The following is a 54,782-nucleotide window of genomic DNA, read 5'->3' as shown; positions in this document are numbered from 1 at the left end:
CGGGGCCGGGCGCTGGCAGCGGTTCCGGCACATCACGCTCCCGCTGCTGAAGCCCACGCTGTTCCTGGTGCTGACGCTCGGCCTCATCGCGACCTGGCAGGTCTTCGACCAGGTCTACGTGATGAGCCAGGGCAACCCGGCCAAGACCACCCTCACCCCGGCCTTCCTGTCGTACCAGACGGCCTTCCGGAGCTTCGAGTACGGCTCGGGGACGGCCATCTCGTTCGTGTTGTTCGCCATCATCGTCGTGCTCGCGCTGGTCCAGCGGTGGATCATGCGCGACCGCGACCCCGCCCGCCGTACGAGGAGGTCGTGACCGTGCACCGCCGGGACCCCCGCTCGCTCGCCTCCACCTTCGCGGGCTACTTCGTGCTGGTCTTCTTCGCGCTGGTCTTCCTCTACCCGTTCGTGATCCAGGTCGCGAACTCGTTCAAGACCGAGCCTGACGCCGCCGCGAACGCGCTGTCGCCCATCCCCCACCCCTTCACCACCAGCGGTTACGAGAAGGTCTTCCTCAACACCGACCTGCCCCTCTGGCTGGGCAACTCGGTGCTGGTGACGATCCTGGTCACCGCCGGGCGGGTGCTGCTGTGCTCGATGGCCGGGTACGCGCTGGCACGGATCCGCTTCCGCGGCCGCAAGGCGCTGTTCTCCGCGGTCATCGGGGTCATGGCCGTGCCGCCCGTGGTGCTGTTCGTGCCGAAGTTCCTGGTGCTCAACCAGTTCGGCCTGTACGACAGCTACACGGCTCTGATCCTGCCCCTGATCGTGGACGCCGCGGGCGTCTTCATCATGAAGCAGTTCTTCGAGTCGGTCCCGGTGAGCGTGGAGGAGGCCGCACGCATCGACGGCGCGGGGGTGTGGCGGACCTTCTGGTCGGTGGTGCTGCCGATGGCGCGGCCGGCCCTGATCACCCTCACGATCATCTCCTTCCAGGGAAGCTGGAACGAGTTCGCGCACACGCTCGTGGCGGTGCAGAGTCCGGAACTGTTCACGCTGCCGCGAGGGATCGCCGACCTGGTGAGCGGCTCGCTCGGCAAGGGCACGCAGTATCCGCTCAAGCTGGGCGCCGCCGTGCTCGCCACGGTCCCGGTGGCGGTCATCTTCGTGGTGTTCCAGCGCTACTTCGTACGCGGCGCGAACGAGGGCGCGGAGAAGGGCTGACGCCCTGCCGACGTCCCCCGGACCGGCCCCCGGCCGGGCCGGTCCGGGGATCTCTTTCAGTGGCCGTCGAGCAGGCGGACCGGGCAGCCCGGCTGAGCTGAGTGGAGCGGGATTTGCGCACTGATCCGGGGTTGGCGGGGCGGGCTGGTGTACCTGCGCACGGCGAAGGCCGGCCGGGCCGAGCCACGTCGTGAGGGCGGTCCGGAGAGCGTCCGGGTCCGGCCGCTCGCGGGCGCGGGTGACCCAGGCGACATGTCCGTCGGGAGCGGATGAGTACGGCGTCCGCGCCGAGATCGGAGCCCTCGGCAGGACGGGCGCGGACGAGATCGACTCGGTCCGCCCAGCCGTCCACGACCTCGTCGAGCGGCGGTAAACCACCGAGATCCATCCGCCGGCCGAGGAGGTCGTCCGTCCCCTCCATCGGATACCTGATGTCGGTCGCCGTGATCATGCCGGCCAGGCGCAGCCGTGCCTCATCGATGCCGATGAGATCGCCCAGCACCTCGCGCAGCGCGGAGGTGTGATCGTCCACCCGCCAGAGGGCGGTCTGGGCGCGGGTGTTGTGCAGGACGCGGGCGGCGACGGGTGGCGTTCGGCCTGGTAGGTGCCGAGCAGCACATCCGGGGCCTGGCCGCGGACGACGACGGCGAGCTTCCAGCCGAGGTTGACCGCGTCCTGCACACCCGTGTTCAGGCCCTGACCGCCCGCCGACCGCCCGCCGGGAAGTGGATGTGCGCGGCGTCGCCGGCGAGGAGAACCCGGCCCTCTCGGTAACGGCCGGCCTGGCGCGCCGCGTCGCCATGGCGGGAGAGCCGGCGCGGCGAGTGCATGCCCTAATCCGTCCCGGCGATCCTGATCAAGGCCGTGCGGAGGGTCTCCAGGGTCACCGGTTCGTCCCGGTCGGCGACGTGATCGAACTCGTTGGTCAGCACCCGGCGCCAGCCCGCGCCGAATGACAGCACCGAGAAACTGCCGTGCTCGCGCCGCTCCTGGAAGATGTCGTCCGCGGGCGGCTCGGCGAGCTCGATGTCGCCGAGCAGCGCGGTCATCGTGGCCGGGGTGCCGGGGAAGTCGATGCCCGCGAGCCGGCGCACGGTGCTGCGGCCGCCGTCGCAGCCGACGAGGTAGCCGGCCCGCACGCGCGACCCGTCCGCGGGCTCCACCGTGACACCCGTCTCGTCCCCGCTGATCGAGCGTCTCCATCGTCCGTATGTGCAGGCCTCCGGCCCGCGTGACGGACATGCGCGATGGCGACCTCTGCCGCCCGCTCCTACCGGCTGATCTGACGCGGCACCGCCACCGCGAGAAGTTTGTCCGGGTTCCGGATGGCGTAGAAGTTGGTGATCTTCCCATCGGCGATCTCGATCAGGAAGACCCCTTCCAGGCGCTCGCCGCTGAGGACCATCGCGGGCGTGTTGTTGCAGTTGACCCTCTCGATCCGCAGGTCCGCCAGCCGCTCCAGACGGAACAGGTTCATGAGGACCGCGGCCACCTTTTCCGCGCCCACCACCGGCCGGCGCGCTGCGGTGGTCTTGCCGCCGCTGTCGGCGGTCCAGGTGACGTCCGGCGCGAGCAGCGAGAGCAGCCCTTCCAGGTCACCGGTGGCCGCCGCGGTCATGAACCGCTCGGTGATCCGCGCGGTCGTGGCGGCGTCGGCGGGCTCGAAGCGCTTGCGCCGCGCCCGTACGTGCTCGCGAGCGCGATGCGCCACCTGGCGCACCGTCGCCACGGATTTGCCCACCGCCGCGGCGATGTCGTGGTACTCGAAGCCGAACACCTCGCGCAGCACGAACACCGCACGCTCATCGGGGGTGAGCGTTTCGAGTAGGACGAGCATCGCCATCGACACCGACTCGGCGAGCAGCACATCGGTCGACGCGTCGTTCTCGTCGAGCAGCAGCGGCTCGGGCAGCCACGAGCCGATGTAGTCCTCGCGACGGCGCGCGCTCGTCCGCATGGCGTTGAGCGCCTGCCGGGTCACCAGCTGTGCCAGATACGACTTGGTGTCCCGCACCGTCGCGAGGTCGACTTCCGCCCACCGCATATAGCTGTTCTGCAGCACGTCGTCGGATTCGGTCACCGAGCCGAGGATCTCGTAGACGATCGTGAACAGCAGCGGCCGCAACAGGGTGAACCGCTCGGCGTGCTCGTCGGTGCTCACGGGGAGGTGACCACCCGCGCGGCGGAGGCCGGCTGCTCAAAACGCGGGCCGCCCTTGGGCCAGGTCATGGAACCCGGCTTGCGCGCCTCGAGGCGGATCCGCTTCGCCACCACGAACTTGCAGGTCACCTCCTTGATCACCGCGCCCATGCGGCCGCCGATGAAGACGTTCACCGCGGTGTCGTCCTTGCGGGCCAGCTGCCGGATCCCCGCGCGCCGGCCGAGGCTGACGCACGCTCCCGTGAAGGCCAGGTCGATCACCGCCGGTTCGGTTCCCGCGATCCGGCTCAGCACGGTGTCGGCGGCCCGTGCCCCGAGCGGCCCGGCGGCGTAGCCGCTCATCCGCAGCGGCTGACCCGACGGCGCGGCGGCGTCGCCGGCCGCGACGACGCGATCGTCGTCGACGCTGGTCAGCGTCTCGTCGGTGAGCAGCCGGCCGAGCGCGTCGGTACGCAGCCCGCTCGCGGCGGCCAGCGCCGGCACGCCGAAACCGGCCGTCCAGATGGTGAGCGCGCTCGGACGCACCCCGCCATCGGCGGAACCGTCGGAAAGGACGACCGCGTCCGGCCGCACCTGGCTCACCGCAGCGGCCTCGAGCACGGCGACACCGTGCCGGGTCAGCCATTTGGCGATGTATCGGCGGCCAGGTGCGCTGAACGTCGGGGCCAGGGCGCGGCCGCACACCAGCGTGACCCTGCGTCCTTGCTCGGTCAGCTCGGCGGCCGTCTCTATGCCGGTCAACCCGCCGCCGATCACGGTGACCGGAGCATCGAGGGGCAACTCCTCCAGCCTGGCGCGCAGCCGCCGCGCGGATTCCAACTCAGCGATGTCGAACGCGAATTCGCCCGCGCCGGGCACCGATGAGGGTGTCGCCGCCGTGCTGCCGACCGCGTAGATGACGTAGTCGTAGTCCAAGGTACGACCCGACGCCAGCCGTACCCTGCGCGCGGCGGTGTCGATGCGCGTGCCGCTGTCGACGACCAAGCGGACGCCCTCGCCGAGCAGCGTGCCGTAGTCGATCGTGGCGTCGCCGGTACGGGCCACGAACTGGTGCAGCCGGATGCGTTCGACGAACTCCGGACGGGGGTTGACCAGGGTGACGTCGACGTCATCGCGCGCCCGCAGGCGATTGGCCGCGAGCGTTCCGGCGTAACCGCCACCGATGACCACGACCTTGTGGAGCGTGTTGTGTTCGGTCATGCCCTCAGGACACCGCTGATCACTGAGACGTGACATCACGCGATGTGACAGACGTCACTTCCCGTAGCGCGGGCACATCCACTCCGGGACCTCTTCAGCGCCTGTCCAGCAGGCGGGCCCGGCAGTTCAGCTCGGCGCCCACCCGGTCGAGCAGTACGGCGAAGCCGTCGCGCGTCCGCGGACCGAGCTGCCGGAAGAACCCGTTGACGAGGGGCACTCCCCAGCGCAGGCTCTCGGCCACGTTGCGGACCTGGTGGACGAGCAGCGTGCCGGTCGGATCGGGCGCGAGGCGGTATTCGCCCCGATACCACCAGCCGCCCTGCGTGGCCAGCAGGTCCGGGCCCACCTCGACCGTCATCGTGTGGCCGGGCGCGGCGAGCACGAACCGGTCCGGCCCGCCCGTGAGCGTCCCGCCGTGCTCCGCCAGCGGGAAGCAGTTGTCACGCCCCACCGGCCCCGGCCGTACGTGCAGGAGCAGGCCGGCCACGCGCTCGACCGGCGCCTCGACCACGCCGCGCACCTCGCACAGAAGGGTTCCCGCGGACGTCACGGCGTGCCGATCCGCGTGTTCTGGAACGACGCGAAGCGCCAGCCGTCACCCTCCCTGACCGCGGTGAACGTCATGATCGAGTCGCGGCCCGGGCCGGCCGTGCCGTCCGGCAGGGCCGAGCCCCCGGTGGTCACGACCAGCGCCACGTCCGGGCTCAGGAAGCGGATCTTCCGCAGTGGCGGCGCGGTGGCGGGCCCGCCCAGCCGGGACCCCTTCAGCGGGCCCTCGAACAGCGCCCGGTGGCTGTCCTCGATGGCCCGGCGGCCCTCCATCCGGGCCCCGAAGTACGTCACGTAGTCGGCGTCCTCCGTGAACGTCCCGGCGAAGGCGGCGGCGTCTCCGTCATTCCAGGCCGCGGTCAGCGCGTCGAGCAGGCGGTGGATGTCGTCGGACATGGTGTGCGGCTCCTCTCGGATGACCGCGAAGCCGCCTATCCTTCGGAGTGCGAGCCCTGATCGGCCGCTTCGCGGTGGTCGGGTCCGGCGCCGGCCGGATGTTGGCGCATCCGGCCGGCGCGTCACTGTCGGTCGAGCTGTCCGCTGTTCGAATCGGCGCTCCAGGAGATCTGGCCGGACCGGATCTCGGCGAGGGTCGCGCGGACCCACTCCAGCTCGGCGGCCTTCATCGCCCGGTCGTACTCCACTTCCAGGACCAGCACGCGCGGCAGGCCGGATCCGGTGAGCGCCGCGATGTGCGCGTCGGCGGAGACGATCGCGCCCTCCAGCGTGGCGGCACGGGTGCTCAGCGCCCGCTCCGCCTCGGGAACAGGAAGGCATCCCATCAGCGACACCGCGGCCAGGAAGACCTTGGTGTCGCCGTCCGGCTGTTCCAGGAGGCGGCGGAGCCGGGTGCTCAGCTCGGCCCGCCCCTCCTCGGTCACCCGGTAGACCGTACGCTCCGGCCGGCGGCCCTCCCTGCTGGTCTCCACGGGGGCGATGAGCTCCTCGCGGGCCAGCCGGTCGACCGCGTGGTAGAGGCTGCGCGGCAGGCCGCCGATGTAGTCCTTGTGCGTGTCGATGACGAACCGGTGCAGCTCGTAGGGATGGGCGGGCCGTACGGACAGCAGGGCGAGCACCGTCAGCCCGACCAGGTCCCTGTCCGCCCGTCCTCGTGCCATCACTCCCCCATTGCCTTATTGCAATCCGCACTATAGCGAGATGCACCTGAAGCGGAAAGCCCCCACCCGGAGGCCGACGCGCGAGACGGCGACCCAATCAGCTACAGCTGCGCCAACCAGTCGGCGATCGCCACGAAATCGACATGGGTCAGCCCGCGACGAGGATCAACGCGATGGAGGAGCGCCTGTCCGTGATGATGCAGGGACATCCAGGCACGATCAGCCTGAGTGATTTCGTCGTCGACCCAGACGAACGGGCGCTCACCCGCCCAGGCGACCAGGCCGCGAGTCTTCCAGTGCACCGGCCCACCCTCATCCGAGTCCGGCCAGTCCACCACCGGCAGCTCAGGCAGGCCGAGCAAGGGGCTGATCACCTCGTTCGCATCGGCCATCCAGGTCGTCGCCCACACGATGTCGCACGGCAACGACAGCCGTGCCCCGTTCCGGGGATCGATCCTCGCCAGCAGCGGGTTGGCCCCTTCCGGTAGCGATGACCACGCCGCCCGGTCGCCTGGGTGCTCCCGGAGGCGCCACTCGGGGACCCCGAACGGAATGAGCGGACCGTCGACGTCGAGAAACAGCAAAGGACGGTCGGTGAGATCCGGCACCGACTCAGGATAGCGGGGCCGCTGACGCGGAAGGCGCGCTCGACGAAGCGGCAGCAGCACCGCAGGCTCACATGACAGACATTTCCCAATAAAGCGGCATTAGGTCGAAATAGTCGGCATTGTTCTTTGTTGCCGAACAGATATTTACAGCGGTAATCATTCGGGAGCGGAAACGCGTCCAACACCGTTACACCCGTGACCACGAAACGGCCCGAGCCGCAGCGAGGAGAAGGTGCACCCGATGAATGATCAGACCTCCGAGGCCCTTGCCGCACCCGATGCCACCCCGGCCGCCATCAGGAATGAGAGCGACGCGCGCGGGACCCGGAAGGCGTCCGCCACGCCGCGGACCATGCCGAAGTGGGAATCCGAGGCGCGCAATCGCATTCGCACCGCGATCCGCCGGTACGGCAAGCCGCTCAGCGACCTCGTCGCCCGCGACGCCAACGAGGGCGACACCCGGCTGCTCGTCACCGATTTCCTCTGCGAAGGACTGGGATACGACAAATACGAAGACCTCACGACCGAATACCAGGTCAAAGGAGAATTCGCCGACTACGGCATACGCGTGGACAAGCAGCTCGCCGCGTTCATCGAGGTCAAGCGGTGCACGCAGAAACTGGGCGTCAAACACCTGCGGCAGGTGCAGATGTACGCGGTGAACGAGGGCGTCGAATGGATGGTGCTGACGAACGGGCAGGTGTGGCAGGTCTACCACCTCACCGGCGGCCTCCCCGTCGTCATCGATCTGGCCCTGGAGGTCGATCTCCTGGACGAAGGCGGGCTCGGCGGGAAGGCCGACGCGCTCTTCTACCTCAGCAAGGAGGCGTTCAAGCGCCGCCTCATAGACGACCTCTGGAAGGCCCGCGCGGCGACGGCCCCGAAGTCTCTCGTCCGAGTTCTTCTCACGCCGGTGATCCTCGACGCCGTACGGAAGGAACTGCGGCGGCAGACGGGACACAATGCGGACGAGAAGGAGATCGAGCGCATCCTCCAGACGGAGGTCCTTCGGGCCGATCTCCTCGTCTGAACAGCGGAGGGCCGGGCGGATGGACCTGTTGCAGATCAAATTCTGGGAAGCGGACGACTACCGGCCGGGCACGAAGGGGCACGAACGCCGGTGCAGTTGGGGTGGGTCGTCGTGTCCGTCGCCGGCCGAGTTCACCGTCACCGATCGCGCAGGCGCCGACAACGGCGCCTGCGCGGTCCACGTCGTCGACTACATCAGAGACCGTCTCCGGCACGGCCGCTGACCGCGCCGCGGCCCCCGGTCACCCGGCGGCGGCGGGGTCGGCGGCGAACTCGGCGATCAACTCGGCCTGAGCGGCCAGAGCGGCGGCGAGGGCCTCGGGGTCGTCGGCGTCGAGCGTCATCGCGCATCCCATGCGGATCGCGTCGAGGTCCACCGGCCCGCGCCTGGTCGCCCACCAACGGCCGACGTCCGACCGCCAGATGATCCAGCCGGTATGGACCCGTGCGATGTCCTCCAACGTGGTCATGTCACCCATCTCCAACGGCTGCTCGCGGAAGTGGGCCAAGCTAAGCGCTTTTAGAGCGGTTGGAGTATCAGCCAGAGGACGTCCAATCACAACCAGTAGCCACGCGAACACGGAATCTCCCGTAGTGTCAGCGTGTCACGCTGACGCAGTGTGCTGGGGGTGCGACATGCCGGCCAACCACCGCCATCCGCCGAACCGCCAGCTCGCGTGGGAACGCCTGCAGCGCGGGTGGTCCTACGAGGAGCTGTGCGAGCGCATCCGTACGTCCATGCGGTCGTGCGACGAGAAGGACACCGGCCTGACGGCCAACACGGTGCGGCGGTGGGAGACCGGCGAGCGGTGGCCGGATCCGCGCTACCGCAAGCATCTCGTGACGATTTTCGACAAGCCCGCGAGCGAGCTGGGACTGCTCACCCCCGACGAGATGGCCATGCGGCCCGTCACGGAGGTGGTGGACGAGATACGGAGGCTGCTGAGCATGATCGTCGCAGAAGGCATCGACCGCTCCACGTTCCTACGGGGGCTCCTCAGCGCGGGCGTGCTCGCTCCGCTCCTCGGTGAGGGCGGCGAGCGTCTTCCCGCGGCGGTGGAACGCGGGCGCGGGGTCGACGCCGAGTCGGCCGAGGCGTTCGCCCGGGTCGTCGACAAGCAGGCCGCCCTCTACTGGACCTCGCCGCCGGACGACATCTTCCAGGCGTCGGTCGCGCACACCCGGCTCGGCATGAGCCTGCTGCGTGCGGCGCCGGAGGGAGCGGTCAGGCAGACGCTGGCCGAGGCGGCCGCGCGCTCGGCCCTGCTGTCGGGCAGGGTCGCCTTCTTCGACCTGAACGACAGCCCCACCGCCGCGCGGCTCTACCGGATGGCCCTGTCTGCCACCCGGGAGTGCGGCGACCATCCGCTCGCCGCCGCCGTGCTCGCCCACGCGGCGTTCGTGCCGGGGTTCGAGGGCAACCGTACGGACGCCCTGGGCCTGCTGGACGCGGCCTTCGCGCACGCCTGGCACGGCGTCGGCCCGCTGACCAGGGCGTGGCTGCACTGCGTGGCGTCGGAGATCTCGGCCCGCTGCGGCGAGCCGAAGGAGTGCATGCGCCACATCGACCGTGCCGACCACATGGTGGACGCGGGCGGCGACGACCCGCACTGGCTGGACTTCTTCGAGCGGGCCCGGCTCGACGGCTTCGCCGGCTACAGCGCGCTGACGGCGGGCAACCACGAGGAGGCGGCCCGCCGGCTGCGCAAGGCGCTCGACGACCTGGGCCCGAACGGCGGCAAGCAGCGCTCGGTGCTGCTCGCCGACCTCGCCGCCGCCCACGCCCCCACCGACGGCGATCAGGCCGCCGAACACCTCAGGCAGGCGGTCGAGGCGCTCGAGGACCAGTGGTACGTGATCGGGCACGACCGCGTTCGCGGCGTGCTGAAGGTCCTGCCGCCCGCGGCGGACACCCGGGCACTGAACGAACGGCTGACCGACCTCGGCCGCTCCAGGCACCCCGAGCTCACGATGTGACCGCGGCCCCCGCCCGCCACGCCGCGCGCAGCGCCTCGATCTCGGCCGGAGAGCTCTCGCGGGCGATGAACGGGATGTCCAGCAGGTGTCGCGTCGCGGCGGCGGACAGGCGTTCGCGCACGACGGCGGAGTCGTCGAGCACCTGGCGGTAGAGCGACGCCCCGTCCATGCAGAAGACGTCGACGAGCACGATCCTCCCGTCCACCGCCCGGCGGACGTTGCCGTGGTTGAGGTCGATCCCGTCCCACCACGGCATCCGCGCCCGCCATTCCTCGTCCACGGCGAGGGCGGTGCGCCGTACGGCGTCGAACGCCTCGTCGCCCGCCCCCTCGCGCCACCGCCGGGCGACCTGCGCCGCCTCGGCCTGCTCGGCCGGAGCCAGGAACTCCAGGACCGTGAGCGAGCCGCCGCCGTCGAGTGCCTCCGTGAGCGCCACCCGCGGCAGGTGCGGGTTGCCGGGGCAGCGGCGGCACAGCTCCAGGAAGGCGGGGTACGCCGGGTCGAAGGGGCAGATCCGCGCCGCGAGCAGGCCCCCCGGCGAACGCAGCCCGACGGCCCAGTCACCCACCCCGCACGGCGTCCAGCCGAGCCCGACGAGGTCGGCCAGCGCGTCCCGGTGGGTAGCGGTCCCCCATGCCCGGCCGAGCAGTGGCACGAGGTCATCGTCATGATCAGCGGTCACCCCGGCAACTCTAAACGCTCATCGCTCGGCTGAGCTTCTCCCAGCCGTCCAGGTCCGCGCGGAGCATGTCGTGGTGGGCCCGAATGCCGTCGACCGCGTCGTCGCCCAGGGCGAGCCGCAGCGGAGGCTCGTCGTGGTCGAGGACCTGGAGGATCGCCTGCGCGGCCTTGGCCGGGTCCCCCGGCTGGGTGCCGTCCATGTCGTCCACCGACGCCCGGGTCGCGCCCGTCGACACCTGGTAGGCGTCGATCGGCTCCGAGCGGTGCATACGATGGCCGCCGAACTCGGTGCGGAACGCGCCCGGCTCCACGATCAGCACTCGTACGCCGAAGGGCGCGACCTCGGCGGCGAGCGCTTCCGACAGTCCCTCCAGGGCGAACTTGGCGGCGCAGTAGGCGCCGAACCCCGGCATGCTGAGCTGTCCGCCCATCGAGCTCATCTGGACGATCGTCCCGCTCCCCTGCCTGCGCAGATGCGGCAGGACCGCCTTGGTCACGGCCACCGCTCCGAAGAACATGACCTCCATCAGCGCGCGCAGATCGGCCATGTCGAGCTCTTCGACGGCTCCCACCGACCCGTGGCCGGCGTTGTTCACCACGACGTCGATCCGGCCGAACGCCGACAGGGTCTCGGCCACCGCCGCGTCGACGGACGCGGCGTCGGTGACGTCCAGCCGGGCGGTGCGCACCCGCTCGCCGCCCGTCTCCACCAGGTCCGCCAGTGTCTCGGGGCGTCGCGCCGTCGCCATCACCCGGTCCCCCGCGGCCAGAGCGGCCTCGGCCAGCTCCCGGCCGAAGCCCGCCGAGCATCCGGTGATCAACCACACCCGTCCGGTCATGGTCCCACTCCTCGTCTTCGTGATCAGTGCGACCACTCTCCCCCGTGCCGGTCCCCCGCGGCCAACACACGTTCCCTGCAGCGGTTACAGTCAGAGCCTGTGACCCCCGAGCTGCGTCATCTGCGATATTTCGTCGCCGTGGCCGAGCATCTGAGCTTCACCGTCGCCGCACGGGAGCTGCACATCGCCCAGCAGTCGCTGTCGCAGCAGGTCGCGGCGCTCGAACACGCCCTCGGCGCACGGCTGTTCGACCGCGACACCCGGGGCACGCGCCTGAGCGAGGTCGGCCGCGTGTTCCTGCCCGAGGCGCGGGCCGTCCTGACTCGCGCGGACGCGGCCCTGGAGACCGCCCGCAAGGCGGTGCGCGGTGAGATCGGCCGGCTTCGGGTGGCCTTCCTCGTCTCCACCGCGAACTACATGATGCCGCCGGTCGTCCGCGCGTTCCGGGAGCGGTATCCGGACGTCGAACTGCTCGCCGAGGCCGTAGGCATCGCCGACCTGGTGGCGGGCCTGCGCGAGGACCGGTACGACGCGGCGTTCACCCGGCCGCCGCTGGTCGACGACCTGGCGACCGCGACGCTGGTCGCCGAGCCGGTCTGCGCGGTCCTGCCGGTGGGCCACCCGCTCGCCGGGCGGGGCACGCTGCGGCTCGCCGATCTGGCCGGCGAGCCGTGGGTGCTCACCCCGCGCGGCTCGTGGGAGCCGTGGCATCGGAAGTACGACGAGGACTTCCGCGCGGCGGGCTTCGAACCGCGAGTGGTGCAGCGGGCCGACGGCGTGCCGAGCCTGCTCGGCCTTGTCGCCGCCGGCGTCGGCGTGACCCGGCTCGCCCGGTCGGCACACAGCCTGCGGCGCACCGGGGTCGTGTTCGTGCCGCTCACCGATGAGCAGGCCGAGACCGTCATGGCCTGGCATCCCGCACGCGACCGGCAGGCCGTACGGAACCTGCTCGACGTGGCGGCGGAACTGGCCGCCTCGATCGACCTCACCGAGGCCGGCTGAGCGATCAGTCGCCGTTGTGCTTGCGGATCAGGGCGGGCAGCTCGGCCAGCGAGTCGACGTGGAACAGACACGCCCGGGCGGCCCGCTCGTCGCGGAGGATGTGGCCCCACGGACCCCGCCGTACGAGGGCGGTGCGCAGCCCGGCCTTCTGGGCGGGCCGGATGTCGTTGTCGAGGCGGTCGCCCACGTAGAGGACGGACTCCGCCGGGCAGCCGGCCTCCGCCACCACGCGGTCGAAGAAGGACGCGTCCGGCTTCTCCACGCCCCAGCCGTCGGAGGTGCCGATCACGTCCACGGGCAGGTCGAGGGCGCGCAGGATCCCCTCGGCGCGGGCGGTCTGGTTGCCGGCGAGGCCGACACGCAGCCCCATCTCTCGCAGCTCGGCCAGGCAGGGGCGGGCGTCGGGGTAGAGGTTCTCCTCGCCGAACGTCTCGGCCTGACCTTCCCCGGCCCGGCGCTCCCGCTCGGTCTGGAGGTCGAAACCGGGCCGGAAGTGCTGGAAGGTGTCCCGGTAGTCGCCGCCGCGCGCGATCACGGCGCCGAACACGGCCGAGAAGGTGTGCCGCGGGACGCCCAGCCAGTCGGCCCAGGTGCCGTACTCGCGGGTCTCGTCCACCAGGGTCTCTCCGACGTCGAAGAAGACCGCCTCCAGCCGCATCGGTACCTCCCGTCTCTCACGCTGCATGCACCTTACGCGGATTCGGTCGGCCTCCACTGCCCTGTTGGACAGGGCCGAAGCCATCCGAAGCCACGAGGAAACCGAAGATGATTCGGTTCCGGCATGGACAGGAGACGGGGGCCGGAGACAGGCTGGACGGGTACGACTCACGAGCCTTGGGAGCCGCGATGAGCCTGTCCGACCTGCAGCCCGTGCCCGCCGACCAGCTCGCCTTCCGGCTACCGCGGAAATTCGACACCGTGGAGGAGGAGCGGCGCCACCGCAAGGAGCGGCTCGCGGCGGCGCTGCGCCTGTTCGGCAGGCTCGGCTTCGAAGAGGGGGTGGCAGGCCACATCACGGCCCGGGATCCGGAGCACACCGATCACTTCTGGGTGAACCCGTTCGGCATGTCGTTCAAGCGGATCAAGGTCAGCGACCTGATCCTGGTCAACCACGAGGGCCAGGTGGTGGAGGGCCGCTACCACGTCAACCAGGCGGCGTTCGCCATCCACTCGATGGTCCACCAGGCCAGGCCCGACGTGGTCGCCGCCGCCCACTCCCACTCGGTGTACGGCAAGGCCCTGTCGGCGCTCGGCACGCTACTCGAGCCGCTGACGCAGGACGCGTGCGCGTTCTACGAGGACCACGCCCTGTTCGACGACTACACCGGGGTGGTCGTGGAGACCGAGGAGGGCCGCCGCATCGCGCAGGCACTGGGCTCGCACAAGGCGGTGATCCTGCGCAACCACGGGCTGCTGACCGTGGGCGACAGCGTCGAGGCGGCGGCCTGGTGGTTCATCACCATGGAACGCAGTTGCCAGGCGCAGCTCGTGGCCAAGGCCGCCGGGCCGACGGTGCCCATCTCGCACGAGAACGCCAAGCTCACCCACGGCCAGATCGGCAACGACTTCGTCGGCTGGGTCAACTTCCAGCCCCTGCTGGACCAGATCCTCGCCTCCGACCCCGATCTCCTCGATTGACCGGCCTCCCTGGCCCCGGCCGGCGCCGGGGCCAGGGAGGATCGGCTACGGCATCGGCACGGTGTCCTTCCACGTGGTGCCGGAGCTCCGGAAGGCGTTCACCCTGGAGGTGATCTCGGCCGGAGCGACGACCTCGTTCTTGCTGAAGTAGAACCAGTCCACCTGCTGAGTGTAGGCACGCGGAGTGGCGCTGCCCAGCAGCCCGCCGCCGATGAACCAGAGGTTGAAGTTCACCGACTGCGGCGTCTCCGGGTAGTAGTCGCCGCCGTGCTCGGCGAACAGCGTGCCGTCGATGTAGTAACGGACCGTGCCTCCGGAGACCTGCAGCACGAGGTCGTGCCAGCCGGCGTAGCTCGCCGTCCGCTCGGTGTGCGTGTTGACCGCGAGCCAGGGCTCGTTGCGGTAGGTCTCCCAGGTGGTCGTGTACATGATCGGGCCCTGCGCGCCCCAGCCGCCGTTCGGCAGGTATTCGAAGTCCTGCTCGCTGTAGTCCGGGTCGAGGTCGTACGCCAGGGGCGTGATGGTGAAGAACGTCTCCACGATGTTGTCGCCGTCCGGGCCGCTGTCCGGGGCGTCGGCGAACTTCACCCGCGCGGCGTACGTGCCCTCGAAGAACTTGCGCTGGTGCAGGAACTCGGCCTGCGAGGTCCCCCCTGCGGTGCCGTCGGTGGCCGCCCGCAGTTGCAGGGCCTTGTTGCTTCCGCTCACGACGGGGAAGCTGACGTTGGACGCCGGCCAGCTCGCCCCGGGGACGCCGGGGCCGCCGCTGTTGGTCCGCACGGTCCAGTTGTGCGCGGTGATCTGCGGATCGGACGAGGAGGCGTAGGCGAAGTCGTCGAAGACGACCCCGCTGCCGCCGCCAGGCCCGCCCGGTGAAGGCGAGGTGGAAGGCGACGGGGACGGCGAGGGATCGGTCACGCCCGCGGGCGGGACGCCCCACACCAGCGTGCCGCCCTGGTGGACCGTGACCTTGTCCCAGTCGCCGTACGTCGTCCTCGCCGGGCCGAAGGAGTAGTCGTCGCTCTGCCGGATCGTCTGCCAGTCGGAACGGTAGAAGCGCAGTTGCATGTCGCCGGTCGAGGCGCCGGCCGCCAGGCTGCCGGAGGTGAAGCCGACCTCCAGGTAGCGGTCGGCCGTGGCCGTGCCGGGCGAGATCGTCTGGAAGGTCCCGGTGATGGCCGAGCAGGAGACGACCGCCCACGAGCAGGCGAAGCGGTACTGCTGGGTGGGCGAGTCGGCTTTGAAGTAGTAGCGGATCTTCACGGTGTTCAGCGGCACCGCCGTGGTCCCGCTGTTGACCAGGTCGAACCACGGCTCCACCTGGTCGGCGGTGGCGCCGGTGGCGCTGGTCTTGTAGCGCAGGCGCAGCGACTGGGCCGCCTGCGCGGGCAGGGCCACGACCAGCGCGGCCAGCAGGACGGCCGCGAGACCGCCCCATAAGAGCTTTCGTGACACCGCAGTCTTCCTTTCGTGGGGGGTGGACCCTTTCGGGCGGATGCGGAGTTCAGGGGATGACCGGCCCCGGCCGGACCCCCAGGGACTCCAGATGGGGGGTGAGCCTGTGGAGGAAATCGCGGTAGTCCCCCGCCGTGCCCCAGGCCACCTCGGCGAAGGCGCACAGCCGGGGGAAGGCCATCGCCTCGACGCGCTCGGGCGTGGGCATGTACTCGGTCCACAGCTGGCACTGCACGCCGAGGATCCGGCCGGTGGCGCCCTCGGGGGCCGGAGGCGGCGTGAACCCGTAGACGTCGGAGAGGGAGAGCATCCGGCCGTGCGGCCCCGGGGCGTCGGCCGGATAGTCGAAGTAGGTGCTGGTGTGCGGGGCCAGCACGACGTCGAGCCCTTCGAGCGCCGCCCGCGGACCGCTCTCGTGGTCGAGCCAGGTCATCGCCGCCACGCCGGGAGCGCCTCCGGGCCCGTCATACCAGTGGATCGGGCGCCGGCCGCGGGAGGTCACGTACGCGCCGACGGTGGCGATGAACCACGCCCGCGCCGCGTCCGGGCCCGGCAGCCCGAGCCCGGCGATCCGCCGCAGCGCCGCCTCGCTGTGCTCCCACTCGTCCGCCGGGCACTCGTCGCCGCCGAGGTGGACGTACTCTCCGGGGAACAGGTCCATGACTTCGTCGAGCACGTCCCGGCAGAAGCCGATCGCCGCCTCCTCCAGGTTGAACACGTGCGGGCTGATCCCCCACGAGTCCCAGACCGGCAGGTGGCGCGACGGCTGGTTGCCGAGCCAGGGATAGGCGGCGATGGCCGCCTGGGCGTGCCCCGGCATCTCGATCTCGGGCACGATCGTGACGAACCGGTCGGCGGCGTACGACACGATCTCCCGGATGTCCTCCTGGGTGTAGTGCTCCCCGCTGACCTCCGTGAGCCGGGGATAGCGCTTGATCTGCAGCCGCCAGCCCTGGTCGTCGGTCAGGTGGAGGTGCAGCCGGTTGAGCCGGTGGGCCGCGAGCAGGTCGATCAGCCGCAGCACGAAGTCCTTCGGCATGAAGTGTCGGGCGACGTCGAGCATCACCCCGCGCCAGGAGTGCGCGGGCCGGTCGGTGATCCGGCCCAGCGGCGTCTCGGGGCCGAGCGCCGCCAGGGTGCGCAGGCCGTAGAAGCGCCCGGCGGGTCCCCCGGCGGCGAGTTCTGCGCCGTCGGGGGTGACGTCGATCCGATACCCCTCCTCCCCCAGCCGGGGATCGTCGGGCGCGTGCCGCACGAGGCCGTCGTGGAGCGTGACGGTTCCCCCGAGCACGGCCACCTCGCGGGGCCGCGGAATCATCATCTGGGTCATCCCTTCACCGCGCCCGCGATCACCCCGGAGGACACGCGGCGCTGGAGCACGAGGAAGACGAGCAGGACGGGAAGCATGAACAGCGTGGCGGCGGCCATGGTGGCGCCCCAGTCGGTGCCGAAGACGTTGCTGAACCCGGACAGCCAGATCGGCAGCGTACGGTCGCCCTGGTCCTTGATCATGAGGGCGTTGGCGAAGGCGAACTCGTTCCACGCCGTGATGAAGCCGAACAGCGACGTGGACATCAGGCCCGGCGCGAGCAGCGGCAGCACCACCCGGCGGAACGCCTCGGCCCGGCCGCACCCGTCCATCAGCGCGGCCTCCTCCAGCTCCGGCGGGACCGCCGCGATGAAGCCGCGCAACGTCACGATCGTGAACGGCAGCGTCGTGACGAAGTACACGAGCGTCAGCGTCGGCAGCCGGTCGAGCATGTCCGCGTCGCGGGCGATGATGTACACCGGCACGAGCAGCGCCGACCAGGGGGCCGTCTGGGCGACGAAGACCATCAGGAGAAACCCGCGCCGTCCCGTCCAGCGCAGCCGGGCCACGGCGAAGGCGGACGGCAGCGCCACGACCAGCGCGAGCAGCACCGCGCCGGCGGTGACGGCCAGGCTGTTGCGCCAGAACGTCCAGAACCCGGCCGCCCGTACGGCCGTGGCGAAGTGGTCGAGGGTCGGCCGGGCGGGCCAGAACGCCGGGGTCTCGGTGAGGATGTCGACCGTCGGCTTGAACGCGGTGATCACCATCCAGTAGACGGGGAACACCGACACCGCCAGCACACCCAGGGCGGCCAGATTGAGCGTGGCCCTCTTCACGCTCCCTCCTCTCTGAACATGCGGCGCAGGTGGACGACCAGCACGGCGAGCAGCATCAGCACGGTGAGCGTCGAGACGGCCGACCCCAGGTCATACCGGTGCAGCGACTGCGCGATCTGGAACGCGTAGACCGGCAGCGTGGCGGTGGCGCCTCCGGGGCCGCCCTTGCTGATCGCCCAGATCTGCGCGAAGCAGGTGAAGACCCAGATCACCTCCAGCGACGTGATCAGGCCGAACAGCGGCCGCAGGATGGGAAAGGTGACCCGGCCGAAGACCTGCCACGGTCCGGCCCCGTCGATCCTGGCCGCCTCATACAGCTCGCCGGGGATCGTCGTGAGCCCCGCGTAGAGAGTGAGCGCCGCGAACGGCACCGACTGCCAGACGACCAGCGCGACCAGGATCGCGAACGTCGCCCCGCCGTCGGCGAACCACGTGTAGTCGCGGAAGGAGTCGAAGCCGAGGCGGACCAGCAGCCAGTTGACCACTCCCAGGCGCGACTGGAAGAGCCACTGGAAGATCGTGGTCGCGGCGAGCACCGGCGTGGCCCACGTGAGCACCATCCCGCTCATGACCGCCAGCCGCATCCGCCGCCCGAGGTGCGGCAGCATCAGCGCGACGGCCGTGGAGATCACCATGATCAGCACGACGTTGGCGGCGGTCCACAGGAAGGTCCGCCGCACGACCGCCCAGAACTCCGGCCCGCCGAGGGCCTCGGCGTAGTTGGCGAGCCCGGCGAAGTCCGCTCCACCCCTGATCAGCTCGCCCAGCCGGAAGTGCTGGAAGGAGATCACGACGCTGCGCGCCAGCGGGTAGACGAGCAGGCACGCGAAGGCGGCCAGGGCCGGGGCCACCAGCGCGTAGGGCCAGAGCGCGCCTTTTCTGCGGGTTCTCGCCTCGATCACGAGGGCGGGACGGGCCGTACGGGCGAGGGTGCGCGCCATGTCAGGACTTGGTGTTGAGGATCGTGGTGATCACGTCGGAGGCCGCCTTCGCCTCGGAGGCCGCGTCGCCTCCGGTGAGCACCTTGGTCATGTACTCCTTGATGACGTTTCTGGCCTCCACGGCAGCCCAGTTGGGCGAGTTGGGCGTGGCGTGCCCGACCGCGGCCCCCGCCGCCATCGCCGCCGTGGCCTCGTCGCCGCTCAGCACCCCGGCGTACGAGGTGCGGTTGGGCACGTAGCTCATCTCCTTGGCCATGTCGAGCTGGAACTTCTCCCCGGCCAGGGCCTTGACCACCTCGTACGCCTCGTCGGGGTGAGCGGACGCCTCGGGGATGATCAGGTCGGACCCGCCGGTGAAGACGGCGCCCGGCTTGTCGGCGGTCTTGCCGGGGATCGGGAAGAAGCCCAGCTTGCCCTTGAGGTCCGGGTTGGCCTTCTCGATCGCGACCGCGCCGCCGGGGGCGGAGATGATCTGCGCGACGTCGCCCTTGCCGAAGACGTCGGCCTGCGGTGGCCTGGCCTCGTCGGAGTCCCTGGGCCCCTTGCCGAGCGCCTGGAGACGCTGGTAGAACGCCATCCCGGCAAGCGCCTGCGGCGTGTCGAGCACGCCCTTCCAGCGGTCGCCCTCCTTGACGGCGAGGTCGCCGCCCTCGTCCCAGACGAACCCGGCGAACGTGTACCAGTTCTGGCCGGGCAGGTAGATGCCCTGCACGCCGCCCTTGTTCAGCTTCGCGGTGACGTCGATCCACTCGTCGCGGGTCTTCGGCGGGGTGGTGACGCCGGCCTTGGCGAACAGGTCCTTGTTGTAGATGACCACCCGGTTGGCGGCGTACCAGGGGATGCCGTACTGCCTGCCGTCGATCTTCCCCGGCTCGGCCAGGCCGGGCAGCCAGTCGGAGCCGCCCAGGCCGGCGACCTCGCCGGTGAGGTCCCTGACCCCGCCGCTCGCGGCGTACTCGGCGACCTGGGTGTTGCCGACCTCGATGACGTCGGGGGCGTCCTTGCTGGCCAACGCGCTGGTGACCTTCTGCCCGATGCCGTCCCACTCCTGGATCTGGACGTTCAGGGTGATCCCGGGATGCGACCGCTGGAAGTCGTCCGTGAACCGCTTCACGATCGCGTCCGACAGGCTGTCGCGCATGAACCACACGGTCAGCGTGGTCGTGCCGGTCTTTCCGGATGTCCCGGGCTCGGACGCCGAGCCGCATCCGGCGAGCGCGAGGCTGAACGCGGCCGCCGCGGCGAGGAGGCGTAACCTCATCGGTCCTCCCACTGGTCAGTTATTGGTAAACCGTTGAGAGGAGAGTGGTCTTAACCAGTCGGGCTGTCAAGAGGCGAAATATCGGGTATTCGCAGGCACGACGATGGGAGGAGTGGTCAACTACTGGTAAGGTCTGGGACGTGCAGAGACTTCCAGCAGGCCTCAAACGCGACCGGGTCAGAGACGTCCTGCTCGACCTGATCGCCGACAAGGACCCCGGCACCGCCATCCCCTCGGAACGCGACCTGTCCCGGGAGCTCGGCGTCTCCCGACCGACCCTCCGCGCGGCGATCGACGGGCTCGTACGGCAGGGCATGCTCGTGCGGGAGCACGGGCGGGGGACGTTCACCGGCCGCCGGAAGGTCACCCAGCCCCTCGCGGCCGGCGACGACTCCTTCCATGCCCCCGCCGCCGAGGGAAACTGGCTCAGCCGCATCCTGGAGTTCGACTCGGCCCCGGCCACCGCCCGGCTGGCCCATCGCCTGCAGGTCTCCCCCGCCGACCCGGTCCTGCGCGTCGTACGGCTCCGCCTGGTGGACGACGAGCCGATGGCGATCGAGCGCATCCATCTGCCGCATCGCCTGGTCGAATCCCTGCGGCCCGACGACATGGTCTCCGGCTCGTTCTACCGGTTCCTGCGCACGAGGTTCGGCATCGACGTCCGCCGCGCCACCCAGAGCATCGAGCCGACCGTCACCGACGAGACCGAGGCCGAACTGCTCGGCGTCCCCCAGCACGCCCCCGCCCTGCTCATCGAACGCACGGCCCGCGAGGCCGGCGGCCGGGTCGTGGAGTTCACCCGGTCCATCTACCGCGGCGACCGCTACCGCATCACCTCAGAACTGCACTTCGACGACACCTCCGGCTGACGCGGGCGCATCCGAGTGCCGGTTCGCTGACAGCGTGGGCAGGGGCTCTTGCCGGGGGCCGGCGCGCTCCGTACGGTCCGGGCATGGCCACTCTTCCTTCGACAGAGCCGGCACTGGCGGTGGTGCGGGCCGCCACGGGCGACGAACGGCAGGTCCTAAAGGCGTTCCTCGACTTCCTCCGCGCGATGGTCGTCCGCAAGGCCCAGGGGCTGTCCGAGCAGGACGTACGCCGGCGTCACGTGCCGTCGGCGACGACGCTGGCCGGGCTGGTCAAGCACCTGACCCTGGTGGAGCGGAACTGGTTCGAGCGGGTGCTGGCCCAGGACCCGGCCATGGCGCCTCCTTCGGAGAAGGACGCCGACGGGAGCTTCGCGGTCGGCGACGACGACACCGTCGAGTCCCTGATCACGGCGTACGAGGAGGCCTGCGCGGCCTCGCGGCGCATCGCCGCACGGTTCCCGCTCGACCACGAGGTGCCGCACGAGCAGGTCGGCCCGATCTCGTTGCGCTGGATCTATGTGCACATGATCGAGGAGACCGCGCGGCACGCCGGGCACGCGGACATCCTCAGGGAGCTCACCGACGGCGCCACCGGATCCGTCGTCTGAGTGGACGCGGCGACGCCGGACCCCTCACGGGGCCCGGCGTCCTCTCCGCGCTCAGCGAGTGATCAGCGGCAGGCGACGCGGTAGGCGTCGAGTTCGAGGCGCTTCTTCAGTGAGTTGAAGTTCTGCGCGTTGGCCTTGCCGCAGAACTTCGAGGTGGCGAGGTTGTACTCCACGTTGAAGACGGCCTTGCCCGCCTTCACGAACTGGTCGAGGCCGTAGTCGCCGTTCTGCGCGGTGGTGCACTCACTGAACTCCCAGCACTGCTCGTTCAGCGCCCAGTCGAAGTACGGCAGGAGCTGCGGGATCTGCTCGTTGTCGTTCTTCAGGCCGGCCGACAGCCCGCGGGCGTGGGCCTCGTTCGCCAGCCAGGCGTTGTAGCGGAGCTGGTCGTCCGCGGTGAGCGGAAAGCCGGTCTTGTTGGTGTAGCCGTCGACGTTGTCGAACTCCACGGCGTCGAAGCCCTTGGCCTTGCACATGTCGAGTCGCGCCCGCATGATCTGGCCGAGCGTGCCGCCGTATTGCCGGATGTCGAGCCAGCGCTCGCCCGCCCAGCCGTCGAGGGCCTTGCCGAGCACCGAGGCGGGGAAGGAGGTGGCGTCGGGCCGCCAGTCCTCGTAGGACCCGGCGCTGATGTAGCAGACGACCGTGCGGCCGGTCTTGGTGGCGTGCAGCCGCTGGACGGTCGCCGCCGTGGCGTTGAAGCCGTCGATGTCGTACATCGCGACGTCCAGGAACGGCTCCGCCGGCACCGAGCTGAGCTGCCACTGCCAGCTCGTGTTCAGCGGGGGGTGCCAGCAGCCGGCGCACGAGACGGGAGCGGGCAGTGCCGTCGCCGCGTTCGCGGCTGCCTGGGCGCCGACGAGCGCGCCGAGGAACGCCGTGGAGGCGGCGAGCATCGCCGCCAGGTATCGGAGAATGCGCATGTTCTTCCTCGCAGTGAGATCGGCGGGGCGCATGCGTGCTGTTCCGCACTCTCCACATCGCCTCGCCCCCGGGGGATGCGACGGTGTGGAGTGGCGTGACCCAGGGAGGTCGGCAGGGCGCACGCCAGCACGGGGTAGGGAACCTCCTCTCCCTCTCGGGGAACTCCGGCGGCGCGATCAGCCGCCGGAGAACCGAGCGGTCGGGAAACTCAGCCGCCGGAGAACAGGGCGTTGACCTTCTGGTTGGCCGCGGTCAGCGCGGTGCGCGCGTCCTTCTGGCCGAGCCAGACCTCCTCCATCGCGGTGGAGACGATCTGGTTGATCTCGTCGCCGTGGTCGCTCACCGGCAGCAGGAACGTGCCGCCGGGCGCCTTGGCCTCGTCGACGAACATCTGCACGTCGCGGCCCGCCGCCTTGTGGGCCTTGAGCGCCCGCTCCACCGAGGAGGTGATGGCCGGGAAGACCACCGCGTTGTCGGCGACGATGTCCTGGCAGGCCGTGGAGCCGAGGAACTTCACCCACTTCCAGGCGGCGTCCTTGTGCTCGGTTCCCGCGTAGATGACGTCGGCGAGGCCGTTGAAGGCGGACTTGCGGCCCTGCGGCCCGGTCGGCAGCGGCGCGAAGGCGAACTTCTGCGACTTCGAGTCGAGGTAAGTCCTGATCATCCAGGAGCCGGTGATGCCGAGCGCGCCCTTGCCCGCGTTCAGCATTGTGTCCGGGCCCAGCGAGCTCGTCTTGTCGTACGGCGTGGCGTACCCCTTGTCGGCCAGGCTTCTGAACCAGTCGGCGGTCTCGGCGAGCTTGGGGCTGTCGTAGAAGTAGCGGGTGCCGAAGGGGTTCTTGTCGATGAACGTGAAGCCGTTGGAGACCGCCAGGTCGCCCCAGCCGTTCTGGCCCTGCGAGCCGTCGTTCAGTTCGGGCACGATGCCGTGCACGGCGACCTTGGTCTTGTCGAAGCCGGGCTCGTCGCCGCGCTTGCCGTCCGCGTCCACGGTCAGGCGGGCGATGGCCTTCTCGAAGGTGCCGCCGTCGGTGGGGTTCCACGTGAGGTCGGACATGTCGACCCCCGCCTTCTTCGCCATGTCCACGTTGTAGACGATCGCGATCGTGTCCCAGTCCTTGGGCAGGCCGTACCGCTTGCCGTCCTTCACCCAGAGGTCGGCCAGGCCTGGCCAGTACTGACTCAGGTCGATCTTGTCGGCCGTCACCATCGGCTGGATGTCCAGGAGCTGGCCGTTCGCGACGAACTGGGGATAGTACGACGCCTGCATCGTGATCACGTCGGGGGCGCCGCCGGAGACCATCTGGGTGGTGAGGTTCTGCCAGTACTGGTCCCAGGCGCTCTGCGAGATCTTGATGGTGATGTCCGGGTTGGCCTTGTGGAACGCGTCGGCGCACTGCTGGTAGGCGCCCTGCTGGACGTCGTCCCACAGCGCGTACGTCAGCGTGACGCCGCCGGCGTCCGCCGAGCCGCCGCCCCCGCCGCAGGCCGCCGTCAGGAGCAGGGCGGTCACCGCCATGAATGCCTTCTTCACCGTCAACCCTTCATGCCGGAGAACTGAATGGAGTCCACGAGACGGCGGCCGAAGAAGACCACCAGCAGCAGGACGGGGACGACCGACAGAGCGGAGCCCGCCATCAGGCCGGTCCAGTCGGGCGAGGTGTTGGGCGACTGCTTGAGGAAGATGCCGAGCGCGGCGGTGAGCACGCGGGTGTCCTCGCCGGGCGCCACGAGCAGCGGCCACAGGTAGTCGTTCCAGGTCCACACCGCGGTCGTCAGCGCAAGGGTGAACAGGGGCCCCTTGGTCATGGGCAGCACCACCCGCCAGAAGACCGTCCACGGCCCGGCTCCGTCGATGAACGCCGCCTGCTCGACGTCACGCGGGATGCCGAGGAAGAACTGGCGCAGGAAGAACACCGCGAACGGCGTCATGAGCAGGCTCGGGGCGACCAGGCCCTGGTACGTGTTGAGCCATCCGAGCTGCTTCACCAGGGCGAAGTTGGGCAGCAGCGTGAAGATCGGGGGCACCATCAGCGCGGCGACGAACATGGTGAACAGGGCGTCCCTGCCGCGGAAGCGCAGCCGCGCGAACGCGTATCCGGCCATCGCGCAGAAGAGCGTCTGGGCGCAGGTGATCAGGCCGGTGTAGACGACGGAGTTGCGCAGGTAGAGGAAGAAGCTGAGGTTCGCCCCCGACCCGCCGGCCGCGCGGGCCTCGTCCCGGCTCACCAGGCCGAGCACACGCTCGAAGTTGATCAGCGTGGGGTGCCGGGGCAGCAGCCCGGCGTTGTCCGACGGCAGTTCCGGGCCGGGGGTGATCGCGGTCCGCAGCATCCAGTAGAGCGGGAAGAGCGAGATCCCGAGGGCGAGGATCAGGCAGATCCAGGCCGGCAGACGGCGCAGCCTCCGGCGGCCCACGCTCGTCGGCGCGCTCATGCTCACCGCCGCGCTCATGCGAGATCCGACCGGGAGGCGCGCAGGAGACGCATCTGGACGAAGGTCAGCAGGCCGAGGATGAGCACCAGGCTCAGTGCCAGCGCCGAGGCGTATCCCATCTTGAAATGGGTGAACGCCTCCTCGTAGATGTAGTAGTAGACGACGCGGGTGGCGTCCACCGGCCCTCCCTTCGTGGTCACCGCGACGGCGTCGAACAGCTGAAACGAGTCGATCAGCGAGACCACCAGGACGAACGCCAGGATCGGGCGGAGCAGCGGCAGGGTGATGCGGAAGAACTGGCGCACCTCGCCGGTGCCGTCGAGCGCCGCCGCCTCGTAGATCTGCCGCGGCACCAGCAGCATCCCGGCGTACAGCAGCAGCGTGGTGTATCCCGTGGCGCCCCAGGCGTTGATCGCCGCCACGCTCGGCATCGCCAGGTCGGGCGAGGTCAGGAAGCCCTGGTTGTCCAGGCCGAGGCTGACCAGCAGGTGGTTGAGGAAGCCGAGGTTGGCGTCGAGCAGCCACATCCACAGCAGGGCCGAGGTCACGTTGGGCACCAGCCAGGGCACGACCAGCAGCGAGCGGAGCACGAGCGACCGGGTGAGGCGGTGCATCAGGGCGGCCAGGCCCAGGCCCACGACGATCTGCATCCCGACGGTGAGCACCACGTAGTAGGCGGTGACCTTCAGCGAGTTCCAGAACAGCGGGTCCCGGACGAGCTCGGCGTAGTTGTCCAGGCCGACGAACCCGGGCTCGGACAGCAGGTTCCAGTCCGTCAGCGAGTACCAGGCTCCGCGTACGGCGGGATAGACGTAGAAGGCGGCGAACCCGATGAGCACGGGCGCCAGGAAGGCCAGCGCCACCCTGCCGTCCCCGCGTCTGCGGCGGGGCAGGACGGCGCCCGCGGGCTCCGTTTTCGTGAGGGTCGCGGTCGTCATCGTCGCGGCATCTCCAGACCTCCTGAGACCACCGGGACGAGCCGGTGCGGGCGGGATGTTGGAGACCATAATGGTCCCTTTCGAAACCTTGTCAATACCTTCGAAGACGCCACATCCGCCGCTTTCTGCGCTGCTTCCAGGGTGGTTTCGCAAGACTTGACAAGTTATCGAAGGTGCTGGGAGCGTTCCGGTCCATGGGGAGACCAGATTTCGACCTGCTCGTCGTCGGTGACGCGAACCCCGACGTGGTCGTCACGGGAGCGCCGCGCGTGCCGGAGTTCGGCCAGCGCGAGCGGCTCGTCGAGGCCGGCGCGCTGGTGCTCGGCGGATCGGGGGCGATCACTGCCTGCGGCGCGGCCCGGCTGGGCCTGCGCACCGCCTTCGCCGGCCGGGTGGGCGACGACGCCGCGGGCGCGTTCGTGCTCGACGTGCTCACGCGCAGCGGAGTGGACGTCTCCGCCTGCGTGGTGGACCCCGAGGCTCCGACGGCCCTCACCGTGGTGCTGACCGACGGCGGCGACCGGGCCATCCTGACCGCGCCTGGCTGCCTGGACCGGCTCGGACCGGGCGACGTGCCGTCGGCGCTGCTGGAACGCGCCGCCCACGTCCACGTCTCGTCCTACTTCCTGCAGCCCCGGCTGGCCGCCGGCCTTCCCGCCCTGTTCCGTACGGCACGGGCCGCGGGGGCCACCACGTCCCTGGATACCAACGACGACCCGTCGGGCCGCTGGGAGGGGCTCGACGAGGTCCTGCCGCTGACCGGCGTCCTGCTGCCCAACGAGCGCGAGGCCCTCGCCATCGCCGGACGGGCCGACGGCGACCTCGAAGGCGCCGTACGCGACCTCGCCGCCCGGGGCACCACGCCCGTGGTCAAGTGCGGCGGCGACGGCGCGCTGACCATCCACGAAGGCGAGCCGCTCCGTGTGCCGGCCGACGCGGCCACCGTGGCCGACACGGTCGGGGCCGGCGACAGCTTCAACGCCGGCCTCCTCGCGGCCCGCCTGCGCGGGCTCCCGCTCCGCCGCGCCCTGGAGGTCGCGGTGGCCTGCGGCACCCTCTCCACCCGAGCCGCGGGGGGCACAGCGGCGCAGCCGACCTGGGAGGAAGTCACCCGATGAGGAACCCGAAGATCGTCTTAATCGGCGCGGGAAGCGTCGTCTTCACCCAGGGCCTGCTCGCGGACCTGCTGGCCTACCCCGAGCTGCGGGAGGCCCGGATCGCGCTGCACGACATCGACGCCGAGCGGCTGCGGGTCGCCGAGACCGTCGCGCACCGGATCGCGGCGGCCCGCGGGGCCCGGCCGACGATCACCGCCGATCTCGACCGCCGGGCCGCGCTCGACGGCGCCGACTTCGTGATCAATATCATCCAGGTGGGCGGGCACGACGCGACCGTCACCGACTTCGAGATCCCCGCCCGGTATGGCCTGCGGCAGACGATCGCCGACACGATCGGCGTCGGCGGGATCTTCCGGGCGCTGCGCACCTTCCCGGTCCTGGACGCCCTCGCGGCCGACATGGCCGCCGTCTGCCCCGACGCCCTGCTGCTCAACTACACCAACCCGATGGCCATGAACGTCTGGTATCTCAGCGGAAAGGTGCGCAACGTCGTCGGCCTGTGCCACTCGGTGTACTGGACCATGCGGGGGCTGGCCGACCTGGTGGCCGTGCCGTACGAGGAGGTCGCGTACCTGGCCGCGGGGGTGAACCACCAGGCGTGGGTGCTGCGGTTCGAACGGGACGGCGAGAACCTGTACGAGCGGCTGGACGACGCCATCGCGCGCGACCCCGAGCTGCGCCGCCGGGTGCGGGTGGAGATGTACCGGCGCCTGGGCCACTACCCGACCGAGACCAGCGAGCACTCGGCCGAGTATCTGCCCTGGCTGCTGCGCCACGACGACGAGATCGACCGGCTGCGCATCCCGGTGGGCGAGTACGTGCGGATCAGTGAGGAGAACGTGCGCGAGTACAAGCGCACCCGCGACGCCGTACGGCACGGCGGGGACCTGCCCGTGGAGGGCACCGGCGAGTACGCCCCGCAGATCATCCACAGCATCGTGAGCGGCACCCCGCGCGTGGTCTACGGCAACGTCGTCAACGACGGGCTGATCGCCAACCTGCCGCCCGGGTGCGTGGTGGAGGTGCCGTGCGCGGTGGACGCGACCGGGGTGCTGCCCACCCGGGTCGGCGCCCTCCCGCCGCAGTGCGCCGCGCTCAACCGGGCGTACGTCAACGTCAACGAGCTGACCGTGCGGGCCGCGCTGGAGGGACGGCCGGAGCACGTGCGGCACGCCATGATGGTGGACCCGAACACGTCGGCGACGCTGTCGCTGGAGGAGATCTGGCGGCTGTGCGACGACCTGACCCGGGCGCACGGCGACCTGCTCCCGGAGGCGCTGCGCGTGCCCCTCGCGACCTGACGCGCCGGGATGTGGCGCCAGGCGGCGTCAGGCGGCGTCAGGCGGCGATCTCCACCTTCAGGCCGCGATCGCGGAGCACGGCCACCGTCGCCGGGTCGGCCGCCTCCCCCGTGATGAGCAGGTCGATCTCCGACAGCGGGCAGATCGGCGCCATCCCGATCGCCCCGAGCTTGGAGGAGTCGGCGACCACGATGCGGCGGCCGGCCGCCCGCAGCATGCGCTGCTTCATCTCCGCGTCGGGCAGGTTCACGTTGGTGATCCCGACGTCCGGGTGGACGCCGCCGCAGCCGATGAAGACCGTGTCCACCCGGATGCCCTCGATGGCCTTGCCGCCGAGCGGATCCACCAGGGAGTGCTGCTGGCGGCGCAGGCTCCCCCCGGTCACGACGACGGCGAAGCGGGGCAGCGCGGGCTCCAGTTCCAGCGCCGTGCGCAGGCCGTTGGTGAAGACCGTGACCTCAGTGAGGTCGGCCCGGGCGACGAGTTCCCTGGCCACGTAGGCGGTGGTGGTTCCCGCGCCCATCATCACGCTCTCCCCCGAGCCGACCAGCCGGGCCGCCGCCTTGGCGATCAGCGCCTTCTCCACCGCCGCCGTGCCGAGCGACAGCTCGAACGACGGCTCGGTGCGCCGCGGCGGGCCGGCCGCGACGGCCCCGCCGCGGACCCGGCGGATGCGGCCCTGCTCCTCCAGCGCGTCCAGGTCGGCGCGTACGGTGACGCTGGAGACGCCGAACGCCTCGGCGAGCTCGGCGACCCGGGCGAACTCCTGCTCCATGAGCATGCCGAGCATGCGCTCCCGCCGCACCTCCGTGGGCATGGAGTCGGTCATGGCCTGCTCCCGGCCCTGCTCCCGGTGGGGCGGACGCCCTCCGGCAGCAGGTCGCCGTGCGCCTCGATCAGCTCGTCGCAGAGCGCCTCGATCGCGGGCAGCGGCAACGTCGCGGCGGTGTTGGGGTCGAGCATCGCGGCGTGGTGGACGTGCCGTCGGTCGCCGTCGAGCACCGCGCGCACGGTCAGCTCGACGACGTTGAGGAACGTGCGGTTGAGCGCCACGAGCTGGATGGGCAGCTCTCCCACCGGCCGAGGGTGGACGCCGTCGGCGTCGACAAGGGCGGGCACCTCCACGCAACAACCCTCGGGCAGGTTGCCGATCAGCCCGTGGTTGGGGACGTTGACGTAGACCTCCTTCTCCTGGCCGGTCAGCATGGCCAGGAGCGCGGCGGCGGCGGGCTCCTGGTGCTGCCAGCGCACCAGCAGCGACCGGCCGGCCGACAGCGCCCGTCGCGTCTCCTCGTACAGGTGCAGGCTGTGGCCCACCCGCCGCAGGTACTCCTCGGGACGCACCCCGAGGCGGGCGGTCTCCTCGCTGTGCCGCATGAACCACGGCACGTACTCGGCGGCGTGCTCGCTCGACTGGGTCGGGTAGTAGCCGAACCTGCGGTAGAGCTCCACCCGCACGTGCCGCCGCAGCTCGGGATCGGCGTCGAGCACTTCGTCGAGGTCGGGATACAGCGAGCGGCCCTCGGCCTCGAACCGCAGCACGAACGACTGGTGGTTGAGACCGGCGCTGAGGAACGTGACCTCGTCCAGCCCCCGGCCGACCAGATCGGCCAGGTACGCGTGCGTGTCGCAGACGGCGTGGCACACCCCGGCGAACCGCGTGAAGCCGGTCGCCTCCTGCACCGCCCAGCCCGTCATCGCCATCGGGTCGCTGCAGCTCAGCAACCAGGCGTCCGGGCACAGCTCGGCCATCTCGCGGCCCAGCTCGACGAAGACCGGAATCGTCCGCAGCCCGCGGAAGATGCCGCCGATGCCGATGGTGTCGCCGATCGTCTGGCGCAGGCCGTATCTGTGCGGGATCTCGAAGTCGCGCAGGGTCGCCTCGAACCCGCCCACGTCGATGTGGCCGACGACGAAGTCGGCGCCGTCCAGCGCCCTGCGCCTGCTCGGGCAGGTGACGATCGTCGCCACCGAACCGGCTTCGGCGTCGAGCGCGCGGACCAGGGCCTCGGTCGTCGCGAGCTGCCCGGGGTTCTCGTCGTGCAGCACGATTTCCAGCTCGCCCCGCAGCGAGGGGGCGAGGAGAAGATCCGAGACCACCCTGCGCGTCAGCTCCACGTCCCCGACGCCGACGAAGACGATGCGCGCCATCCCCACCTCCCGCCCGGTACGTGCGCGAAGACTACTTCACCCGATGCTCCCACGCACCCCATGAAAAGGCGATGCGCAATCTTGCGCGCAATCCGCGATTTCCGCTCACATCATGTCGTCGCCTGTCCTGGTCCGTTGGCGTTCGCGACGCCCGCACGGCGTCCTCCATTGCTCGAATCTGCTCGATAGTGCTACAAATCTTGCATCAATGAGCACTGGAGGGCCCGTGAGTCACACCGAGACCGAGATCGCGTCCCAGCCCGCCTGCTGGAGCCGAGCCGCCGGCCTGTCCTCCTCCGGCGCCCTGCCGGCGAGGGGCGAACGGGTGGCGGTGGTCGGCTGCGGCACCTCGTGGTTCATCGCCCAGGCGTACGCCGCGCTCCGCGAGGGCGCGGGGCACGGCGAGACCGACGCCTTCCCCGCCTCCGAGGCCCCGATCGGCCGCCCATACGACCGGGTGCTCGCGCTCACCAGGTCGGGCACCACGACCGAGGTGCTCGACCTGCTCCGCCGCGTCCGCGAGCAGGGCGGGGAACGGGCCCGGACGGCCGCGGTCACCGCCGATCCGCACACGCCGGTCATGTCCCTCGCCGACGAGGTCGTCGTCCTCGACTTCGCCGACGAGCGGTCGGTCGTGCAGACGCGGTTCGCCACGGCGCAACTCGCCATGCTGCGGGCGCACCTCGGCGAGGACCTCACCGGGGCGATCGCCGACGCGGAGCGCGCGCTCGCCGAACCGCTGCCCCCCGGCCTCGTCGCCGCCGAGCAGTTCTCCTTCCTTGGCACCGGCTGGACGTACGGCCTGGCGCGGGAGGCGGCGCTGAAGATGCGGGAGGCCTCGCAGTCGTGGACGGAGGCCTACCTCGCCATGGAGTATCGCCACGGCCCGATCAGCATCGCCGCGCCCGGACGCGTCACGTGGGCGTTCGGCTCGGTTCCGCGCGGCCTGCGGGGCGAGGTGGAGGCCACCGGCGCCACGTTCGTGGAGGGCGGCCTCGACCCCATGGCCGAGCTGATCCGGGTGCAACGGCTCGCGGTCGCCAGGGCGCACGCCCGCGGTCTCGACCCCGACACGCCGGCGCACCTCACCCGATCGGTCATCCTCCCCGAATCGCCGTGACCGGCGTGATCCTCACCGTCACGCTGAACGCGGCGCTCGACGTCACCTACGGCGTCGACGACGTCGACTGGGACGGCGTCAACCGTGTGCGCGGCGTGCACCGCAGGGCGGGCGGCAAGGGGGTCAACGTGGCCCGCGTCCTCACCGCTCTCGGCCATGAGGTCCTCGCCACCGGCCTGGCCGGCGGCCCGACCGGCGACGCCGTGCTCGCCGACCTGGCCGCGGCCGGCGTCCCCGCCGCGTTCACCCCCATCGCGGGAGAGACCCGCACCACCCTCGCCGTCCGCACGGCCCGGCGGACCACGCTGTTCAACGAGCCCGGGCCGATGGTCACCCCGGAGGAGCTGGCCCGGTTCCTCGACGCGTACGAGGGGGTCCTCGGCCGGGCGTCCGCCGTGGTGATCTCCGGCAGCCTCCCGCGCGGAGTGCCCGCCGACCTCTACGCCACGCTGGCCGCCGTCGCCGCCCGGCACGACGTCCCCGCCGTCGTGGACGCCGACGGCGCTCCCCTGCGCCACGCCCCCGCCGGCCGGCCCGCCGTGCTCAAGCCCAACGCCGAGGAGCTCGCCCGCGCCCTGGACCCGGACACCGGGGCGGCGGTGGACATCGCCGCCGGGGCCCGCCTCCTGAGAGACGAGGGCGCCGGGTCGGTCGTGGTCTCGCTGGGGGCGGACGGCGTGCTCGCCGCGACCCCGGAGGGGACCTGGCGGACCCGCATGCCCTACCCGGTGGAGGGCAACCCGACCGGCGCCGGCGACGCGCTGGTGGCCGGACTCGCGCTCGGCCTGGTGGAGGGCACGCCGTGGCCCGAACGGCTCCGCCGGGCGGCCGCCCTCGGCGCCGCCGCCGTCGCCGTCCCCGTCGCGGGCGACTTCGATCCCGGCGTCTACCGGCGTGTCCACCCCGGCGTCACCGTCGAACCCCACCACCCCTGACCGGACCTTCGGAGGCCCACCATGCCCCTCGCCGGCATCGGCGACATCATCCGCGACGCGCCCCTGGGCGTGGGCGCGTTCAACATGATCCAGCTCGAACACGCGGAGGCCATCGTCGCAGGCGCCGAGTCCGCCGGCGTCCCCGTGGTGCTGCAGATCAGTGAGAACTGCGTGCGCTACCACGGCGCGCTGGCCCCGGTCGCGCTGGCGTCGCTCGCCCTGGCCCGGGCCGCCGCCGTCCCGGTGGCCGTGCACCTCGACCACGCCACCGACAGGTCCCTGGTCGAGGAGGCCGTCGGCCTCGGCCTCGGCTCGGTGATGTACGACGCGTCCGCCCTGGACCACGAGGCCAACGCGACGGCCACGGCCGAGGTGTCGCGCTGGTGCCACGAGCGCGGCGTGTGGGTGGAGGCCGAGCTCGGCGAGATCGGCGGCAAGGACGGCGTGCACGCCCCGGGCGCCAGGACCAGGCCGGACGAGGCGGCCGGCTACGTCGAGAGGACCGGGGTGGACGCCCTGGCCGTCGCGGTCGGCAGCTCGCACGCCATGACGACGAAGGACGCGGTTCTCGATCTCGGCCTGATCGCCGAGCTCCACACCGCCGTCCCGGTCCCGCTGGTGCTGCACGGCTCCTCCGGGGTTCCGGACGAGACCATTCGAGCGGCCGTACGGCACGGCATGAAGAAGATCAATATCGCGACCCATCTCAACAAGGCGTTCACGGCGGCGGTCCGCGACCGCCTGACCGCCGACACGTCCGTGGTCGACTCGCGCAAATATCTCAAGGCGGGCCGCGACGCGGTCACCCGGGAGGTCGCCCACCTCCTCGGCGTGCTGACCTCGTGACAGAGCCCCCGGCGCACGCGACCCGGTACACGGGACCGATGCGTGCGCCCGGAGGTCTCTCAGGCGCGTACGACCTTGACACCCGCGTCGGCGAAAGGCGCCGTCTGCTCCTCGGTCGCCGCGCTGTCGGTGACGAGGATGTCGATCTGGTTCACCGGGCAGATCCGGGCGAACGCCCGCCTGCCGAGCTTCGAGCTGTCCGCCACGATGACGACCTGCTGCGCGCGGGAGGCCATGATCTGGTTGACCGCCGCCTCCCCCTCGTTGTGGGCGCTCGCGCCGTGCTCCAGGTGCAGGGCGTCGACTCCCAGGATCGCCAGGTCCAGGGCGACGCGCTCCAGCATGCCGGCGGCGATCGGCCCGATCAGCTCGTATGACTGGGGCCGGGCGGAGCCGCCCGTGGTGACGACGTGGATCTGCGGGCGGAGCACCAGCTCGTTGGCGATGTTCAGGGCGTTGGTCACCACGGTGACCACCGGGCCCCGCTGGTCGGTGTTCAGGTCGGGGCGCGTGGCCAGCGCCCGGCCGACCTCCGTCAACGTCGTACCGCCGTTCAGGCCGACGGTGGCGCCGGCGGGGACCATCGCGGCCGCCGCGGCTCCGATGCGCTGCTTCTCCGGGGCGTGCCTGGCGACCTTGTATCGCAGGGGCAGGTCATAGGTGACGCTGTGCGCCGACGCCCCGCCACGCGTGCGGGTGAGGAGTTGCTGGGAGGCCAGCTCGTCGAAGTCCCGCCGCACCGTGGCGGGCGACACGCCGAGGTGCTCGGCGGTCTCCTCCACATCCAGGTGTCCGCGCTCGGCGAGCAGCTCCAGCAAGGTGTTCCACCGCTCGTATCTGCTCACGGCCACTCCTTGCTCACACCGCTGCCTGCGCGACCCATCATGCCCGGTCCTGGAGGTTCCGGGCCCAGGTACGCCTCCGGATCAACGGCCTCCCTCTGCGATCTTTCCGCGTACGTCGAGGACGGCCCGGTCGGCGGCGGCGCGGCCGGAGATCCAGCCCTCCCGGTTGCTGACCGCGCCCGCGCCGATCATGGTCAGCGTCGGGAAGATCTCCTCGACCTTCGCCTCGACGGCCTGTTCCCGGGCCGCCAGCACCGGCAGCAGGTCGCGCCCGGCATCGGCGGCGGCCTCCCGCACCGCCTGTCCCGCCGCTTCTTCCAGCCGCTCGCCGATCCGCTGGGCGTACGCCGCGAGGAACGACTGCCGGAACGACCGCGTGCGGGAACGGCCGGAGCCGTCCCGGCGAGATCCGGTCACTCTCATCGCGGTCGTGGCCTGCACCAGCAGGGAGGTGAACAAGACCTCCACCGCGGCCAGGTCCGCGGGGAATCCGAGCACGGTGGCGAACCCGAAATGCCGGCTCCACACGGAGCGGCAGTGGTTGGCCGAGGCGATGACGTCCAGCAGCATCGCCTTCGGGCCCTCGTAGGGCGCGTCGACACCCAGCCGGCGACCCTCCGGCCGACCGGCTCCATCCGGGCCGGCCGCCCCGGAGGCGAGCAGCGCGGCGTCGATGCTGTGCCGGGCCATCAGCGCCTGCGCCGCGGCGGTGAACGTCTCGGCCTCCGCCTCGAACTCGGTCGACTCGGCCTTGGCCAGCAGGGCCCGCACCCGGGCGAGCATCCGCTCGTCGACGGCGCCCCCGCGGGAGCCGGGCGTACGGCGGGCCGTTCCCGGCACGGGGCACAGCCGCTCCAGCGGCGGCAGCGTGGCCAGCAGATGGATCACCCGGAGCGCGCAGGCGACCATCGCGGTCCGGTCGCCGTTCTCACGGAGGTACTCCTCGTCGCGGCCCCACCACACCGTCGCGCCGATGGCCTCGAGCTGGTCGAGCCAGCGGTCGTCCACGGTCGCCGCGGCGTAGGCGCGCATCTCGGCCGCGACGGCGTCGGTCACGAGGCGGACGTGGCGGGCCTCCAGCCGCCGGCCCGCCAGCCGGACGACGTCGGCGGGCTGCCAGCCGCCGTGCCAGGCGTGCGTCACCTGCCGGTTCAGGGCGTCGAGCAGGGCGCGGTCCACGGCCTGGCGCAGCCCCTGGCCCTGCGCGAGGACCTTCACGCATCGCCGGAACTCGCCCTCGTCGAGGCGGCGCCGCGCCTCCAGCGCCGCGGACAGCAGTCCGGCTACCAGTTCCTCGGCCGCCTCCCCCGGAGAGCCGGACGACCAGGGGAAACTCCAGGCGGCGCCGCCCGGCGGCCCGAGGCTCCACCGCCGCCGCGCGTCCGCCCGCTCTCCGCCGCTCATCCGCTCGCCCTCCCCCGATCGACGCCTCCCGGAATCCTCGACGGCCGCCCCGGTCGGTCGTGCGAGCGATTCTGTCAGCCCCGGCCGCCGGTGCCGTGACGTTATCCACAGGCCGGCGGGAGTGGCTGTCAGGCGGGCCCGGCGGAATCTCATCCGAGCAGGCGGAAGCGTTCGGCCACGATCGGCGTGTCGTCGTCGATGACCGGGGTTCCGCCCAGGAAGGCGGACATCTCCGGGCCGGTCCAGAAGCGCTCGTGCGCGGCCCGCCACTGGGCGACGGTGTCGTACCCCTCACCCTCGTCGCGGGCGAACGCCTCGTCGATCTCCCGCATCGGCACCACCCGCACCTGCGTGGTCTCCAGCAGCGCCACTCGCCGCCCGGCCGAGTCGATCAGCGCCGTCCACCGGCCGACGACCGGGAGGGGATCACCGCAGTGCTCGTAGTCCGCCAGCAGACCCGCGGTGGCCGTCTTGTCCCCGCTCAGGATCGCCGCCACCAGGCGATCGCGAAGCGGCCCGGGGAAGGCGAACTCGGCCACCGGCGGCTCACCCAGGGGGAAGAACCCCTCCGCTCTCCAGCTCTCGCCGTCGAACACCCGCAGCGTCACGCCGCTGACGAGCGTCGTCACGGGTGGGCCGGCCGTCAGCTCGGCCGCGACCCCGGCGACGGCCTCGCCGCCGACCTCACCGCCGACCTCACCGCAGAGGCCCTCCGCGACCGTGAGGTGCGGCACGATGTCGCCGAAGCGGCCTCCGTACGGCGGCGCCTCCGGCCAACGGCCCACCACCGCCTCGGTGAGCTCGCGCAGCGGGCCGTCCGGTGCCGGTGCGAGGTAGAGCACGCCAGGGAAGCGGCCGACCTCCCCGAACGCGACCTCGAACGGCCGCCGCGCCGCGAACAGGTCCCGCAGTGCGGCGAGCACGCCGTCGTCGAGGCGTTCTCGCGGGAGGAACGGATACAGGAGGGTGACGTGCGCGGGCATGCCGTACGCCGCGGAGGAGTCGTAGCGTTCCCGCAGGCCCCGGACCAGGGGCTCGGCCGAGGGGACCTCCACCACCAGGGCGGTCTCACCGATCTCGAAAGGTGCCATGACCGACATACTCCCGCGAGATCGTCACGCGTACGACCAGATGCGACTGCGGGGAGTCACGTACCGCTCTGGGCATTTACATGGAGGATTCGACCAGATTAAATCTTTATTTCCAGATACGGAGTGATCTGGGCCACATTGGTGCCGTGCCTGATCGTGCGAGGAGTGGTGCCCCATGGTGTTCTCGCTGGCGAAGCGAATGATCTTCGCTCTCGGCCGGGGATTCGTGCGGCTCGGACGGTACTGGGCCGCCCAGTTCGGCCTCGCCTACGCGCTGACCTGGTCCCCCGACGCGCCCCACCTCGCGCATGAACAGGAGGAGGCCGAGCACTGGGACTGGTCGATCCCCTACCACTGGTACGAGACCTCTCGTTGACCGCCGCCCCGCCCGCCCTCCCGGCACGGAAGCGGCGCGTTCAGCGATCTCGGGCGACGAGCCGGGTCAGGAGCCGGGTCGCGAGCCGAAGGCCGGCCGGAAGAACGCGGAAGGCCCAGGTCAGCTATGCCGAACCGGGCCTTCTCGTGGTGCGCCGCCAGGGACTCGAACCCCGGACCCGCTGATTAAGAGTCAGCTGCTCTAACCAACTGAGCTAGCGGCGCCCGCACCACAAGAGTAGCGGCATCCGGAGGTGCTCCGCGCCACCGGCGCGCTCGTCTTGCCGGAACACGGGCGACCAGATCATGTCCTGCCCTTACGTGTCCGGGATGTTCCCCTTCTCACCTTCGGGTACGTGCAGTGACGACGAAGGGAGTGACCACCATGACACCGGATCTCTGGTCGTATTCCGACACCGTGTCGGGCACGGGACAGCAGATGGACATCGCCGGATACGACGTGCAGGCCGTGGACGGGAAGATCGGTTCCGTGGACGAGGCCACCTACGAGGCCGGCCAGAGCTACATCGTCGTGGACACGGGCCCGTGGATCTTCGGCAAGAAGGTCATGCTCCCCGCGAGTGTGGTGACGAGGATCGACTTCCAGGATCGCAAGGTCTTCGTCAGCCGCACCAAACAGGAGATCAAGAACGCGCCTGAGTTCGACGAGTCGGCGATGAGCGACCCGGGCTATCGGAACCGTGTCGGGGAGTACTACGGACGTTTCCCCCGCACTTCGTCCATGTGAGTGACATGTGGAAGGGGGCCGCGCCGTGTCACGGCACGGCCCCTCTCCACGCCGCCGAGCCGGACCCCGCCCGGCCCCTCCTCCGCATGGACCGGGACGGCGGGCCGGAGTGCGGCGTTCACGGCCAGGTGCTGTCCGGCCGAGGTGACGTAGGGGCGATGATGCGCAGCCGCTCCAGGAGCGTGACGAACGTCGACGCGTACGGCGACGGCGCGGCGACCGAGGCGACCCGGTCCCAGTCCACCTGCTCCCGCATGGCGCGGACCATGGGCAGCAGCGAGCCGTAGTCGCAGGCGTGCTCCGACAGCGGCAGTATCCAGGAGATGACAAGATCGGTGGCCTCGAGGACGGGCAGGCTCAGCGCGGCGGTGTTGATCGGCTCGGCTCGAGCGATCATGGCTTCGGTCACAGGCCTGTCGGCCAGCGAGAAGATCAGGTCGACGAGGATCCCTTCCTCGTCGAACGCCTTGACCAGCCAGTCCTCCGGTGGTTTCGCGGTCCGGAAACCCAGGCTTTCCAGGGTTTTCAGCGCGAGCGGGACGTCTTCCTCGACCAAGGCGAAGTCGACGTCGTGCAGTGACGGCGCGGCGCCCCTCGCGTAGCCGGCGCAGCCTCCGGCCAGAGCGAACCGCACCCCGGCCTCCTTGAGACCGGCCCCGGCGCGCTTGAGCGTCTCAAGAATCGCGTCGGTGACTTCGTGACTGTGACTACCCACTCACGTCGCTTGCCCAGCCATGTTCGCCGCAAACAATCCCGGGTAGGGCGCGCTCATGACCGAGACCCTCCAGGAGATCAAGCGCGAGTACGAGGGGCAGGACAACCGTCCGCTGGCCTCGTACACACGGGTTCTCGCGGTGTACGGCGGGGCCGTCACGGCGCTGCTCGCCGCGGCGAAACTGACAGGCCGCGAATGCCCCGAGAAGATCAAGGTGATGGACCTCATGCTCATGGGGCTGTTCACGCACCGGCTCTCGCGGACGCTCGCGAAGGACCCTGTCACCAGTCCCATCCGCGCCCCCTTCACCCGTTACGAGGGCGTCTCCGGCCCGGCGGAGCTCAAGGAGAAGGTCCGCGGTCACGGACTGCAGCACGCCGTGGGTGAGCTGCTGACCTGCCCGTTCTGCCTGTCCCAGTGGGTCGCGACGGGATACGCGGCGGGCACCGTGTTCTTCCCGAGGCTGACCCGGCTCGCCGGGGCGACCATGGCGGCCGTGGCGATCTCCGACTGGCTTCAGCTCGCCTACGCGCGCCTGATGAAGAAGGCCGAGGAATGAGCGAGCGGAGCGAGCGAATCGATAAGCACAGCGCGCTGGGTGGGGTGCTGATCTGCGCGCCTTCGGCACGACCCCTGTCTCGCGCGCCTTCGGCACGACCCAACCCCGAGCCGCCAGGCGAGGCAGCGGCATGAGTGAGGTGCTCGAGCCTCTGGAGAACACCGACGAGAGCCCGAAGGAGCGCGTCGACCGCGAGCTCGGCGAGCTGCTGCAGGGTCTCCGAGTGGCCGCGACGGGCGTGCAGGTGCTGTTCGCGTTCCTGCTGACGCTCCCGTTCTCCTCCGGTTTCGGCAAGATCGACACGACCGGGAACTGGTTGTTCTACCTGGCGGTCGTCAGCGCGGCGGTCGCGTCGATCTGCACGATCGCCCCGGCGACCCAGCACCGGATCCTGTTCCGGTCGGGGCTCAAGGAGTTGCTGCTGCGCCGGGCCAACCGGCTGGGCGTGGCCGGCGGGCTGGCCCTGGCCGTGTCCATGACCTGCTCCACCGCCCTGGTTCTGGACGCGCTGACCAGCCCCGGGCCCGCCGCGCTGGTCGGCGCGGGAGTGGCGCTGCTGTGTGCCTGGCTGTGGTTCGTCCAGCCGCTCCTGTCGCTGCGCCTGGTCAAGAACGAGGACCAGAAAATGTGAGCGCGCGACCGCGATACCCGCGGTCGCGCTCTTGTCCGCGTCGCGTCAGCGCCGCTCCCCCAGACGCGTCAGCGCCGTTCCCGCAGGCGCGGGAGGATCTGCGTCGAGTAGAACTCGAAGAATCCCTCCTGCTCCTTGCCGATCTGGGAGATGTAGACCTCGTCGAAGCCGGCGTCCACGTACTCACGGATCGCGCTCAGGTGCGCCTCCGGGGAAGGCCCGCAGGGCGTCGACTGGGTGGCTGCCTCCTCCGTAACGAGCTGCGAGAGCTGCTCGAAGTGCCGCGGCAGCGGCAGGAGCTGGGCGGCCTCGCCCGGGATCCCCTGGTTGGGCCAGAGCCGGTGAACGGTCCTGCGCGCATCGGCCTCGTCGTTCGCCCAGCACACCTTCAGCCCGGCCGCGCTCGGCTTGCCCTCGCCGCCCGCCTTGTGGAACGCCTCGACCATGTCGGCGGCGGGCGCGGTGTGGATGTAGCCGTCGCCGAGCCGCCCCGCGAGCTCGACGGACTTGGGCCCGAAGCCCGAGATGTAGATCGGCGGAGGCTGGTCGGGCAGCGAGTACAGCCGGGCCGTGTCCACCTCGTAGAACTCGCCGCGGTAGGTCACCAGCTCGCCGGTCCACAGCTCCCTGATGACGTCCAGGGCCTCCTCCAGCATGCGCTGACGCTCCTCGGCCGGTGGCCACTGGTCGCCCAGGATGTGCTCGTTCAGCGCCTCACCGGTGCCGACCCCCAGGCGGAACCTGCCGTCCAGCAGGATCTGGGCGGTCGCCGCGGCCTGGGCGATGATCGCCGGGTGGATGCGGATGATGGGACAGGTGACCGCGGTGGTCACCGGCAGCGACGTGGCTTGTGAGACGGCCCCGATGACGGACCACACGAACGAGCTCTCGCCCTGCTCGTCCAGCCACGGGTGAAAGTGGTCGGAGATCCACAACGCCTCGAAGCCGGCTTCCTCGGCGAGTTTCGCCTGACGTACCAGCTCCTTGGGGTCATGCTCCTCGCTGGACAGAAAATATCCGAAAGTGGTCATGTATCACCACATGCCCGAATAGTGTCAAGCAAACGTAACAATGGGTGCTTCCGCCGCAAATTCGATCGGCCCCAGGACTGGATGATGTTACGAGCCCCTTTGTAGGGGCAGTGGAGGGCCATGGCTACTCTGCTTTGGATCATCGCCGTGGTACTGGTAATCGCCGGGATCTACGTCATCCTGGCCCGTCGGGACATCCTCTGGGGGATCGTCCTCATCGTCCTCGGATTCCTCGTCGGCCCCGGGGGCGTCAGCATCTTCAATCCCTAGCCCAACCTCGCCCACACTACTCGCGGACACCGAGACGGCGGCCGGCCGAAGTGGCCGGTCGCCGTCTCGCGATGAGAACGCGGCGAATCAGCAATGGTCGCCGTTCAGGCAGTAAACGGTGTAGGAGTGCTTGATGACTGGAAGGGCGACATTCCGCACCCGAATGCCTCCCGGAGTGACGCCCTTTTCCGTGCCCGCGTGCGCGTGACCGTGAATGAAGAGATCCGCGCCCTCGGCGTCGGCCGCCTCCGCCAGCATGTAGCTGCCGAGGAACGGATAGATTTCCGGCGGCTCGCCCATGAGCGTGTCCTTGACCGGCGAGTAATGGCTGAGCACGATCTTGTGGTCGGCGTCCAGCTCCTTGAGCGCCCGCCGCCACCGCTCGGCGATCTCCTTCGTGTGCCGGACGAACGCCTTGGTCTCCGGCTCCCCGAACTCGCTCGCGCACTTCCCGGCGAAACCGCCGCCGAAGCCCTTGCCGCCGGCGACTCCGAGCCGTACGCCGTCGATGGGGACGACCGTGCCCTCGTCGTCGAGGACGGCGATGCCGGCGTCGCGGAGGAGGTCGATGATCTCCTCGTTGCGGTCGGAGTGGTAGTCGTGGTTGCCCAGCACGGCGATGACGGGGATGGGCAGGCCGCTCAGCTCCTCGGCGACCACCCGGGCCTCGGGGATCGTGCCGTGCCTGGTCAGATCGCCTCCCACCAGCAGCACGTCCGCACGGCGCTCGATGCCCTCGATCTTCTTGCGATAGTGGCCGCGCAGGTCCTCGCCCAGATGGATGTCCGCGACGGCGGCGATCCGCAGCTCCCTCACAGATGCTCCTCCTCTCCCGGCTCCCGCACCTCCACCAAGGTGATCTCGTTGTGCATCCGCAGGCCCGGAGCCGCCTCCCGGGCGACGTTCTCGATCTGGTGCCGCCGCTCGTCACAGGAGACCTGGCCGCGCAGGTAGACCTCTTCTCCTCGCACGTCGACCCGAATGCCCAGCTCGGTGGTTCGTTCGTCCTCCGCGAGAGCCCGCTGCACGCGGGCCGCGACATAGTGCGGCGTCTCCATCTCTTCCCCTCGTGTATCCCCCTCGGTTCCGTATGGCTAGCGCTGCCCGGCCCTTTCCGGGCGAAACCACTGGTTTGACGGGCGCTAGGGTGGATATGGTTCTTGGTATTCCTGGTGCCTAAGACGCAGGTACCTCCTTGGCGTGAGCATGCCGTGATGGAGGAGCGTCTTGGGAACGTGTGACCGGACTTCACCCCGCCCTGAGTCAGCCTTCAAGCGAGGCACCGCGGGCACCGGCAGCACCGCCTTCCCCACCTCTTCCACCGGCACTCCCTCCACCGGCCCCCACATCGCCGCCCGTCCCGTACGGGCCGCCTCCGGCGCCGCCCCCCGCTTACGCGCCGCCGTCCCCGCGGGCCACGCGCCCGCCCTCCGCCGTCCCGCCGCGGCCCGCCATGCGTGCGCCGCCGTCGTCGCGGGCCCTTCCGCCCCGGGGAACCGCCGTGGCCGCGTCCGCGCCGGCCGCTTCCTCGCACCGCGACCGGCCGCCGCCCACGCCCCGGTCGCCGGGCCTGCACACCTGGACTCCCTGACCCCCGAGCCGGGTACTCATCACCGCCGCTCTTGGAGGAACCCCCAGTGAAGATCGCCATGGTCTCGGAGCACGCCAGCCCGCTCGCCACCCTCGGCGGTGTCGACGCCGGCGGCCAGAACGTGCACGTCGCCGCCCTCGCCCGCGAGCTGGCCCGCGCCGGGCACGAGGTCACCGTCTACACGCGCAAGGACCGCGAGGACCTGCCGGAAACCGTCGCCTTCGGCCCGGGTGTGAATGTCGTCCACGTCCCCGCGGGCCCCGCCTCCGAGATCCCCAAGGACGAGATCCTCCCCTGGGTCCCCCACTTCGGGAAGTGGCTGCACGACCGGTGGCTGTTCGACCGCCCGGACGTCGTGCACAGCCACTTCTGGATGAGCGGCCTGGCCGCGCTCGCCGCGGCGGAGAAACTGCGCATCCCGGTCGTCCACACCTACCACGCGCTCGGCAGCGTCAAGCGGCGTCACCAGGGCCCGGCGGACACCAGCCCGCGCGAGCGCATCGAGGCCGAGGCCCACATCGGTCGCCGCGTCGACGGCATCATCGCGACCTGCACCGACGAGGTCGACGAGCTGATCCGCATGCGGGTGCCGCGCCGCGCGACCCGGGTCGTCCCCTGCGGAGTGGACGTCAGCACCTTCCACCCCCACGTCGAGCCGCTGGAGCGGCCGGAGCGGCCGCGCCTGCTGTCGGTCGGCCGGCTCGTGCCGCGCAAGGGCCTGGAGACCACGATCAGGGCGCTGCAGTATCTGCGGGACGCCGAACTGGTCATCGCGGGCGGCCCCCCGGCGGCCGAACTGCACCACGACCCCGAGGTCACCCGGCTGCGCTGGCTCGCGACCCAGGCGGGCGTCTCCGACCGGGTCCGCTTCCTGGGCCGGGTCGAGCGCGACACGCTGCCCTCGCTGATGCGCTCGGCCGCCGCCGTCGTGTCCGTGCCCTGGTACGAGCCGTTCGGGATGGTGGCCCTCGAGGCGATGGCCTGCGGCGTCCCGGTCGTCGCCTCGGCCGTCGGCGGCCAGAAGGAGACGGTGGTCAACAACGTGACCGGCCTTCTCGTGCCGCCCCGCAAGCCCGCCGTGCTGGCCAAGGCGCTACGCAAGCTGCTCGACGACCCGGTGCGGCGCACGGCGTACGGCATCGCGGGAGCCGACCGGGCCCGCGCGAGGTACGCCTGGAGCCGCATCGCCGCCGAGACCCTGGCCGTTTACGACCGGGTCCTGTCCACCCGGGAGCTGGAAAGGAGCGCCTCTTGATCCTGCCTACCCCTGGGGTGAGCCGGTGACGTCGACTGCCCTCGTGCTGCGCTCTGACGGCATCGGGGGTCTGCTCACCGTGGTGCCCGCGCTGCGCGCCCTGCGCCGCCACGGGCTGCGCGTCGTCCTGGCCTGCCCGCCGGAGCTGAGCGAACTCGCCGCGCTCACCGGCGCGGTCGACCGGATCCTGCCCGCGTACGGGCTCGCGCCGCTGTCGTGGCCCGGGCCCGGCGAGGAGGACGCCGATCACCCGCCGCTCCTGCCGGACCTCGCCGTCAACCTGCACGGCCGCGGGCCGCGCAGCCACCGCATCCTGCTGAACCTGCGCTACCGGGGCGAGGGGACGAGACGCCTGTGGGCGTACGCCAACCCGGACGTCCCCTGGGTCAGGGGGCCGTGGTGGGACCCGGGCGAGCACGAGGTGCTGCGGTGGTGCCGGCTGCTCCAGTGGCATGGCGTGCCCGCCGATCCGGATGACTCGGCGCTGCCCACTCCCCTGACCGCGAGCGCCGCGCCGGGGGCCGTCGTGATCCACCCCGGCGCGGGCGGCACGTCGCTGCGCTGGCCCGCCGACCGGTTCGCCGAGGTTGCCCGGATGCTGACGGACGAGGGCCTGCCCGTCGTGATCACCGGCAGCGCGCGGGAGCGGCCGATGGCCCTGCTCGTGGCGACCCGGGCGGTGCTGCCGCCGCAGATCGTGCTCGCGGGCCGCACCTCGCTCCGGGAGCTGTGCGCGCTGGTCGCCGGGGCCCGGCTGGTCATCAGCGGCGACGTCGCGATGACGCGGCTCGCCGCGGCCTATCGGACGCCCTCGGTGCTCGTGTCCACGGCGGACCGGCGGCACCCGATCCTGCACGAGGTGGACGGCGCCGACCATCTCGACGCCGCGGTCCCGGCCGCCCAGGTGGTCAACGCCGCCGTGCGGGCGCTCGGCGCAGGAGTTCGATGACGGCCTCCTCGACCGGCCCGTGGGTGGCGAGCCGGCCCTCGCCGGTATCCTCACCCAGCCGTTCGAGGGGGATCGTCCGTCCTTTCTCGTACAGCGCGACGATGCGCGGGTCCACGTAGGAGGCGCGGCACACCGACGGCGTGTTGCCCAGGTACTCCGACACCTCCTTCATCACCCTGGAGACCGCCCGCTTGCGCCCCGCGCCGCTGCGTACGGGGCGGGAGACGGCGAGCCCGACCGCCGCCAGCACCGTGGCGTGCCAGGTGCGGAAGTCTTTGGCCGAGACGTCGGTGCCGAATGTCTCCTTCAGGTAGGCGTTGATGTCCGCGCTCCGCACGTCCACCCAGCCCTCGTCGGTGCGGTAGCGCAGCAGCTCGCCCCGGTGCCCCTTCGACAGCGACGTCAGCACCTCGCACACGTCGGCGTCCGCCAGCACCTGCTCCCGCTCCTTGCGGCCCTTGGCCAGGTAGCGGCACATGACCTTGCCGTCGCCGCACTTCACGTGCGAGGTCTTCAGCGTGGCCAGGCCGTAGGAGTCGGTGTACTCCTCCCCGCCGACGCGGAAGAAGCCGATGTCGAGCATGCGTGCGGCGGTGGCCAGCACGCGCTCGCGGCTCAGCTCGTCGCCGCGCAGGTCGCGCGCGACCCGCTCGCGGAACGCGGGGAGCCGCTGGGCGATCTCCAGCACGTGGTCGAACTTGGCCTCGTCCTGCTGCCTGCGCCATTCGTCGTGGTAGCGATACTGCCGCCGGCCCGCGGAGTCGGTGCCCACGGCCTGGAGGTGGCCGTTCGGATGGGCGCAGATCCACACGTCGGTCCAGGCCGGCGGGATCGCGAGGGACTTGATCCGGCGCAGCGTGGCGCGGTCCTTCACGGGCCGGCCCGAGGCCCAGATGTAGCTGAACCCGCGCCCCCGGCGCCTGCGCCGGATGCCCGGCTCGCTCGGGTCGCTCGGCCGCAGTTCGACGGGCGGCGTCTCGAAGACCTTCGCCTTCTCCGCGAGACTCTTCTCCGCGACCGCCTTCTCGGCGACGGCGCTCATCGCAGCAGGTCCCACGCCTGTTCGAGCACGTCGTCCACGCTCACGTCACCCACCCACGAGACGTCTCGGTGGCCGCACTCCCGCATGCCCAGCTTGGGGTCGGCGGGTGTCCCGCAGACCGGGCAGCCGGACGTCCAGGAGATCAGCGGCCGCTGGTGACCTCTGCTCAAAGGGCCCCAGTTGATCATGTTGCCGCACCAGTAGACCCCCACGGTGGGAGTGCCGGTCGCCGCCGCCAGGTGGCGCGGCCCGGTGTCGTTGGAGACGAGCAGGTCGCAGGCGGCGTACAGCGCGGTGAGCCCGCCGAGGGACAGCTGTCCGACGACGGCCCTCGCCGGGGTCTGCATCTGCGCGACGACCTTCTCGACGACCTCCCGCTCCTCCTCGACGCCGGTCACCACCACCGGCCGTCCGAGGCGGTCGGCGACCTCGGCGAAGCGTTCCGGCGGCCATCTCCTGCGCCGGTCCCCCGCGCCCGGGTGGATCGCCACCAGCCCCCGCGGCACCTTGCCGAGCGTGCGGTTCAACTCGGCCCAGTCCTCCCTGACGACCGCGACCCTCGGCTCGATCTCGTTGGTGGCCGCGCCGAGCAGCCCCGCCACCTCCAGATAGCGAAGGGTCTCGTGCTGGTAGTGGACGTACGGCACCCAGCGGTCGAGCGGTGCGGCGTCGGGGGTGCGCAGGCCTGCCGTCACCCGCGCGCCGAGGCGGCGGATGAACGGATTGGAGTTGCGCCCGCCGCCGTGCATCTGGACCGCCAGGTCGAACCTGCGCTGCCGCAGGTCCTCGTACAACTCCTCGGGGGCGACGGGCCCGTCCGGCGGGGAGGAGACGCCGGAGATGGGCGGCAGCGCCACCACCTCGTCCACCGGGCCCGGGCGGTCGCGCAGGAACCGCGCGTGCCACTCGCGGCCGAGCAGGGTGATCTTGGCGGCGGGATAGGCCCGCCTGAGCGCCTCGATGGCGGGCAGTGCCAGCAGCAGGTCGCCGAGGGCGTTGGCCCTCAGCACGGCGATCCGCTCGACTCCTTCGATGAGCAGCGCGCTCATGCCACCCCCTCGCCCATTGGACACCCCCCCATTCGTCCGGCCCGCCGGCTGATCCCCGGCCGAGCGCTCGTGTGGAGCGACGTCTGATCCCGGTTACCCCGGTGCGGCGGCCCCAAACCGGGCGGCCGGGTCTGCCGTGCCTGTTGTTTCCCCTGCGCCTGCGGGGGTAGCCGCCGATGTATGACGGAAGAGACGCTCAACCGTTTCGGTGAAGTCACAGCCGTCGTCGTCGGGGACGTGATGCTCGACTCGTGGCTGCGGGGCCGCACGAAGCGCATGGCGCAGGAGGCCCCGGTGCCGGTGGTGACCGTCGAGCAGATCGAGGACCAGCCGGGCGGCGCCGCCAACACGGCCGTGAACCTGGCCGCCCTCGGCGCACGGGTCCACATGGTGGGCGTCACCGGCGCCGACCCCGCCGGGGCGACGCTCAACGCGACCCTGGGACGGCTCGACATCGAGGGCCTGGTCATCGTGCGGAGCTGGCGGACCTCGGTCAAGCGCAGGGTGCTGACCGACGGCCAGATCGTGGCGCGGTACGACGAGGAGGACGAGGCGCCGCTGCCGGAGGCGGCCGAGCGCGAGCTCATCGAGCAGATCACCCGGCTCGCGGCGGACGCCGACGTCATCATCGCCTGCGACTACGGCGGCGGGGTGTGCACCCCGAACGTCCGCCGGGTGCTGTGCGACCTGAGCATCGACCGGAGCGAGGGATCGCGCGGCGCGCCGATCCTCGTGGTCGACGCCCACGACGTGGCCGCCTGGCGGGACTGCCGGCCGACGGCCGTGCTGCCCAACTACGCAGAGGTGCGGCGGTTGCTGGGCGAGGTGCTCGGCGACCGCGACGACCATGACAGGGTCGCGTTCCTGTCCGCGCGGTCGGAGGACCTCATCGAGGCCACCGGCGCCGGCCTCGTGGTCACCACGCTCGACGGCGAGGGCACGCTGCTGCACCGGCGTGGCAAGGAGCCGCACCGCACGTACGCGACCCCCGCGCCCGACACGATGAGCATCGGCGCGGGCGACACCTTCACGGCGGCGTTCTCGCTCGCCCTGGCGGCCGGCGCCGAGCCCGAGCGCGCCGCAGACATCGGCCAGGCGGCGGCGAGCGTGGTGGTGCGCCGGCAGGGGACGGCCGCCTGCTCCCACGAGGACCTGCTGCAGGCGCTGCGCCCCGACACCGCGCTGCCGCCCGAGCGGCTGGCCGCGTGCCTGGAGCGCGACCGCGCCGAGGGCAGGCGGATCGTCTTCACCAACGGCTGCTTCGACGTGCTGCATCGCGGCCACGTCGCCTGCCTGGAGGAGGCCGCCCGGCTCGGCGACGTGCTGGTCGTCGCGGTGAACGGCGACGACGGCGTGGCCCGGCTGAAGGGGCCGGAGCGCCCGATCAACCGGTGCGAGGACCGGGTGGCGGTGCTCGCGGCGCTGGGTTGCGTGGACTACATCACCGTCTTCGACGAGGACAGCCCGACCGAGCTGCTGCGGCTCGTCCGGCCGGACGTGTACGTCAAGGGCGGCGACTACCACCCCGACCTGCTGCCCGAGGCGGAGCTGGTCAGGGAGCTGGGCGGGGAGGTGCGGATTCTCGGTTACGTCCCGGACCGCTCCACCACGGCGATAGTGAACCGGATTCGAGGGTAGAGGGGCCTCCATGACCGAAGAACAACGCTCGCCGACGGGCAAGCCCATGGTGGAGGCGACCCCGATGGATGTGATCCGCATCCGCATCGGGTCGTTCGCACTGGTCTTCTGCGTCGCCGTGCTGGTGCTTTCCTTCGTCGGCCGCCTGTGGTGGCTGACCGGGATCGTCGTGGTGATCATGGCGGGCATCGGCCTCAGCATGGCCTTCGCCGTGCGCAAGCAGAAGAGACTTGGCGGCGGGCCGCAATCGAGAGGATGACGAGGTGAGCCTGAAGGACAAGGTCGTCGTGGTGACCGGCGCGAGCGGCGGGGTGGGCCGCGCGGTGGTCCGGCAGCTCGGAGCGGAGGGCGCGAAGGTCGCGCTCATCGCCCGTGGAGAGGCGGGCCTCGCCGGCGCCGCCGTGGACGTCGGGGCCGAGGGCGGCACCGGGAAGACCTTCGCCGCCGACGTCTCCGACTACGACCAGGTCCGCCAGGCCGCCCAGCGGGCCGAGGCCGAGCTGGGCCCGATCGACGTGTGGATCAACATCGCGTTCACGACGGTGTTCGCGCCGTTCCTGGAGATCACACCAGAGGAGTACGAGCGCGAGACCAAGGTGACCTATCTGGGCTACGTCTGGGGCACCCGGGTGGCCCTGGAGATGATGAAGCCGCGGGACAAGGGCGTCATCGTGCAGGCGGGTTCGGCCCTGGCCTACCGGTCGATCCCGCTGCAGTCGGCGTACTGCGGCGCCAAGCACGCGATCGTCGGGTTCACCGAGTCGGTGCGGACGGAGCTGCTCGCCGAGGACTCGGGCGTGAAGATCACGGTGGTGCAGCTCCCGGCGCTGAACACCCCGCAGTTCGACTGGGGGCTGAACCGGATGCGGCGGCACGCGCAGCCGGTGCCGCCGATCTACCAGCCGGAGGTGGCCGCCGACGCGCTCGTCTACGCCGCCGAGCATCCGGAGCGCAAGGAGTACTGGGTCGGCGGGATGACCGCGGCCACGATCATGGGCCAGCGGGCGGTGCCCGCCCTGCTCGACCGCTACCTCGCCAGAACCGGGGTGAAGTCGCAGCTCACCGGCGAGAAGGCGCCGACCGGGGTGTCCAACCTGTGGGAACCCGCGGACGAGGACAAGGACTACGGAGCGCACGGCAGCTTCGACCGGCGGTCGCACGGCCGCAGCGTGCAGTTGTGGATGTCGCAGCACCGCCGCCTGGTCACCCTCGCCGGTCTCGGGCTCGCCGCCGTCGCCGGTCTCGGCCTGCGCCGCCGCTGACGACTGCGAAATTCCCGACATATCGAGGTACGCACCTTTTGCGGCGATACGAAGGGGAGTACGGGGGTAGTCGGGGGCGATGGACGAGCTTGACTACCGCTTCCTGTGCGAACTCGCGGCCCAGCTCCGGGTGGACTCGGTCCGGGCCGCCGCGGCCGCCGGCTCGGGGCATCCGACGTCCTCGATGTCGGCGGCCGAGCTGATGGCCGTGCTGCTCGCGCGTCACCTGCGCGTGGACGTCGCGGATCCGGCCAACCCGGCCAACGACCACCTCGTCTTCTCGAAGGGGCACGCCTCCCCCCTCCTGTACGCGATGCTCAGGGCCGCCGGGGTGGTCACCGACGAGGAACTGCTGACCTTTCGCAGGCGCGGCAGCCGCCTGGAGGGCCATCCCACCCCGCGGGTGCCGTTCGTCGACGTGGCCACCGGTTCGCTGGGCTTCGGCCTGCCCGTGGGGGTGGGGCTCGCGCTGACCGCGCGCAGGCTGGACCGCCTGCCCTACCACGTGTGGGTGTTGTGCGGCGACAGCGAGCTCGCCGAGGGATCGATGTGGGAGGCGTTCGAGCACGCCGGGCACGAGGGGCTGAACAACCTCACGGCGATCATCGACGTGAACCGGCTCGGCCAGCGCGGCCCGACCCGGCACGGCTGGGACCTCGGCGCGTACGCCGCCAGGCTCGGCGCCTTCGGCTGGCACACGATCGAGATCGACGGCCACGACCCCGGCCAGATCGACTACGCGCTCGCCGACGCCCGGGCCACCCGGCGCCGTCCGACGGCGATCATCGCGAGGACCTGCAAGGGCCGCGGCGTCTCGGCCGTGGAGAACCGCGAGGGCAAGCACGGCAAGCCGCTGGAGGACGCCGAACAGGCGCTCGGCGAGCTCGGCGGGCCCCGCTCCCTCACCGTCGAGGTCGCCCCGCCCGACGCCCCGGCCGCGCCCTACCGGTACGCCGACGGGGCCCTCGACCTGCCGAGATACGAGGTGGGTGAGCAGGTGGCCACGCGGACCGCCTTCGGCGAGGCGCTGGCCGCGCTCGGCACGGCGCGAGGCGACGTCGTCGCGCTCGACGGCGAGGTGGCCGACTCGACCAAGCTGGAGGCGTTCGCCAAGGCGCACCCGGAGCGGTTCTTCGAGTGCTACATCGCCGAGCAGCAGATGACCGCCGCCGCCATCGGCATGGCCGCGCGCGGCTGGACCCCCTACGCCGCGACGTTCGCCGCCTTCCTCACCAGGGCGTACGACTTCGTCCGGATGGCGGCGGTGAGCCGGTCCGGGATCTGCCTGGTGGGGTCGCACGGCGGGGTGTCGATCGGCGAGGACGGGCCCTCCCAGATGGGCCTGGAGGACCTCGCGGCGTTCCGCGCGGTGCACGGCAGCACCGTGCTGTACCCCTGCGACGCGAACCAGACGGCCCGGCTGGTCGCGGACATGGCCGGCCTGGAGGGCGTCCGCTACCTGCGGACCACGCGGGGCGAGACGCCGGTGATCTACGGCCCTGACGAGGAGTTCCCCGTGGGCGGCTGCAAGATCCTGCGCACCGGTGGGCAGGCGACCGTCGTCGCCGCGGGCGTCGCCGTCCACGAGGCTCTGGCCGCCGCCGACCTGCTCGCCGAGGACGGCGTCTCCGTCACCGTGATCGACGCGTACTCGATCAAGCCGCTCGACTCGGCCGAGCTGGTCGAGATGGCCCGGGCGACCGGGAAGGTCGTCACCGTGGAGGACCACTGGCCTGAGGGCGGGCTCGGCGACGCCGTGCTCTCGGCGCTCGCGGACGCGCCGGTGCCGGTGCCGGTGCGCAAGCTGGGCGTGTCGCGGATGCCCGGCAGCGCGACCTCCCAGGAACAGCTGGAGGACGCCGGCATCGACAGGGGCGCCATCCGCGAGGCCGTCCTGTCCCTGCTCCGATGAATACCGCTACCGGCGGGCGGCGAGGGCGCGGGCCGTCGGCGTCCCCGCGTCCGGCGGGTAGTCCGCGACGTGCCCCTGGTAGAGGACGTTCCCGCCGTGCCTGCCGGGGCCTGGCCCGAGATCGATCAGCCAGTCGGCCTGCCGGATGACGTCCAGGTTGTGCTCGATGACCACGACGGTGTGCCCCCGGTCGACGAGCGCGTCCAGGACCCGGAGCAGGCCGTCGATGTCGCTCATGTGCAGGCCCGTGGTGGGTTCGTCGAGCACGTACGTCGTGGGCCGCTCGGCGTCGCGCAGCTCCTTGGCGATCTTGAGCCGCTGGCACTCCCCTCCGGACAGCGTGGTGAGCGACTGGCCCAGCCGGAGATAGCCGAGACCGGCCTGCGACAGGTGCCGCAGCGCCCGGTCGACGGCCTTGTCGGGCAGCCGGTGCCTGGCCTGGTCGACGGAGAGTGCGTCGACGTCGGCGATGGACAGGCCGTCGACGGTGTACGCGAGCACTTCGGGGGTGAAGCGCCGCCCTTCGCATGCCTCGCAGACGACCTCCTGGCCGTCCATGAAGGCCAGATCGGTGTAGATGATCCCGAGTCCGTCGCACTTCGGGCAGGCGCCGTCCGAGTTCGCGCTGAACAGCGCGGCGGAGACGCCGTTGCGCCGGGCGAACAGCCTGCGGACGGCCGACGCGATGCCGGTGTAGGTGATCGGCGTGGACCGGCGGTTGACGCCGACCGGCCTCTGGTCGATCACGACGGCGTCGTGCTGCTCGACGAGTTCGGCGGCCAGGCTGGACTTCCCCGAGCCGGCGACGCCGGTGAGTACGGTCATCACACCGGTGGGGATGTCCACGGTGACGCGCCGCAGGTTGTTGCGCGTCGCCTCGGCGACGGTGATCGCCGCCTTGGCCGTACGCGGGGCCGTCTTGATGGGCGCGGGCCGGGAGAGCGCGCGTCCCGTGGGGGTGGCGGCCCGCCGGAGCTCGGGGAACGTGCCCTGGAAGACGAGCCGGCCTCCGTCGGCGCCGGCGCCGGGACCGATCTCGACGACCTGGTCGGCGACGGCCATGACGGCGGGGTCGTGCTCGACGACGAGGATGGTGTTGCCCCTGTCGCGCAGCCGCTCCAGCAGGCTCGTCATCGACTCGACGTCGGTGGGATGGAGCCCGGCCGTGGGCTCGTCGAACACGTAGAGCATCTCGGTGAGGCTCGACCCGAGATGCTTCACGATCTTGATGCGCTGGGACTCGCCGCCCGACAGCGTCGTCGTCGCGCGTGCCAGGCTGAGATACCCCAGGCCGATGGCGTCCATGGCGTCGAGCCTGGCGGTCAGCGCGGCGACGACGGGAGCGACATCCGGTGCGTCGACGCCGCGGACGAGCCCGGCGAGTTCGGCGACCTCCAGCCGGGACAGCTCGCCGATGGTGTGCCCGAGGACGGTGGCGGAGCGGGACGCCTCGTTGAGCCGGTCTCCCCCGCAGTCGGGGCAGATCTGCGACCGGGTGAACCGGCGGATCGTCTCCTGCTTGCGCTCCGACAGGTCCCCCGAGGCGTGCAGGTAGATCCGCTCGAACCGCTCGACGACCCCCTCGTAGTCCTTCGGCAGCCCGCGCCCCAGCCGCCGTCCCAGCCGCGCCGCCGCCTCGCCCCCGTGGAGCAGGGCGTCGCGCTCGTCCCGGCTCCAGTCGCGCAGCGGCGTCTCCGGGCTGAACACGCCGATGTCGGCGTACTGGGAGTACCAGTAGTTGCCGTCGCCGAACCCGGGAAGCCGGATCGCGCCCTGCCGCAGCGACTTGTCCGGGTCGAGGATGCGGTCCACAGCCGTGACGACGACGTCGCCGAGCCCCGAGCACGTGGGGCACATTCCGGCCGGATCGTTGAACGAGAAGTGGTTCGACTCGCCCACGTGCGGCGTGCTGAGGCGGGAGAACAGCAGCCGCAGGTAGGTCCAGGTGTCGGTGATCGTGCCGACCGTGGAGCGGGCGTTGCCTCCGAGGCGCCGTTGGTCGATCACCACTACCGGTGAGAGCCCGTCGATGTGCTCCACATCGGGACGCGTCCACTTCGGCAGCCGGTTCCTCGCGAACGGAGGGAAGGTCTCGTTCAACTGGTAGCCGGCCTCCGCGGCGATCGTGTCGAAGACCAGCGACGACTTGCCGGACCCCGAGACGCCCGCGAAGACCACGAGGCGGTCGCGCGGGATGTCCACGTCCACACCGCGGAGGTTGTTCGTGCGGGCCCCTCTGATGGAGATGTGTGGTGAAGCCATAATCGCGACCGTACGGGCAATTGTGGCCGGATTCTGACCTCGATTGCGGGCATGATGGGCGGGTGGCCGACGTGACCCGACGCATGCTGGCCCTGCTGTCGATCCTCCAGACGGGACGGCCGTTCAGCGGGGACGAACTCGCCACGCGCCTGGACGTCAGCCCCCGCACCGTACGCCGCGACGTGGACCGGCTCCGGGAGTACGGCTATCCCGTCGAGACACAGCCCGGACCGGGCGGCTACTACCGGCTCGTGGCGGGCCGCACGATGCCCCCGCTCGTCCTGGACGACGACGAGGCGATCGCCGCGCTGCTCGGTCTCGCCACTCTCGCCTCCTCCGGTTCCGGCGAGGACGGGGCCCTCGACGACGCGGCCACCCGCGCGTACGGCAAGCTCGACCAGTTCCTGCCCGCGCGGCTGCGTCCGCGCGTGGCCGCGCTGCGGGCGAGCCTCGAGACCGACCGCCAACTCGCGCCCGCCGTGAGCGCGGCGCTTCTGGCCGGTCTCGCCGAGGCGATCAACGACAGGGAGGTCGTGCGGTTCGGCTACAGCGACAGGCACGGCGAGGAGAGCCGCCGGCGGGTGGAGCCGCACCGGCAGATGCATCTGCTTCAGCGCTGGTATCTGCTGGGCTGGGACCTGGACAGGGACGACTGGCGGGTGTTCCGCCTCGACCGCGTCCGCGACCTGGTGCGCACCGGCGTCCGGCACGCTCCCCGCGCCCTGCCGGCCGACGCGGCCCTCTCGTACCTCCGTCAGGGCCTCAACGCGGACCGCCGGCGCGTACGGCTCGTCGTGCGGGCGCGGCTCGGCCAGGTGGCCGACGCGTTGAAGTTCGAGGACGCCGAGATACACCAGGGGCCCGGCGACCGGGAGACCCAGGTGACGATCTGGCTCGACTCCTGGGAATGGCTCGTCCTCGGCCTCGCCCGCCTCGACGCCGACTTCACCGTCATCGAGCCCGCGGACTTCCGGAGCGCCTATGCCGCCTTCGCCCGCCGACTCCTCGCCGCCTCCGGCCCGGGCCCCGTGGAGCCGCCGACCGCGTGAATGCGCCGCCGCCCGTGTGAAAGCGCCGTCGGGCGCCCCCCCGCGGGGGGGCCCCCCGCGGGCGCGCCGGGGGGCGGGGGCGGGGGGGGGC

General features: G+C 71.2%; 60 protein-coding genes, 1 tRNA gene and 1 pseudogene (1 of these 62 only partly in view). 27 read left to right on the top strand and 35 right to left on the bottom strand.

What is annotated here, in order from left to right; translation table 11 throughout:
- The 3 genes from IL992_RS01550 to IL992_RS47465 all read left to right on the top strand — a co-directional run.
- Positions 1-316: the 3' end of a carbohydrate ABC transporter permease gene (locus IL992_RS01550; RefSeq protein ID WP_179154933.1), read on the top strand. It extends 770 nt beyond the left edge of the window; the window shows 316 of its 1,086 coding nt (coding positions 771-1,086); the start codon falls outside the window, past its left edge; its stop codon occupies positions 314-316.
- Positions 313-1,164, top strand: coding sequence for a carbohydrate ABC transporter permease (locus IL992_RS01545; RefSeq protein WP_319018257.1), 852 nt, complete (start codon positions 313-315; stop codon positions 1,162-1,164). The genes IL992_RS01550 and IL992_RS01545 overlap by 4 nt, the downstream gene beginning before the upstream one ends.
- A 238-nt stretch (positions 1,165-1,402) precedes the next feature.
- Entirely contained in the window at positions 1,403-1,537 is a 135-nt protein-coding gene (locus IL992_RS47465; RefSeq protein WP_264294878.1) for a hypothetical protein, read from the top strand.
- 74 nt (positions 1,538-1,611) lie between these two features.
- Here the strand turns inward: IL992_RS47465 and IL992_RS48845 are convergent, their stop codons facing one another.
- The 8 genes and pseudogenes from IL992_RS48845 to IL992_RS01510 form a co-directional block, all read right to left on the bottom strand.
- Positions 1,612-1,845 carry an FAD-dependent monooxygenase gene (locus tag IL992_RS48845; protein ID WP_404804720.1) on the bottom strand — a complete coding sequence of 78 codons (234 nt, stop codon included), beginning with the start codon at positions 1,843-1,845 and terminating at the stop codon, positions 1,612-1,614.
- Positions 1,846-1,853: 8 nt separating this feature from the next.
- Positions 1,854-2,354: pseudogene (locus tag IL992_RS48160) on the bottom strand (FAD-dependent monooxygenase).
- A gap of 80 nt (positions 2,355-2,434) precedes the next feature.
- Entirely contained in the window at positions 2,435-3,325 is an 891-nt protein-coding gene (sigJ, locus tag IL992_RS01535) for an RNA polymerase sigma factor SigJ (RefSeq protein ID WP_193201483.1), read from the bottom strand.
- Complete coding sequence (locus IL992_RS01530; protein WP_193201482.1) at positions 3,322-4,524, bottom strand: NAD(P)/FAD-dependent oxidoreductase; 1,203 nt, start codon at positions 4,522-4,524, stop codon at positions 3,322-3,324. Before IL992_RS01530 ends, sigJ begins: the two co-directional genes overlap by 4 nt.
- A gap of 94 nt (positions 4,525-4,618) precedes the next feature.
- The gene (locus tag IL992_RS01525) at positions 4,619-5,074 is read right to left on the bottom strand and encodes a hypothetical protein (protein ID WP_193201481.1); all 456 of its coding nucleotides are present in this window, start codon (positions 5,072-5,074) and stop codon (positions 4,619-4,621) included.
- A complete protein-coding gene (locus tag IL992_RS01520) occupies positions 5,071-5,469 on the bottom strand; it encodes an SgcJ/EcaC family oxidoreductase (protein WP_193201480.1) in 399 nt (132 codons plus the stop codon). Before IL992_RS01520 ends, IL992_RS01525 begins: the two co-directional genes overlap by 4 nt.
- 122 nt (positions 5,470-5,591) lie before the next feature.
- The gene (locus IL992_RS01515) at positions 5,592-6,191 is read right to left on the bottom strand and encodes a PadR family transcriptional regulator (RefSeq protein ID WP_193201479.1); all 600 of its coding nucleotides are present in this window, start codon (positions 6,189-6,191) and stop codon (positions 5,592-5,594) included.
- A gap of 101 nt (positions 6,192-6,292) precedes the next feature.
- Positions 6,293-6,799, bottom strand: coding sequence for an HAD domain-containing protein (locus IL992_RS01510; RefSeq protein ID WP_319018256.1), 507 nt, complete (start codon positions 6,797-6,799; stop codon positions 6,293-6,295).
- A gap of 241 nt (positions 6,800-7,040) precedes the next feature.
- On the opposite strand from IL992_RS01510, the gene IL992_RS01505 reads away from it, so the two are divergent.
- Positions 7,041-7,829 carry a type I restriction enzyme HsdR N-terminal domain-containing protein gene (locus IL992_RS01505; protein WP_193201478.1) on the top strand — a complete coding sequence of 263 codons (789 nt, stop codon included), beginning with the start codon at positions 7,041-7,043 and terminating at the stop codon, positions 7,827-7,829.
- 19 nt (positions 7,830-7,848) lie between these two features.
- On the top strand, positions 7,849-8,052 hold the full coding sequence (locus IL992_RS01500; RefSeq protein WP_193201477.1) for a hypothetical protein: 204 nt from the start codon (positions 7,849-7,851) through the stop codon (positions 8,050-8,052).
- Between the two features lie 18 nt (positions 8,053-8,070).
- Here IL992_RS01500 and IL992_RS01495 read toward each other — a convergent pair whose 3' ends face one another.
- Positions 8,071-8,298: a hypothetical protein gene (locus IL992_RS01495; protein ID WP_193201476.1), complete on the bottom strand. Its 228-nt coding sequence runs from the start codon at positions 8,296-8,298 to the stop codon at positions 8,071-8,073.
- Between the two features lie 166 nt (positions 8,299-8,464).
- Here IL992_RS01495 and IL992_RS01490 point away from each other — a divergent pair, with 166 nt between their 5' ends.
- Positions 8,465-9,805, top strand: a complete 1,341-nt coding sequence (locus IL992_RS01490) for a helix-turn-helix domain-containing protein (RefSeq protein WP_193201475.1) — start codon at positions 8,465-8,467, stop codon at positions 9,803-9,805.
- Here the strand turns inward: IL992_RS01490 and IL992_RS01485 are convergent.
- A complete protein-coding gene (locus IL992_RS01485; RefSeq protein ID WP_193201474.1) occupies positions 9,795-10,487 on the bottom strand; it encodes a hypothetical protein in 693 nt (230 codons plus the stop codon). The two genes, IL992_RS01490 and IL992_RS01485, sit on opposite strands and share 11 nt — an antisense overlap.
- A gap of 10 nt (positions 10,488-10,497) precedes the next feature.
- Positions 10,498-11,325 (bottom strand): oxidoreductase, encoded by an 828-nt coding sequence (locus IL992_RS01480; protein WP_193201473.1) that lies wholly within the window; start codon positions 11,323-11,325, stop codon positions 10,498-10,500.
- A 99-nt stretch (positions 11,326-11,424) separates the two neighbouring features.
- Between IL992_RS01480 and IL992_RS01475 the strand changes: the two genes are divergently transcribed.
- Complete coding sequence (locus IL992_RS01475) at positions 11,425-12,327, top strand: LysR family transcriptional regulator (RefSeq protein WP_193201472.1); 903 nt, start codon at positions 11,425-11,427, stop codon at positions 12,325-12,327.
- Positions 12,328-12,331: 4 nt separating this feature from the next.
- Here the strand turns inward: IL992_RS01475 and IL992_RS01470 are convergent, their stop codons facing one another.
- Entirely contained in the window at positions 12,332-12,985 is a 654-nt protein-coding gene (locus tag IL992_RS01470; RefSeq protein WP_193201471.1) for an HAD family hydrolase, read from the bottom strand.
- Positions 12,986-13,173: 188 nt separating this feature from the next.
- Here IL992_RS01470 and IL992_RS01465 point away from each other — a divergent pair, with 188 nt between their 5' ends.
- Positions 13,174-13,965 (top strand): class II aldolase/adducin family protein, encoded by a 792-nt coding sequence (locus IL992_RS01465; protein ID WP_193201470.1) that lies wholly within the window; start codon positions 13,174-13,176, stop codon positions 13,963-13,965.
- Between the two features lie 45 nt (positions 13,966-14,010).
- Here the strand turns inward: IL992_RS01465 and IL992_RS01460 are convergent, their stop codons facing one another.
- From IL992_RS01460 to IL992_RS01440, 5 genes are read right to left on the bottom strand one after another with little or no spacing between them, the layout of a single operon-like run.
- Entirely contained in the window at positions 14,011-15,420 is a 1,410-nt protein-coding gene (locus tag IL992_RS01460; protein WP_193201469.1) for a cellulose binding domain-containing protein, read from the bottom strand.
- 49 nt (positions 15,421-15,469) lie between these two features.
- Positions 15,470-16,741, bottom strand: a complete 1,272-nt coding sequence (locus IL992_RS01455) for a beta-N-acetylhexosaminidase (RefSeq protein WP_193201468.1) — start codon at positions 16,739-16,741, stop codon at positions 15,470-15,472.
- Between the two features lie 5 nt (positions 16,742-16,746).
- Positions 16,747-17,565, bottom strand: coding sequence for a carbohydrate ABC transporter permease (locus tag IL992_RS01450; RefSeq protein ID WP_193201467.1), 819 nt, complete (start codon positions 17,563-17,565; stop codon positions 16,747-16,749).
- Positions 17,562-18,506, bottom strand: coding sequence for a carbohydrate ABC transporter permease (locus IL992_RS01445; RefSeq protein WP_193201466.1), 945 nt, complete (start codon positions 18,504-18,506; stop codon positions 17,562-17,564). Before IL992_RS01445 ends, IL992_RS01450 begins: the two co-directional genes overlap by 4 nt.
- Before the next feature lies 1 nt (position 18,507).
- Positions 18,508-19,767 carry a sugar ABC transporter substrate-binding protein gene (locus tag IL992_RS01440; protein ID WP_193201465.1) on the bottom strand — a complete coding sequence of 420 codons (1,260 nt, stop codon included), beginning with the start codon at positions 19,765-19,767 and terminating at the stop codon, positions 18,508-18,510.
- 140 nt (positions 19,768-19,907) lie between these two features.
- Between IL992_RS01440 and IL992_RS01435 the strand changes: the two genes are divergently transcribed.
- On the top strand, positions 19,908-20,636 hold the full coding sequence (locus IL992_RS01435; protein WP_193201464.1) for a GntR family transcriptional regulator: 729 nt from the start codon (positions 19,908-19,910) through the stop codon (positions 20,634-20,636).
- A gap of 83 nt (positions 20,637-20,719) precedes the next feature.
- Positions 20,720-21,244 (top strand): DinB family protein, encoded by a 525-nt coding sequence (locus IL992_RS01430; protein WP_193201463.1) that lies wholly within the window; start codon positions 20,720-20,722, stop codon positions 21,242-21,244.
- 62 nt (positions 21,245-21,306) lie between these two features.
- Here IL992_RS01430 and IL992_RS01425 read toward each other — a convergent pair whose 3' ends face one another.
- From IL992_RS01425 to IL992_RS01410, 4 genes are all read right to left on the bottom strand, one after another.
- Entirely contained in the window at positions 21,307-22,167 is an 861-nt protein-coding gene (locus tag IL992_RS01425) for an endo alpha-1,4 polygalactosaminidase (RefSeq protein ID WP_193201462.1), read from the bottom strand.
- Between the two features lie 209 nt (positions 22,168-22,376).
- Positions 22,377-23,702, bottom strand: a complete 1,326-nt coding sequence (locus IL992_RS01420; RefSeq protein ID WP_319018255.1) for an ABC transporter substrate-binding protein — start codon at positions 23,700-23,702, stop codon at positions 22,377-22,379.
- Positions 23,703-23,704: 2 nt separating this feature from the next.
- A complete protein-coding gene (locus tag IL992_RS01415; protein WP_226872055.1) occupies positions 23,705-24,622 on the bottom strand; it encodes a carbohydrate ABC transporter permease in 918 nt (305 codons plus the stop codon).
- Positions 24,619-25,542: a carbohydrate ABC transporter permease gene (locus IL992_RS01410; protein WP_193201461.1), complete on the bottom strand. Its 924-nt coding sequence runs from the start codon at positions 25,540-25,542 to the stop codon at positions 24,619-24,621. Before IL992_RS01410 ends, IL992_RS01415 begins: the two co-directional genes overlap by 4 nt.
- A gap of 194 nt (positions 25,543-25,736) precedes the next feature.
- Here IL992_RS01410 and IL992_RS01405 point away from each other — a divergent pair, with 194 nt between their 5' ends.
- Both IL992_RS01405 and melA read left to right on the top strand, forming a co-directional pair.
- Positions 25,737-26,660, top strand: a complete 924-nt coding sequence (locus tag IL992_RS01405) for a carbohydrate kinase family protein (protein ID WP_193201460.1) — start codon at positions 25,737-25,739, stop codon at positions 26,658-26,660.
- A complete protein-coding gene (gene melA, locus IL992_RS01400) occupies positions 26,657-27,961 on the top strand; it encodes an alpha-glucosidase/alpha-galactosidase (RefSeq protein WP_193201459.1) in 1,305 nt (434 codons plus the stop codon). The genes IL992_RS01405 and melA overlap by 4 nt, the downstream gene beginning before the upstream one ends.
- Before the next feature lie 37 nt (positions 27,962-27,998).
- On the opposite strand, the gene IL992_RS01395 is transcribed toward melA, so the two are convergent.
- Both IL992_RS01395 and IL992_RS01390 read right to left on the bottom strand, forming a co-directional pair.
- Positions 27,999-28,790 carry a DeoR/GlpR family DNA-binding transcription regulator gene (locus IL992_RS01395; RefSeq protein WP_193201458.1) on the bottom strand — a complete coding sequence of 264 codons (792 nt, stop codon included), beginning with the start codon at positions 28,788-28,790 and terminating at the stop codon, positions 27,999-28,001.
- Positions 28,787-30,112 carry a family 4 glycosyl hydrolase gene (locus tag IL992_RS01390; protein ID WP_193201457.1) on the bottom strand — a complete coding sequence of 442 codons (1,326 nt, stop codon included), beginning with the start codon at positions 30,110-30,112 and terminating at the stop codon, positions 28,787-28,789. The genes IL992_RS01395 and IL992_RS01390 overlap by 4 nt, the downstream gene beginning before the upstream one ends.
- 226 nt (positions 30,113-30,338) lie before the next feature.
- Between IL992_RS01390 and IL992_RS01385 the strand changes: the two genes are divergently transcribed.
- The 3 genes from IL992_RS01385 to IL992_RS01375 are packed head-to-tail and all read left to right on the top strand — an operon-like array spanning position 30,339 to position 33,013.
- The gene (locus tag IL992_RS01385) at positions 30,339-31,232 is read left to right on the top strand and encodes an SIS domain-containing protein (RefSeq protein WP_193201456.1); all 894 of its coding nucleotides are present in this window, start codon (positions 30,339-30,341) and stop codon (positions 31,230-31,232) included.
- Positions 31,229-32,167 (top strand): 1-phosphofructokinase family hexose kinase, encoded by a 939-nt coding sequence (locus IL992_RS01380; RefSeq protein WP_319018253.1) that lies wholly within the window; start codon positions 31,229-31,231, stop codon positions 32,165-32,167. The genes IL992_RS01385 and IL992_RS01380 overlap by 4 nt, the downstream gene beginning before the upstream one ends.
- A 21-nt stretch (positions 32,168-32,188) precedes the next feature.
- Positions 32,189-33,013, top strand: a complete 825-nt coding sequence (locus tag IL992_RS01375) for a class II fructose-bisphosphate aldolase (protein ID WP_193201455.1) — start codon at positions 32,189-32,191, stop codon at positions 33,011-33,013.
- A 59-nt stretch (positions 33,014-33,072) separates the two neighbouring features.
- Here the strand turns inward: IL992_RS01375 and IL992_RS01370 are convergent, their stop codons facing one another.
- The 3 genes from IL992_RS01370 to IL992_RS45675 all read right to left on the bottom strand — a co-directional run bounded on the left by IL992_RS01370 (position 33,073) and on the right by IL992_RS45675 (position 36,353).
- The gene (locus IL992_RS01370; protein ID WP_139577124.1) at positions 33,073-33,858 is read right to left on the bottom strand and encodes a DeoR/GlpR family DNA-binding transcription regulator; all 786 of its coding nucleotides are present in this window, start codon (positions 33,856-33,858) and stop codon (positions 33,073-33,075) included.
- An 81-nt stretch (positions 33,859-33,939) separates the two neighbouring features.
- On the bottom strand, positions 33,940-35,262 hold the full coding sequence (locus IL992_RS01365; RefSeq protein ID WP_193201454.1) for a DUF2786 domain-containing protein: 1,323 nt from the start codon (positions 35,260-35,262) through the stop codon (positions 33,940-33,942).
- Between the two features lie 149 nt (positions 35,263-35,411).
- Positions 35,412-36,353, bottom strand: coding sequence for a 2'-5' RNA ligase family protein (locus IL992_RS45675; RefSeq protein ID WP_226872054.1), 942 nt, complete (start codon positions 36,351-36,353; stop codon positions 35,412-35,414).
- 175 nt (positions 36,354-36,528) lie between these two features.
- Here IL992_RS45675 and IL992_RS01350 point away from each other — a divergent pair, with 175 nt between their 5' ends.
- Positions 36,529-36,729 carry a hypothetical protein gene (locus IL992_RS01350; protein WP_193201453.1) on the top strand — a complete coding sequence of 67 codons (201 nt, stop codon included), beginning with the start codon at positions 36,529-36,531 and terminating at the stop codon, positions 36,727-36,729.
- Positions 36,730-36,876: 147 nt separating this feature from the next.
- Here the strand turns inward: IL992_RS01350 and IL992_RS01345 are convergent.
- Positions 36,877-36,953: transfer RNA gene (locus IL992_RS01345), tRNA-Lys, on the bottom strand.
- 160 nt (positions 36,954-37,113) lie between these two features.
- Here IL992_RS01345 and IL992_RS01340 point away from each other — a divergent pair.
- The gene (locus tag IL992_RS01340) at positions 37,114-37,476 is read left to right on the top strand and encodes a PRC-barrel domain containing protein (protein WP_193201452.1); all 363 of its coding nucleotides are present in this window, start codon (positions 37,114-37,116) and stop codon (positions 37,474-37,476) included.
- Positions 37,477-37,594: 118 nt separating this feature from the next.
- Here IL992_RS01340 and IL992_RS01335 read toward each other — a convergent pair whose 3' ends face one another.
- Entirely contained in the window at positions 37,595-38,191 is a 597-nt protein-coding gene (locus IL992_RS01335; RefSeq protein WP_193201451.1) for a nucleotidyltransferase family protein, read from the bottom strand.
- A 55-nt stretch (positions 38,192-38,246) separates the two neighbouring features.
- Between IL992_RS01335 and IL992_RS01330 the strand changes: the two genes are divergently transcribed.
- Entirely contained in the window at positions 38,247-38,750 is a 504-nt protein-coding gene (locus IL992_RS01330) for a DUF1360 domain-containing protein (protein ID WP_193201450.1), read from the top strand.
- Between the two features lie 130 nt (positions 38,751-38,880).
- Positions 38,881-39,381, top strand: a complete 501-nt coding sequence (locus IL992_RS01325; RefSeq protein ID WP_193201449.1) for a DUF6328 family protein — start codon at positions 38,881-38,883, stop codon at positions 39,379-39,381.
- Positions 39,382-39,449: 68 nt separating this feature from the next.
- Here the strand turns inward: IL992_RS01325 and IL992_RS01320 are convergent, their stop codons facing one another.
- Complete coding sequence (locus IL992_RS01320; protein WP_193201448.1) at positions 39,450-40,412, bottom strand: LLM class F420-dependent oxidoreductase; 963 nt, start codon at positions 40,410-40,412, stop codon at positions 39,450-39,452.
- A 120-nt stretch (positions 40,413-40,532) separates the two neighbouring features.
- On the opposite strand from IL992_RS01320, the gene IL992_RS01315 reads away from it, so the two are divergent.
- Positions 40,533-40,682 carry a GPGG-motif small membrane protein gene (locus IL992_RS01315; protein WP_167530303.1) on the top strand — a complete coding sequence of 50 codons (150 nt, stop codon included), beginning with the start codon at positions 40,533-40,535 and terminating at the stop codon, positions 40,680-40,682.
- 87 nt (positions 40,683-40,769) lie between these two features.
- Here the strand turns inward: IL992_RS01315 and IL992_RS01310 are convergent, their stop codons facing one another.
- The 3 genes from IL992_RS01310 to IL992_RS01300 all read right to left on the bottom strand — a co-directional run bounded on the left by IL992_RS01310 (position 40,770) and on the right by IL992_RS01300 (position 42,260).
- Positions 40,770-41,498: a metallophosphoesterase family protein gene (locus IL992_RS01310; RefSeq protein ID WP_319018251.1), complete on the bottom strand. Its 729-nt coding sequence runs from the start codon at positions 41,496-41,498 to the stop codon at positions 40,770-40,772.
- The gene (locus IL992_RS01305) at positions 41,495-41,740 is read right to left on the bottom strand and encodes a BON domain-containing protein (RefSeq protein WP_193201447.1); all 246 of its coding nucleotides are present in this window, start codon (positions 41,738-41,740) and stop codon (positions 41,495-41,497) included. Before IL992_RS01305 ends, IL992_RS01310 begins: the two co-directional genes overlap by 4 nt.
- A 334-nt stretch (positions 41,741-42,074) precedes the next feature.
- Complete coding sequence (locus tag IL992_RS01300) at positions 42,075-42,260, bottom strand: hypothetical protein (protein WP_193201446.1); 186 nt, start codon at positions 42,258-42,260, stop codon at positions 42,075-42,077.
- Positions 42,261-42,319: 59 nt separating this feature from the next.
- On the opposite strand from IL992_RS01300, the gene IL992_RS01295 reads away from it, so the two are divergent.
- A complete protein-coding gene (locus IL992_RS01295; RefSeq protein ID WP_193201445.1) occupies positions 42,320-43,528 on the top strand; it encodes a glycosyltransferase in 1,209 nt (402 codons plus the stop codon).
- Between the two features lie 25 nt (positions 43,529-43,553).
- Positions 43,554-44,477, top strand: a complete 924-nt coding sequence (locus IL992_RS01290) for a glycosyltransferase family 9 protein (protein ID WP_193201444.1) — start codon at positions 43,554-43,556, stop codon at positions 44,475-44,477.
- Here the strand turns inward: IL992_RS01290 and IL992_RS01285 are convergent.
- Both IL992_RS01285 and IL992_RS01280 read right to left on the bottom strand, forming a co-directional pair.
- Positions 44,437-45,519 (bottom strand): DNA topoisomerase IB, encoded by a 1,083-nt coding sequence (locus IL992_RS01285; RefSeq protein WP_193201443.1) that lies wholly within the window; start codon positions 45,517-45,519, stop codon positions 44,437-44,439. The genes IL992_RS01290 and IL992_RS01285 overlap by 41 nt on opposite strands.
- Positions 45,516-46,568, bottom strand: coding sequence for a glycosyltransferase family 9 protein (locus IL992_RS01280; RefSeq protein ID WP_193201442.1), 1,053 nt, complete (start codon positions 46,566-46,568; stop codon positions 45,516-45,518). The genes IL992_RS01285 and IL992_RS01280 overlap by 4 nt, the downstream gene beginning before the upstream one ends.
- Before the next feature lie 180 nt (positions 46,569-46,748).
- On the opposite strand from IL992_RS01280, the gene rfaE2 reads away from it, so the two are divergent.
- From rfaE2 to IL992_RS01260, 4 genes are all read left to right on the top strand, one after another.
- Positions 46,749-48,206 carry a D-glycero-beta-D-manno-heptose 1-phosphate adenylyltransferase gene (gene rfaE2 / locus IL992_RS01275; protein WP_193201441.1) on the top strand — a complete coding sequence of 486 codons (1,458 nt, stop codon included), beginning with the start codon at positions 46,749-46,751 and terminating at the stop codon, positions 48,204-48,206.
- A 10-nt stretch (positions 48,207-48,216) separates the two neighbouring features.
- On the top strand, positions 48,217-48,465 hold the full coding sequence (locus IL992_RS01270; RefSeq protein WP_193201440.1) for a hypothetical protein: 249 nt from the start codon (positions 48,217-48,219) through the stop codon (positions 48,463-48,465).
- A gap of 10 nt (positions 48,466-48,475) precedes the next feature.
- Complete coding sequence (locus tag IL992_RS01265) at positions 48,476-49,468, top strand: SDR family oxidoreductase (protein WP_142558261.1); 993 nt, start codon at positions 48,476-48,478, stop codon at positions 49,466-49,468.
- A gap of 79 nt (positions 49,469-49,547) precedes the next feature.
- On the top strand, positions 49,548-51,380 hold the full coding sequence (locus tag IL992_RS01260) for a transketolase (protein WP_193201439.1): 1,833 nt from the start codon (positions 49,548-49,550) through the stop codon (positions 51,378-51,380).
- Positions 51,381-51,386: 6 nt separating this feature from the next.
- On the opposite strand, the gene IL992_RS01255 is transcribed toward IL992_RS01260, so the two are convergent.
- On the bottom strand, positions 51,387-53,642 hold the full coding sequence (locus IL992_RS01255; RefSeq protein ID WP_193201438.1) for an ATP-binding cassette domain-containing protein: 2,256 nt from the start codon (positions 53,640-53,642) through the stop codon (positions 51,387-51,389).
- A 62-nt stretch (positions 53,643-53,704) separates the two neighbouring features.
- On the opposite strand from IL992_RS01255, the gene IL992_RS01250 reads away from it, so the two are divergent.
- Positions 53,705-54,691: a helix-turn-helix transcriptional regulator gene (locus IL992_RS01250; RefSeq protein ID WP_193201437.1), complete on the top strand. Its 987-nt coding sequence runs from the start codon at positions 53,705-53,707 to the stop codon at positions 54,689-54,691.
- Positions 54,692-54,782: the final 91 nt, after the last annotated feature.

This window comes from Microbispora sitophila (genome assembly GCF_014892245.1).
In the GTDB taxonomy this organism is placed as follows: Bacteria; Actinomycetota; Actinomycetes; order Streptosporangiales; family Streptosporangiaceae; genus Microbispora; species Microbispora siamensis.
The sequence above is the reverse complement of the archived record's forward strand: the minus strand, read 5'-3'. Positions and strand labels throughout refer to the sequence as shown.

Excerpts from the sequence above, each read along its gene's own strand:
- melA (WP_193201459.1), top strand. The coding sequence starts at position 26,657 with ATGAGGAACCCGAAGATCGTCTTAATCGGCGCGGGAAGCGTCGTCTTC.
- IL992_RS01515 (WP_193201479.1), bottom strand. The coding sequence starts at position 6,191 with ATGGCACGAGGACGGGCGGACAGGGACCTGGTCGGGCTGACGGTGCTC.
- IL992_RS01375 (WP_193201455.1), top strand. The coding sequence starts at position 32,189 with ATGCCCCTCGCCGGCATCGGCGACATCATCCGCGACGCGCCCCTGGGC.
- IL992_RS01465 (WP_193201470.1), top strand. The coding sequence starts at position 13,174 with ATGAGCCTGTCCGACCTGCAGCCCGTGCCCGCCGACCAGCTCGCCTTC.
- IL992_RS01490 (WP_193201475.1), top strand. The coding sequence starts at position 8,465 with ATGCCGGCCAACCACCGCCATCCGCCGAACCGCCAGCTCGCGTGGGAA.
- IL992_RS01415 (WP_226872055.1), bottom strand. The coding sequence starts at position 24,622 with ATGAGCGCGGCGGTGAGCATGAGCGCGCCGACGAGCGTGGGCCGCCGG.
- IL992_RS01480 (WP_193201473.1), bottom strand. The coding sequence starts at position 11,325 with ATGACCGGACGGGTGTGGTTGATCACCGGATGCTCGGCGGGCTTCGGC.
- IL992_RS01520 (WP_193201480.1), bottom strand. The coding sequence starts at position 5,469 with ATGTCCGACGACATCCACCGCCTGCTCGACGCGCTGACCGCGGCCTGG.
- IL992_RS01405 (WP_193201460.1), top strand. The coding sequence starts at position 25,737 with ATGGGGAGACCAGATTTCGACCTGCTCGTCGTCGGTGACGCGAACCCC.
- IL992_RS01470 (WP_193201471.1), bottom strand. The coding sequence starts at position 12,985 with ATGCGGCTGGAGGCGGTCTTCTTCGACGTCGGAGAGACCCTGGTGGAC.
- IL992_RS01430 (WP_193201463.1), top strand. The coding sequence starts at position 20,720 with ATGGCCACTCTTCCTTCGACAGAGCCGGCACTGGCGGTGGTGCGGGCC.
- IL992_RS01260 (WP_193201439.1), top strand. The coding sequence starts at position 49,548 with ATGGACGAGCTTGACTACCGCTTCCTGTGCGAACTCGCGGCCCAGCTC.
- IL992_RS01495 (WP_193201476.1), bottom strand. The coding sequence starts at position 8,298 with ATGACCACGTTGGAGGACATCGCACGGGTCCATACCGGCTGGATCATC.
- IL992_RS01270 (WP_193201440.1), top strand. The coding sequence starts at position 48,217 with ATGACCGAAGAACAACGCTCGCCGACGGGCAAGCCCATGGTGGAGGCG.
- IL992_RS01330 (WP_193201450.1), top strand. The coding sequence starts at position 38,247 with ATGACCGAGACCCTCCAGGAGATCAAGCGCGAGTACGAGGGGCAGGAC.
- IL992_RS01395 (WP_193201458.1), bottom strand. The coding sequence starts at position 28,790 with ATGACCGACTCCATGCCCACGGAGGTGCGGCGGGAGCGCATGCTCGGC.
- IL992_RS01530 (WP_193201482.1), bottom strand. The coding sequence starts at position 4,524 with ATGACCGAACACAACACGCTCCACAAGGTCGTGGTCATCGGTGGCGGT.
- IL992_RS01505 (WP_193201478.1), top strand. The coding sequence starts at position 7,041 with ATGAATGATCAGACCTCCGAGGCCCTTGCCGCACCCGATGCCACCCCG.
- IL992_RS01315 (WP_167530303.1), top strand. The coding sequence starts at position 40,533 with ATGGCTACTCTGCTTTGGATCATCGCCGTGGTACTGGTAATCGCCGGG.
- IL992_RS01320 (WP_193201448.1), bottom strand. The coding sequence starts at position 40,412 with ATGACCACTTTCGGATATTTTCTGTCCAGCGAGGAGCATGACCCCAAG.
- IL992_RS01425 (WP_193201462.1), bottom strand. The coding sequence starts at position 22,167 with ATGCGCATTCTCCGATACCTGGCGGCGATGCTCGCCGCCTCCACGGCG.
- IL992_RS01285 (WP_193201443.1), bottom strand. The coding sequence starts at position 45,519 with ATGAGCGCCGTCGCCGAGAAGGCGGTCGCGGAGAAGAGTCTCGCGGAG.
- IL992_RS01325 (WP_193201449.1), top strand. The coding sequence starts at position 38,881 with ATGAGTGAGGTGCTCGAGCCTCTGGAGAACACCGACGAGAGCCCGAAG.
- IL992_RS01455 (WP_193201468.1), bottom strand. The coding sequence starts at position 16,741 with ATGATGATTCCGCGGCCCCGCGAGGTGGCCGTGCTCGGGGGAACCGTC.
- IL992_RS01255 (WP_193201438.1), bottom strand. The coding sequence starts at position 53,642 with ATGGCTTCACCACACATCTCCATCAGAGGGGCCCGCACGAACAACCTC.
- rfaE2 (WP_193201441.1), top strand. The coding sequence starts at position 46,749 with ATGACGGAAGAGACGCTCAACCGTTTCGGTGAAGTCACAGCCGTCGTC.
- IL992_RS01440 (WP_193201465.1), bottom strand. The coding sequence starts at position 19,767 with ATGAGGTTACGCCTCCTCGCCGCGGCGGCCGCGTTCAGCCTCGCGCTC.
- IL992_RS01445 (WP_193201466.1), bottom strand. The coding sequence starts at position 18,506 with ATGGCGCGCACCCTCGCCCGTACGGCCCGTCCCGCCCTCGTGATCGAG.
- IL992_RS01390 (WP_193201457.1), bottom strand. The coding sequence starts at position 30,112 with ATGGCGCGCATCGTCTTCGTCGGCGTCGGGGACGTGGAGCTGACGCGC.
- IL992_RS01340 (WP_193201452.1), top strand. The coding sequence starts at position 37,114 with ATGACACCGGATCTCTGGTCGTATTCCGACACCGTGTCGGGCACGGGA.
- IL992_RS01350 (WP_193201453.1), top strand. The coding sequence starts at position 36,529 with ATGGTGTTCTCGCTGGCGAAGCGAATGATCTTCGCTCTCGGCCGGGGA.
- IL992_RS01500 (WP_193201477.1), top strand. The coding sequence starts at position 7,849 with ATGGACCTGTTGCAGATCAAATTCTGGGAAGCGGACGACTACCGGCCG.
- IL992_RS01305 (WP_193201447.1), bottom strand. The coding sequence starts at position 41,740 with ATGGAGACGCCGCACTATGTCGCGGCCCGCGTGCAGCGGGCTCTCGCG.
- IL992_RS01410 (WP_193201461.1), bottom strand. The coding sequence starts at position 25,542 with ATGACGACCGCGACCCTCACGAAAACGGAGCCCGCGGGCGCCGTCCTG.
- IL992_RS01280 (WP_193201442.1), bottom strand. The coding sequence starts at position 46,568 with ATGAGCGCGCTGCTCATCGAAGGAGTCGAGCGGATCGCCGTGCTGAGG.
- IL992_RS45675 (WP_226872054.1), bottom strand. The coding sequence starts at position 36,353 with ATGGCACCTTTCGAGATCGGTGAGACCGCCCTGGTGGTGGAGGTCCCC.
- IL992_RS01365 (WP_193201454.1), bottom strand. The coding sequence starts at position 35,262 with ATGAGCGGCGGAGAGCGGGCGGACGCGCGGCGGCGGTGGAGCCTCGGG.